This is a genomic window from Limnobacter humi (assembly GCF_024518835.1).
In the GTDB taxonomy this organism is placed as follows: Bacteria; Pseudomonadota; Gammaproteobacteria; order Burkholderiales; family Burkholderiaceae_B; genus Limnobacter; species Limnobacter humi.
Genome location: NZ_JANIGO010000001.1, coordinates 401137 through 456613 on the forward strand (window position 1 = coordinate 401137; position 55477 = coordinate 456613).

Here is a 55477-nt window from a genome sequence, read left to right on the forward strand (position 1 = left end):
CATGCACCCACAGACGCCGCTGTCCATTGGTCAACATGTCGCACTTGGGCACTGCAGCCAAAAAACGCTGAGACCATGCGGCACGGTACTCGGGCTGGCGAGCCGCACGCTTTAACAAATACAAGGCGAGCAGTGGTTGCACCAAGGCCAGCAGCAGGGTGTACAGGCCTCGCAAGGCGTTGGATGCGATCACAGCTTGTTGCCTCGTATCAATCGACTGGCGGCCTCGAACACCTCACCCACGGCTGGCACACGGCCCACATCGCCCAGGCTGATGGCATGGGGATTGAACCGCGGCGCAAAACGCCAAGCGGGCGTTGCAAAAAACAAGGCCACCAGGGGCAAATAATGGGCTGCCGCCAAGTGGGTCAACCCGGTGTCCACACCAATGACGAGGTGTGCTTGTTGCATGCGCTCACTCAGTTGCGCCAGGTTCATTCGAGGCAATACCTCCACATGGTCGATTCGTTCAGCAATCGCTTGGGCTTGCAGCTCCTCTGCTGCCGAACCCCACGGCAAGTAAATGCGATAACCCAAATCAGAAAACCGGTGCGCCAGCTCACGCCACTGCACCAAGGGCCATTTTTTTTCATCCCGAGCGGTGGCGTGCAAGAACCAGATTTCCCCCGCCTTGGGAATGGCGGGCACTTGTTTGCCCGGGCGGCTGGAATAAAACACCGGTGGGCCTTGCAAACGATAATTCAACAAGCCTGCAGCCAACTCGCGCAAGCGCTCCACCGCATGGGCCTGGGGGTCCCATCCCGCACGGCGTGAGTAAAACAACGCCGCCAAACCTTCCTTGGCATACCCAAAACCGGGACCCATGCGTGGCCCGTTGGCCGCACAGGCTAACAACGCACTCTTGAGCAAACCTTGCAAATCAATCACGGCGTCGTAATCGGTGTCGGCCAGGCTGCTGCGCAAGGCCTTCCATTGCTGCCACAAGTGTTTCAAACCCTGCTTGCGCCACACCCGCAACTGCACGGGGACCACGCGGTGAACCAAGGAATTGGCCTTCACCAGGTCGGCAAAAGGTGCTTCCACCATCCAGTCGATGGCCAGCCCGGGGTTGTGGTGCTTGAGATCATGCAAAACCGGCAGGGCATGAATAACATCACCCATGGACGTGGTTTTAACAATTAAGATACGCTTCATCTAGCGCAGGGCATGGGATTGGAATGCACCATTGTAAGCAGAACCTTTCCCGTCCGCCGCACACCGCACCCCAAGGATCGCAAATTTGATGTCCAAGCCAACCGCCACATCCACACTGCCCTTGTCGGCCGTGTTCATTACCTTGAACGCAGCCTCCCAATTGGAAGCCGCCTTGCGCAGCGTGGCCTTTTGTCAGGACATCGTGGTGGTGGACTCCGGTAGTACCGACAACACCATTGCGCTGGCTGAGCAATACGGTGCACGGGTGGTGTTCAAGGAGTGGCTGGGTTTTGGACCGCAAAAACAATTTGCGGTTGCTCAAGCCCGGTTTGACTGGGTGCTGTGCCTGGATGCGGATGAGCGGGTCAGCCCTTCACTGATGGCGAGCATTCAAGAGATTTTTTCGGGCTCAAGAGGTGAGCTTGATTTGCCCGGTATTGCCGCCTTTGACATGCCGCGCTGCAATTTTTTCATGGGCCGGTATCTGCGCCACGGAGAAGGCTATCCGGATTGGTCCCGTCGGCTGTTTCACCGCGCACGCGCAGGTTGGAGTAACGACGCCGTGCATGAAAAGGTGGAAGTACACGGTGGCTTGGCTGTTCAGCGGTTGCATGGTGATTTGCTCCATGAATCTGCAGAAACCCTCCAGAGTTATTTGACCAAGCAAAACCGCTACACCACCATTCAGGCTGAGCAACTGGTGATTCGCGGCAAACGGCCGGGGTTTGCCAAACTGGTGTTGTCACCCTGGGTACGGTTCATCAAGTTCTACCTGGTGCGGCGCGGGTTTCTGGATGGATGGCCCGGGTTTGTGCACATCGTGATCGGGTGCTTCAACAGCTTTGTGAAATATGCCAAAGCGCGGGACATGATGGATCGGTAGCCCGTGCTTCTCTAGAGCCCCCAGCAACCCCGGTCACCCGTGCCAAACGCCCCCCGAAAAGCAAAGGTTGCCCCGCGCCGCATTGGGCAAAATCGCGAACCGTCCCGAGAACTCGCCACTACGTGGCTCAAACATCTCGGTCCATGTGTTCGAATGCTGTGCGGGTCAAACCGATCGGGGGCTGACTGTTCGGCGCCGGGCACACCGGCATTGCTGGGGGGGCCTGCGCGGTTCACCTCCCCTGCAGCGACATTCAGGGCCATTGGCCAGAGCGTGCCAAGCAGGCGCGGTGAACTTGCCCACTGGGCACCCCATGGGCAAGTTCAGAGTTTCGTTCCCGACCGTGTTTTTTGGAGGGCGAAACTCAGCGATCGTGAGGCCCAGCGAGGGAGATACCAATGGACCGTCGCAAAGGGCGAGGTCACCGCGCAGGCCGCCAACACAGAGCCGCCAAAACAAAAACGCCCCGGCGAACCGAGGCGTTCTCGCGCATCAAAAACCCGCAATCAGTGATTGAGAATTTTGGACAGGAACTGCTGCGCACGCTCTGATCGGGGCGTACCGAAAAAGTCGTCCTTTGTACAATCTTCTACGATATGGCCCTTGTCCATGAAAATCACACGGTCGGCCACTTTGCGGGCAAAGCCCATTTCATGGGTCACGCACATCATGGTCATGCCTTCCTGCGCCAGCTCAACCATCACATCCAGCACTTCGTTGATCATTTCAGGATCCAGTGCGGAGGTGGGCTCGTCGAACAGCATGCAGATCGGGTCCATCGACAGTGCGCGTGCAATTGCCACACGCTGCTGCTGCCCCCCTGACAACTGCCCGGGAAATTTGTGGGCATGGGCCTTCAAACCCACCCTGTCGAGCAGCCCCAGGCCTTTGGCCATGGCTTCGTCCTTGGAGCGGCCCAACACCTTGATTTGGGCCAGGGTGAGGTTGTCGGTGATGGTGAGGTGTGGAAACAACTCAAAGTGCTGAAACACCATGCCCACGCGAGACCTCAGTTTGGGCAAATCGGTGCCCTTGTCACCCACGGAAATACCATCCACGGTGATGGTGCCTTTCTGGAATGGCTCCAGCATGTTCACGCATTTGATCAGCGTGGACTTGCCTGAACCGGAAGGGCCGCACACCACCACCACTTCCCCTTTTTTAACCGAGGTTGTGCAATCGGTGAGCACCTGAAAATTGCCATACCACTTGTTGACGTTGGAAATATCAATCACAGCGCGCTCCTGCTATCGGATAATTTGGGTTTTCTTTTGGAGTGCTTTCACGGTCATTGAGAGCGTAAAGCAAATCACCAGGTACACCACCGCCACGAAGGAATACATTTCCACGAGGCGACTGTCCCGCTGGGCGATCTTGGAAGCGGCACCGAGGAAATCGGTCACCGACAACACATACACCAACGAGGTGTCCTGGAACAAAATAATGGTTTGGGTGAGCAACACGGGCAGCATGTTGCGGAAAGCCTGCGGCAGCACCACCAGACGCATGGTCTGCCCGTACGTCAGACCCAGCGCATAGGCAGCACCAACCTGCCCCTTGGGAATGCTTTGAATACCCGCACGCATGATTTCACAGAAAAATGCGGCCTCAAACATGATGAAGGTGATGTAAGCCGACCGATCTGCACCAATTTGCGGAGGACGTTCTGCCCCGGTGATGGCCTGCAACACCAGGGGCACCAGGAAGTAAAACCAGAAGATCACCAAAATCAGCGGGATGGACCGCATGAGATTGACGTAACCCGCCGCCACATTGCTGAGCACCTTGATGCTGGACAAACGGGCCAAGGCCAGCAGCGTGCCAAAGAAAATGCCGCCCAGGCAGGCGATGACCGTGAGCTGCACGGTGTAACCCAGACCGCCCATGAGGTAGGGCAGCGAGGTGCTGATCGCACTGAAGTCGAGACTGTTCATTTATTTGCCTCCCGCGATGTAACCCGGCACTGCCGTGCGCCGTTCAACCAGCGCCATGATGCGGTTCACCGACATGGCCACAATCACGTACAGCACCGTGGCCGCAATGTAGGCCTCGAAAAATGCGAAGGTGTTTTCGCCCATTTCCTTGGTGCGGAAGGTGAGCTCGGTCAAACCGATGGTCAGTGCCACCGACGAGTTCTTGATGAGGTTCATGGCCTCGGAGGTCATGGGTGGCACAATGATGCGGTACGCCATGGGCAGCAGCACATAGCGATAAGTTTGCGCTTCGGTAAAGCCCAGTGCATAGCCAGCGGCACGCTGACCACGCGACAGCGACAAAATGCCGGACTTCACCTGCTCGGCCACGCGCGACGCGGTGAACAAACCCAAGCACACCACGGAGGTGATGAACTGCACCTCGGTCGGGTCCTGATTGATGGACCATTGTTTCAGCGGGGGAATGAATTCTGGGATCACGAAATACCAGATGAAGAACTGCACGATGAGCGGCACGTTCCGAAAAATTTCAACATAAGCGTTGCCGATGAAGGACAAGCCTTTGTGCGAGGTGGTTCGCAACACGCCCATGAGCGAGCCCACCGTGAATGCAATCACGGCCGCCACGGCGGAGGTGGCCAAAGTCCACAGCAGGCCGGAGAACAGCATCTCCCACCAGACCGTGTCTTCGCCGTCAACAATCGGCTGGAAAAACAGCAGCCAATTCAGATGGTTTGTCATGATTTGTCTCTCCCGAGCTTGGAACCCGGTCAGTCGATATCAAAAAGGCCGGCCCGCGCTTCACCGAAACGCAGCCGGCCTTGTTACTTGCCGAACGCTTATTCCACGCCCTTGTCGTTGGGGTTCGCGATGGCCGCTTTCAGTTCAGGCGACATCGGGAAGTTCAGGTTAACGTTCTTGGGCGGAATGGTGGACTGGAACCACTTGGTGTAGAGCTTGTTCACCTCGCCAGACTTCATCAAGCCGTTGAGGGTTGTATCCACCACGGCCTTGAACGGTGCGTCGTCCTTGCGCAGCATGATGCCGTAAGGCTCCGTGCGCAGCACTTCCGGAAGGAACATGAATTCACCGGGGTTGGGGCTGTTGGCCACCAAACCGGCAATCAGAATGTCGTCCATCACGAAGGCTTTGGCGCGGTCGTTGGCCACCAGCAGGAAGCTTTCAGCATGGTCTTTGCCGTAGATTTCCTTGAAGTTGATGTTGGCGCCTTTCTCGTGCTGCTTGATCAGCTGCACCGAGGTGGTGCCCGAGGTGGTGGCGATGGGCTGGCCATCCAGGTCTGCCAGCGACTTAATGCCGCTGCTCTTCTTGACCACCACTTTCACGTTGGTCACGAAGGTGGTGTTGCCAAACGCCACTTGTTCCTGGCGCTTCACCGAGTTGGTGGTGGAGCCACATTCCATGTCGATGGTGCCATTTTGCAGCAGCGGAATGCGGTTGGCTGAAGTCACGGGTTGCAGTTCAACCTTCAGGTCGGGCATCTTCATCTTGGCCTTGACTGCATCCACCACTTTCCAGCAGAGGTCCATGGAATAACCAATGGGCTTCTGATTGTTGTCCAGGTAGGAAAAGGGTACGGAGGATTCGCGATAGCCAATGGTCAGCGTTTTGGTTTCTGCGATTTTTTTCAGGGTACCCGTGTCTTGGGCCACAGCAGGCTGAATAGCGGTTGCGCAGGCCAGGGCCAGCGCGGCTGCAAGAATATTCCTCTTCATTTTTGCTCCTAGATTGAAATAACACACAGGGTGCAAGCACCCCACGGGATGGACTACAGTTTTATTCTCCGGGGTTGCGTGAGCACCTCGGGCCTGAGTATTTCTGTTAACTGCTGCTCGGACAGCAAACCCTTTTCAAGCACCAGATCAGCCACTTTTCGGCCTGTTTTCAAAGCAGTTTTTGCGATCTCAGAAGCTTGATCATAGCCTATGTAAGGGTTTAGGGATGTTGCCAGACTGGCCGATTCCTCCACCCGCGCACGCAAAAGCGACTCATTTGCGGAAATCCCTAATACGCAATTCTTGGTGAGGGTGCGGCAGGCTGCGGTCAAGTGGTGAATGCTCTTGAACAGGCTCCAGGCAATGATGGGTTCAAATGCGTTCAACTGCAGTTGCCCAGCCTCGGAGGCCATGGTCACCGTGATGTCGTTTCCAATCACTTCGAAAGCCACCTGGTTGACCACTTCAGGAATTACCGGGTTGACCTTGCCCGGCATGATGGACGAACCCGCGGCCCGGGGTGGCAAGTTGATTTCATTCAAACCAGCCTGTGGCCCGGAGGACAGCAAGCGCAAGTCATTACAGGTCTTGGACAGTTTCACGGCCACACGCTTGAGCACGCCGGACAACTGCACAAAAGCGCCGGTGTCCTGCGTGGCTTCCACCAGGTTCTCGGCAGTGATCAGGCCCAACTGGGTAATTTCTTCGAGGTAGTGGCGAGCCCGCGCCGCATATTCCGGGTCGGTGTTGATGCCTGTGCCAATGGCCGTTGCCCCCAGGTTGATTTCCTGAATCAGGCTGGTGGCCTCCTTCACGCGGGCGATGTCCTCGGTCAGCATGGTCGAGAAGGTGGAGAACTCCTGGCCCAGGGTCATGGGCACCGCATCTTGCAACTGGGTGCGGCCAATTTTCAGGATTTTGCGGAATTCAAAGGCTTTTTCGCCAAAGGCATCCCGCAATTCTTCCATGGCATCCAGCAGGCTGGCCAGGGCAGTAATCAAGCCGAGCTTGACCGCGGTGGGGTACACATCGTTGGTACTTTGAGATGCGTTCACATGCTCAATGGGGTGCAGCAGTTTGTAATCGCCCTTCTGACCACCCAGGATTTCAATGGCGCGGTTGGCAATCACTTCATTGGCATTCATGTTGGTGGAGGTACCGGCACCGCCTTGAATCACGTCAACCACAAACTGGTCGTGCAGCTTGCCTTGGCGAATTTCCTTGCAGGCCTTCACGATGGCATCGGCCAGGTGGCTCGGCAACACATCCAGATCGGCATTGGCCCGGGCACAGGCCCATTTGACGGCCGCCAGTGCATTCACCAATTCCGGCGCGTTGCTCAGGGCAAAACCAGTGATTTGATAATTGTCGAGCGCTCGGCTGGTGTGAACGCCCCAATAGGCGTCTGCGGGAATCTTCTTCTCGCCCAAAAGGTCTTTTTCGATGCGGACATCAGAACCTGCTTTCGCCACGTCAACCTCACCTGAATTGAAATTCGGGCCATGCTAAACGCGCAGAACGGAAGTGACCAATTCATATTGCGTATTAGATCATGCACTTTTTGCATGGGAATGACCATATCCGGGTTAACCCGAATGGGAATCCGGCCACAGGTGCCACACCAAATCCAGGTGGTCCTGTGCCACACCGGCGTCGCGGTTTTTCGGATTGCGGCGGTACAGGCGGATTTCCATCTCGGTGCGGTAAGGTCCATCCATGGGGGCCAGCCTTGCGCTCTGCCCCACCACACTGCCCGGCAACCAGGCCACGCCCACGCCCTCCTCGCACATGGCCTTCAAGCTTTCCGACATGTCGGTTTCGAACACCGATTGCTGCAAAAATACTGGCCCGGCTGCCAAGGCAATGTCCACCATGCGAGACAAATACGCATGGCGGGAATAACTCAGCACGGGCACTGGCAAGGGGGCCAGGTGGTTGAGTGCAAATACAGGCTCACCGGATGAGCCTGCTTTTGAAAAGGGCATGAAAGGTTCAGTGCCCAGCACCTTGTATTCATACCGTGCGGGGTCGAGTTCAATCGGTTCGCGGCTGTGGTGGTAACAGGCCAAAAAATCGCAAGCCCCATCGGTGAAGTGCAGTACGGCATCGTGCACATTGCTGGCGGTCAGTTGAAAGCTCAGGTCGCGCACCTGGTCGGCCATGCGGTGCTGCAGGGTTTGCACCCAGTGGGGCACCTTGCTGCAGGCCAAGGTGTGCGGCACCACCAAGCGCACCTGTTTGCGGTTTTGGGCTGCACCACCCCGCACCACGGTGCGTGCCTGGCGAATTTGCTCCAGCATGACCAGGGCCTGTTCGTAAAACACTTCGCCTTGGGCACTCAGCCGCGTGGGGTAGGCGCCGCGGTCAATCAGCTCGCAGCCCAACCAGCCCTCCAGGGCCTGAATACGCCGCGAAAAAGCAGGCTGGGTGACGCAGCGCAGGTTGGCAGCCTTGGAAAAATTCTTGGTCTGCGCCAGGGTGATAAAGTCTTCAAGCCATTTGGTTTCCATCGTCGGACAATTCCAGCTGCTGGTGCTGTTGAGTCGCCCACATTCGGGCGTACGCACCCCCTTTGTCAAGCAGTTCTTGGTGGCTGCCACGCTCAATCAACTCACCCTGGCTCATCACAAGGATTTGATCGGCATGCACAATGGTCGACAAACGGTGCGCAATGATCAGTGTGGTCCGGTTGCGCGAGAGTTCCCGCAACTCCTGCTGAATGGCCTGCTCCGAGTGGGAGTCCAGTGCCGAGGTGGCCTCATCAAAAATCAGGATGGCCGGGTTTTTCAAAATGGTGCGGGCAATGGCCACCCGCTGTTTTTCACCACCCGACAATTTCAGCCCGCGCTCGCCCACCGGGGTTTGGTAACCATCGGGCAGTGTTTCAATGAAATGGTGAATGTGCGCCGCTTTGGCAGCGCGTTCGACATCGGACTGTGTGGCACCGGGCCGTCCATAGGCAATGTTGTAGGCAATGGTGTCGTTGAAAAGCACGGTGTCTTGCGGAACAATACCGATGCTTTTGCGCAGGCTCACCTGCTGAACCTCGCGAATGTCTTGGCCGTCAATGCGGATATCACCATCACTGACTTCGTAGAAACGATACAGCAAGCGTGACAGCGTGGATTTGCCGGCACCGCTGTGGCCCACCACCGCCACGGTTTGCCCGGCAGGCACATTGAAACTCAAATCCTTGATGACCACGCGCCGCTCGTCGTAAGCAAAGCTGACATTGCGGAATTCGATGGCCCCGCCCTGCACCGCCAATTCGGGAGCGCCGGGCTTGTCCTGCACTTCCTGGTGTTCATCCAGCAATCCAAACATGCGTTCAATGTCAGCCAGCGACTGTTTGATTTCGCGGTAGATCACCCCCAGAAAGTTCAGTGGAATGTAAAGCTGAATCATGAAGGCGTTGACCAGCACCAGGTCGCCCAGGGTCATGCTGCCGTTGAGTACACCCACGGTTGCACGCCACAGCACGGCAGTCACAGCCAGCGCAATGATGGCGCTTTGCCCGGTGTTGAGCAATGAGAGCGACTTCTGCGACGCAATGGCGGCCTCTTGCCAGGCGGTCATGGACTTGTTGTAGCGGTCGCTTTCAAAGCGTTCGTTGCCAAAGTACTTCACGGTCTCGTAATTGATGAGCGAGTCCACTGCGCGCACATTGGCTTTGGAGTCGAGCTCATTCATGTTGCGGCGAAACTGCAGGCGCCACTCGGTGATTTTGACGGTGAACACGATGTACAACACCAACGCCGTGGCGGTGATCACCGAGAACCAGATTTCGTAATTCAGAAAGAGATAACCCACCACCAAGACGATTTCGATCAGGGTGGGCAAAATGCTGTAGAGCGTGTAGCTCACCAAACTGGAAATGGCGCGGGATCCGCGTTCAATGTCGCGCGTCACGCCGCCAGTTTGGCGGTTCAAATGAAAGCGCAGGCTGAGCGCATGCAGGTAGTCAAACACCTGAATGGCAATGGCCCGCACTGCATTTTGCGTGACGCGGGCAAACAGCAATTCACGCAATTCCGTGAACACGGTGGTGGACAGCCGTAGTGCACCATAAGCCAGCAACAGCGCAACCGGCATGGCAGCGGCGGCCAATGCAGCCTGGCTATTGAGCAGCGGGGTTAGGCCATCAATCAGTTTTTTGAGCACCAGCGGCACACCCACGTTGGCCACCTTGGCCCCGACCAAACAGGCAATGGCCAACACCACCCGCCATTTGTAAGCCCACATGTAGGGCCAAAGCTGTTGAACGGTGCCCCAATCGGTGCGTTTGCGGGGGCGGGCTGTGGGGGCGGGGTCACCCGCGGCGTGTCGGCGCATGCGATACTTCTTCAGCAAGAAAAACAAACATCACCCCATGCTACCACCGGCCAGGGCCTTGGCAGTGTTCGGGGCGAAACACCACCACAGGGGACAACACACATGAGCTGGATCAACGACAAGGTCATCATCATCACCGGGGCATCCGAGGGCATTGGCGAAGCACTGGCCAAGCGGCTGGGGCCAGGCAACACCGTGGTGATTGCAGCCCGTCGCCTGGAAAAACTGAAAGAGGTAGCAGCTTACATCAACGCCCATGGTGGTCGCGCCCACCCGGTGGCTTGTGATGTGAGCGATCAGGCCCAATGTGAGGCACTGGTGGAAGAAACCATCAAGATGTTCGGTGTCATCGACATTGTGGTGAACAATGCCGGCATTTCGATGCACGCCTGGTTTGACGACATCGCCGACTTGAGCACGTACGAAAAACTGTTCCGCACCAATGTGATGAGCATGATCTGGATTACCCACAAGGCCCTGCCCCACCTCAAGGTGCGCGACGGTTTGATTGTGGGTGTTTCCAGCCTGGCGGGGAAAACCGGTGTGCCTGCACGCACCACCTATTGCACCAGCAAATTTGCCATGAGCGGGTTCATGGAAGCGCTGCGCATCGAACTGATGGACACCGGCGTGGATGTGTGTGGCATTTTCCCGGGTGTGGTGGACACCGACATTCGCCGAAATGGATTGAATGCCGAGGGGCAGCGGGCGGGCATTTCGGGCTTGACTGAGGCAGGTGCCATGACCGTGGATGAATGCGTGGATGAAATGGTGCAAGCCATGGAAGACCGCAAGCGGGAATGGGTGATGACCAGCAAAGCCCGGCTGGGCCTGAAGCTGAAGCCCTTTTTTCCACAAATGATTGACCAAATGGCCAAAAATGCCCTGGACGAAAACCACGGCGGACCAAAAACTTGAAGGACATCCCCATGAACCAAATAACGCCCATGCTGCCTGTCGACCGGGAACCCACCATCCGCGTGATTCCAATGCCCAAAGATTCGAATGCTGCGGGTGACGTGTTTGGCGGCTGGATCATGTCGCAGGTCGACTTGGCGGGTTCAGTGCCAGCGGTGGCCCATGCCAAAGGGCGCGTGGTCACCGTGGCCGTGAACGAGTTCATTTTCAAGGAACCCGTGTTTGTGGGCGACCTGTGCAGCTTTTATGCGGATGTGGACAAGGTGGGCCGCACCTCAATGCGAGTGCGGGTGGAAGTGTATGCGCAGCGCAGGCTGCAGCCCGACAATGTGGCCAAAGTGACCGAGGCTTACATTACCTATGTGGCCGTGGATGAACACCGCAACCCGCGCCCGGTGGAGCCCTTGAAGTAAACCCGCTTAAAAGTGGGTGATGTCCTGCTGGTGCATTTCGAACGCAAACTCCACCTCGTTGACATGCTGCCATGAGCTTTGGCCTTTGACCTGCTTGCGCGACAACTCAATGCGGTAGTCGTACCGGTCGGGGCGGTACAGGCCTTTCAGCACCTGCACCGGGCGGCCTGTTTCGTCATACGCCACGCGTGAAATGGCCAGCAGTGGTGCGCCCACCGGCACACCCAGCGCATAAGCCACCGACGCATCAGCCAGGCGGGCGGAGATGGTTTGACGGGCTTTGGCGACTTTTACACCGGCTTCTTCCAGCAAAACCAAAATCGGAAACTCCCGCAAACGGCGGCGGCACAGGCGGCCGGACAAATCCTGCGGAATGAAGCTCGTGAGGTGAGCCACCGGCTGACCATTCAACTCGCGAATGCGAATGAGCTTCTCGACAATCGCGTCGCTGGGCAGGTGCAGCAGCGTGGCAATGTCGGGCGGGGGAATAATGCGTTTGGAGGTGATGAGTTGGAGGTCGGACGAGTCGCCACTGGCCTGCAGGCGCATGGCCGAGGCACTGAGCAACTGACTCTGCCCCAGGGAATGGCTGCGGGCTTCAGAACGGGGCTTCACGAAGGTGCCTTTGCCACGACCACGCGCCACCAGGCCTTCCTTGACCAAATCCTGCAAGGCGCGGCGCATGGTCACGCGGGACACGTTGAACTGCTCGGCCAGCACCAACTCGCCCGGAAGCGGCTTGGTGTCGTAATGACCTTCAATGATCTGCTCGCGCAGAATGAGGTAAATCTGGTGGTATAGCGGAACGACCTGATTGGGATCGAGCTTGGAATCACCGGCCTGGGCCGGATCAAGGGCGGGGGCAAATTCCATGAATGCATCCATGTGCTGCTAGAACTACTCATGTAGATAATACAACACATTTCAAAACAATACACGGTGCCAACCCGCCGGACCGACTCAGTCCTCCTGGAACGCCTCCTCCCGCTTGGCGCGCACGGACGGTGCCAACACCACCACCAACGCCACTGCCGCAATGGCCAGCATGGTGGCGCTGATGGGCCGGGTCACCAAGACCGAGAAATCACCCCGTGACAGCAACAAGGCACGGCGCAGGTATTCTTCCATCATGGGGCCGAGAATGAAGCCCAGCAACATGGGGGCAGGCTCACAGCGCAATTTGGTGAAGATATAACCCAAGACACCAAAACCCGCCATGAGGTAAACATCGAACACCCGGTTGTTGAGGCTAAACACCCCGATGCAACAAAACACGAGGATGACGGGGAACAGGTGGTGATACGGCACCGTGATCATCTTCACCCACATGCCGATGAGCGGCAGGTTCAGCACGATGAGGAACAGGTTGCCGATCCACATCGACACGATAATGCCCCAAAACAGTTGGGGCTGTTCCACCATGACCGATGGGCCGGGCGTGATGCCCTGGATGATCATGGCACCCACCATGAGGGCCATCACCGGGTTGGATGGAATGCCCAGTGTGAGCAAGGGAATGAAGGATGTTTGCGCACCGGCGTTGTTGGCTGACTCGGGTGCCGCCACACCTTCAATGGCGCCCTTGCCAAACTCGTGTGCGTTGGGGCTCACCTTCTTTTCGATGGAATACGCCGCAAAGGAGGCCAGCATGGCACCACCGCCGGGCAGAATGCCCAACACCGACCCCAAACCAGTGCCTCGCACAATCGGCCAGAAAATGCGCTTCAGGTCTTTCCGGGTGGGCATGAGGCCGCTCACCTTGGTAATGGACGAACTGCGCAACGCCTCTTCTTCCAGGTTCTTGATGATTTCGCCCAGGCCGAACATGCCCATGGCCAGCACCACAAAACCAATGCCCTCGGCCATGTAGGGCGAGTCAAAGGTGTAACGCTCCATGCCCGAGTTCACATCGGTGCCCACCATGCCCAGCAAGAGGCCCAGCACAATCATGCCAAAGGCTTGCAGCAGCGAGCCATGGGCCAACACCACCGAGGCCACCAGGCCCATCACCATCAGGGAAAAATACTCGGCTGGACCAAACTTCAAAGCCAGATCAGCCAGGGGTGGTGCAAACAGGGCCAGCAGCAGTGTGGCGAAAGTACCCGCCACAAACGAGCCGATGGCTGCCGTGGCCAGCGCTTTGCCCGCCTTGCCTTGCCGTGCCATTTGGTAACCATCCAGCGCAGTGACCACCGACGAGGACTCGCCCGGTAAATTGACCAGAATGGCTGTGGTGGACCCACCATACTGCGCACCGTAGTAAATGCCGGCCAGCATGATGAGGGCCGACACTGGCGGCAGCGTGAATGTCATGGGCAACAACATGGCAATGGTGGCCACCGGCCCCAAGCCGGGCAGCACACCAATGAGCGTGCCCAAAAACACACCAGCCAGGCAATACGCCAAGTTGGACAGTGTGAATGCCGCTTCCAGACCAATGCTGAGGTTGTTGAGCAATTCCATTTACGCGCCCCCCAGCCAGGTGCCAATGATGGGCATGGGAATGCCCAACCCTTTAACGAACACCAGTGCACAGAACACCGCGGAACCCAATGCAATACCCACACTCCACTTCCAGCTGAAATGCCGGCTGGCCAAGGCAGACAGCACCACCACCACCGCCACGGCTGCGGCCAGGCCTGCACCTTGCACAATAAGACCGAAGGCTGTCACGGCGACCGTGACCCAGGCCAGCTTGGTCCAGGCAAAGCCTTCAAGCGGGTCGCCCGCTTGCACAAAAGCGCGCAGGATGCACAGCAGGCCGATGCCCGCCAGCAGGTAACCCAACACGATGGGAAAGTAGCCAGGGCCCATGCGCACCGCCGTGCCCATGGGGTACTCGTCACCCAGCCAAACGGCTGCCGCACCCACCAACAGGTACAGCAGCCCCGACCAGAAATCCCGAAGATTTTTGGGCATGTGTGTATTCCGGTAAGGGCTGATGCGGTTTAGTCGGCGTACTGACCGGCCTTGGCGATGATGGGCGACCAGCGAGCAATTTCAGACTCGAGGTGCTTTTTCAACGCCTCGGGTGTGGCGCGCTTGGGGTCCACTGGTTCAGTGCCCAGGTCGGCCATGCGGGCAATCACCACGGGGTCTTTCAGTGCCAGTTGCAGCGACTTCACCAGGCGATCAATGACGAGCTTGGGCGTGCCTTTGGGGGCATACAAGCCATGCCACACCGCCACTTCAAAACCAGGCAGTCCAGACTTGTCCAGCGTTGGCAGGTCGGGCAGTGACGGCACCTTGGTTTTGGTGGTCACGGCATAGGCCTTGATTTTTCCGCCCTTGATCTGGCTGGTGGTGTTGGTGGTTTGGTCGCACATGAAGTCCACTTGGCCGCCCAGCAGGTCGTTCATGGCGGGGCCGGTGCCTTTGTAGGGAACCGTGGTCAGGTCCGTCTGGATGGCGGTCATGAAGAGCATGCCACACAGGTGGGAGGCAGAGCCAATGCCTGCGTTGGCGTAGGTCACTTTGTCTTTGTTGGCTTTCACATACGCCAAAAATTCCTGCATGTTTTTGGCCGGGAAGTCGCCCCGTGCAACGATGGTCATGGGCACATCGGTCACCAGGCCAATGAATTCGAAATCGTCCACCGGCTTGTAGCTCAGCTTGCGGTACAGCGACGGTGCGGTGGAATGACCAATGTGGTGAAGGAATATGGTGTAGCCATCGTTGGGCGATTTGGCTGCGCGACCTGCGCCGAGCGTGCCACCTGCGCCGCCCACGTTTTCAACAATCACCTGCTGCCCCAGGTCTTTGGACATGGACTGGCCCAGCAAACGCGCCACCGTGTCGGTGGGTCCGCCTGCGGCGAAGGGCACCAGCATGGTAATGGGTTTGCTCGGGTAGGGGTCGTTGGCGTGAGCTGTGCTGAATGCGCCCATGCTGAAGACGCCAATGGTTGCGGCCGCAACCAGGGCCTTGAACGAAGTTTTCACGGTAAGCCTCCTTTGGTACTGCTTTGAATGTGTTTTTTATTTATTGTTTGGCAACGCAGTCAGCATTCATGCCAACAACGCGCCGGTGCATCAGTATCTTCAGACACCCGAGCGTTCACAATGCTCGTTTTCCATAAAGTAAAACACGCTGTAAATCCGCAATACAAGCCAAAACATGCCGAAGTAACACTTCGCAACATTGCGGCCCCGGGTTGGAGGTCGTCAGATCGCCGGCTGGCGCACAAAAGGGCCAAAGCAGGCCGTCAGGTCGGCCCGTTCGCACATCAGAAACTGGTCACCCGTGCTGTGAAAGGTGATGTAAAACGTCGCCTCATGCCCGGTTTGCATCACTGTTCCCATGCAATCGGGCTGCTGGTTGTGGTCGGTGATTTTGTTGGTCCATTTGTAAAAGCCTTCACCTTCTGGCTTTTTTGCCAATGAAAACTCGGCATCGGCCTGCTGCGCCCCGCTGATCACCTGCAAGGTGCCGTCGGCCCGCATGTTGTAGATTTCATAGCAGGTGGTACCTGGCACATCAATGCGCCACGCGCCCACCAGCGGGTGGCCTTCGGGCAATGCGGTTTTGGCCAATGGGGGCGTTACTTTTAAAATGCGCCCCTGTGGTTGGTCAGTGAGCAGGTACACCGCGCCATCGGGTCCGGTTTTCACATCACGAATGCGTTCGTTGAGTTCACGAAACAAGCCTTCCACCACGACAGGCTGCCCGTTGCGCCATTGAATGCGCTGAACCATGCGGTGCGACAATGCGCCCACCAATACGCTGCCCTGCCAAGTGGGAAACAAGTTGCCGGCGTAAACCGCAATGCCCGAGGGGGCAATCGACGGGTTCCAGTACACCTGGGGTTGTTCGGTGCCGTCCACCGCTGTGTTGGGGCTGATGATGGCACCACTGTAGTCAACACCATGGGTGGCCAGTGGCCAGCCATAATTCGCCCCAGGCTTGAGTAGATTGAGTTCGTCGCCACCCCGTGCACCATGTTCATGGGCCAACAGGCGCTTGCTCGCCGGGTCCCAGACCAGGCCCTGCACATTGCGGTGGCCCCAAGTGTAAATCTCGGGCCGGGCATCGGTTCTGTTGACAAACGGATTGTCAGGCGGCACACCACCATCGCGATTCAGGCGCACGGTTTTGCCAAAATGGGTGGTCAAGTCCTGGGCTTTGTCGCGGTAATCGTAACCATCGCCCAAGGTCATCACCAAGGTGCCGTCGGGCAAAAACGCCACCCGCCCGCCAAAGTGCGCACCACCCGATTTGGCAGGCTGACTGCGAAACACCTCTTTGACTCCGGTCAATGCGCTGCCTTGCAAACGGGCGCTGGCCAGGCAGGTGTGGTTGGCCTGGCGCGTGCCACAGGCGTAACTGATGAACAGTTGTTGGGTTTTGGAAAAATCGGGGGCGGGAACCACATCGAACAAGCCGCCCTGGCCAGCCACCAGCACAGGGGGCAACCCAGTCACGGGTGGTGTTTGCAATTGCCCTTGTGCATTCATGATGCGCAAACGCCCCGGGCGTTCGGTCACCAGCTGCCGGCCATCGGGCAGAACAGCCAGCGACCAAGGGTTCTCAAGATTGTCGGCCACGGTGGTTACTGCGTAGGGCGTGAGCGTGGGCAGGGTGTTGCTGGTGGGGGCCTTCACCTGCGCCTGCACAGGGCCTGCGGCAGCCCATAAACCCAGGGTAGTCAGCAATGAACAGACAGTGGAACGAACAGCGGCTGAGCGGTACAACATGCGGAGGTCTCCAAACAGCGGGGAAAAGCGCTGTTGCATGCTAGCACCAAATCCTATTCTGCGTGTCGGTGCACCCAATCGATGATGGCGGACTGCTGACTGAACTCATCGACGGAACGGGCATGAACACCCTCGAAATTTTGCTGCCACATGGTGGACAAACCTTTACAGGGACCGATTTCCAGCAAGCAACGCACTCCCCGTTCGTACAGGCCCTGCATGCAGTCCAGCCACTGCACCGTGTGGCTCAGCTGATGGGCCAGCGCCCAACGGGCACGCTCGGGGGTGCGAACCGTGGTGCCGTCCGCATTGCAAAACAGGACGGTGTTCGGCGCTTGAAAGGCCACCGTGCTCAGCACCCGTTCAAAAGCCTGGCGGGCGGGTTCCATCAGGGTGGTGTGGGAGGCCACCGACACCGCCAACGGGCGTGCTGTCATGCCCCGGCTTTGCAATACATCGGCCAATGCTGCCAATTGCGAACGGGGCGCGCCCAACAGGGCGGTGTCCACCCCCGTGCGTATGGAGAGTTCCACTGCATAACGGGTTTGAAGCTCGGCCAACACCGCGTCGCTGTAATGGCTGATGGCCAAGAGGCCACCGGGGTGCTGTTCGCCAGCCGCATCCATACAAGCGGCGCGTTGAGGAACCAGGCGCAAGGCGTCGGCCTGCGACAAGGCACCCGCTGCCACAAAAGCACTAAGCTCACCCACGCTGTAACCCGCGTAGGCCAAGGGCTCGGGGCACTGCGGTTTCAACAAGTTCCAGGCTTGCAAACCCACACGCACCAGCAGTGGTTGAGCCACCGCATTGCTGAACAGTGCAGGGCTGTGAGCCTCGGTATTCCGCCAATGGGTGGACAACACATCCTCGGGTAGCCAGCGCAGCATGCTGGCGCTTTGCATGCCCTGCCCGGAAAACACCACGGCAAATGTCATGGCTGTGCTCCGCACACCGTATCCACCCACAGTGTGGCGGCCAATGCGTCTGCACACCCACCGGGCGATAAATTGCGTTGCACAAAGGCCGTGTGCAGCACCGCCAACACAGGCTCAACCGATGCGCCCGGCTGAAGATCCTGCAAGGCCATGCAAGCAGCTTCCCGGGCAAATTGCAGACCCGCCATGCCGCCCCGGTTGACCAGATTTGTATCGTCGATGTGGCTGAGCAAGGCCAAAAACAGCCTGCGTTGCTGTTCATCCGGGTGAAGGTGGTATTGCTGTGCCGCGCGCAGGGCGGGCAACCCCACCTCAAAAATGCAGGGAAATCCCCTGGCTGCCTCTTCCGCAGCACTGCGCAGACCATGCTGCCGACCAAGCAAGTAACCCCGGGTGTTGCGCACCTGGCGGGATTTTTGCTCAAGCTCATCGCCCCAGGCCATCTGCAAACAGTCGCGAAGGTTTTCGGCAGACAAGCGCATGGCACGGGCCTGAAGCAAACCGGCACTGGCACACAACAAGCCCAGCATGAAAATGGCACCGCGGTGGGTGTTGATGCCCCCAGTGGCCTTCAGCATGTCGACTTCCGCCTGAATACCCCGGTCTTGAAGTGTTCGAAAAGTGGCCAGTTGGGCCCCCAGGGTGACCATGTCGGCAAAATACGGCCGCAGGGCATGGATGCTGCGCAAAAAAGTGTGCGCGGTCATGTCGCGGTGGCTGCCGTTGTCCCGGAAGGACACCAAGCCAGGCTTGGGATACAAGGCCAATTCCCGATACAAGGCGACGCTGGCACTGGCTGCCAGGTTTTCGGGGCTCAACACTTGAGCCCGGGTGTTGGGCAAATGGTTCAAGCCCATGACATCAGCTCCTCCAGCGGCAGTAATTCACAGCGGGTGAGCGATTTCACCAAAATGCGCTCGGTGCGGCCTTCACGCAGGGCTTTCCACTCACGCCAGGCCATCTGTAAATGTCCGGGAAATTCCAGTTCACCATCCAGCCTGAAGGGCAAGTGGTCCTGTTCGTCTTCCAGCAAATCGACCACCTGGTCGGCGTGGGCGATGTCCTCCACGTGAATGAGGATATCCAGGTCAGAATCGGGTTTGCGATAGGCCTCACCGGTGATCAATTCCCAGGCCAGGCTGCCATACACCTGGGCCGGCGCATCCAGGTGGTGCAAACCTTTGGATAGCCGCAACAGCGGCGCATCGGCCAGACTGGCTGCCAAGGTGTCCAACGCTGGCAAAGGTTCACCAGAAACCAGTTGCGCAACCGGGGCATACAGGCTTTCCTTCCGGTGGTGAAAGCGCGCCGGCGCGGGCAAGCCCAAGCGAAGCACCTGCAGTGGGCGCTCATCGGTGGATTGTCGCCCCACGATCAAGGGGAAGTCGTTGTCAGCCCAGTGATCGAGCAGGCTGCGCAGTGCCGGCTGCGCAGCCTGTCGAGCCCAAACCAACCATTGTTCAGGATGTATCCTGACCAATTGTTGACGGTGAAACGGCACTGCAGCCAAGGCTGCAGTCCGTTGGAACAATGCCTTGTTACGCCCCTGCCACAGCATGAGCAATGTCGTGCGCTTTGGTTCGTCCACCCCGTTCCTTGCCCAGCATGGGTCGAGGGTCCTCTTGGCGATTGCTGTTCAAGGCCGACTGAAAAGCAGCACTCAGACAGGCCTGAAGGTCGCCGGTCCACAAAGACTGAACCCCACCCATGCGCACATAGTTGTTCACACCGGGTGCAAACACGGGATTATCCTTGGAGAGCTCCAACAAGCGGTCCTCTGAAATTTTGGTGACCCGCGACATGGCTGGAATGCGCATCACACGGATTTCAGCCTCTGGCAAAGCATGACATGCATCGGCAATCAGGCCCGAGGTAATGAAGCCGCCGGACAAAGCCTGGTCGTAAACCAAACCCAATACAACATGGCCCTGGCGGCGTGCGAAGTCGATGCAGCAGCCCAGGTGCGCCATGGCGCGGTTAATGCCCAGTACTTCGTCCCGGTGGCGCAATTGCTGCCCCTGGGTGTCAATCAAAAGCAAAATGGGCTGGCCAGGTTTTTGGCGAATGGTGTCCAGCACCACACGGGCTTGGGCCAGTGCCAGCTCCACACCAATCGGGGCATGGTTGGTGCTTCCCACCACCGTCCAGGCTTGGCCGTTGCACCGGCCTTCACCGCTTAAAAAATCACCTTGCTGGGTTACGCTGTGCTGCGTGCCAAACAGGGCTTGCGTCAAATCGGTCCATTGCATGATCAAGCTCCCTGGCGGTTGCGTTGCACCGCAGCCCTTACATCCGCCACCTCGGCATCGGGTATCTGTTCCGGGTTGTGGTAACCCATCAAGCGCCAAACTTCCACCGGGTCCATTTTCAGGCTCACCATGTGAGCCCGGTTCTGTAACTGCGCATGCTCCCCCTCCAGCGCCTCCAACGTGAGGGGTTTGGAAACCTGTTGTTCCAGCGCAGTCAGCAAGGCGTGCTTGAACTCGGTCACCTCGTCATCGACCAGCACATCGCAGTCACCCAACAAATAGCGGTGTTTACCGCCACTGCTGCGCCACACCAGCGCTTTGTCTTTCGCGTCGTACTCTTCAACCCCATGCGAGGCTTCAATCACCTCGGGGCCTGACATGGCCAGTCGACCCACATCGCTCATGATGACGTGGTCCGCACAGCGGGCCACAATGCCCATGCCACCAAAGCAGCCGTTGCGTCCGCCAATGGCGAATATCACTGGAATGCCGGCAGCCCGCACATTCAGAACAGCGCGCATCACTTCCGATACGCCAATCAAACCGGCATTGGCTTCATGCAAGCGCACGCCGCCCGACTCAGCCAGCACCACCACAGCCGCAGGCTTTTCCCGCAGGGCACGCTGCAACAGGCCAGTGAGCTTGGCGCCGTGCACCTCGCCCACACCACCCCCCATGAATTCGCCTTCCTGCGCCGCCACCAGAATGCGGTGCCCACCGAGTGTGGCTTCGCCCACCGCGATGCCATCGTCAAATGAACAGGGCACACCCAGTTGTTCCAAGTGCGGGCTGGTTTGCCGTGCACTGGGCGGTAGCAATTCGCGGAAGCTGCCGGTATCGACCAAAGCGGCCAGCCGCTCGCGGGCTGAACATTCGGCGTAGCTCCACTGCTGAAGGTTGCTCATGCGCCAGCCTCCGCCAAGGCCTGTTCCAAACGCAAACTGACCACCGCCGGAGTGGCACCCATGTCGTGAATGCTGATGCGCACACCCTTCAGCGGATGCTTTCGGTGAAAGTCGCGGCAAACCGCTTCCCAAATGTGGGCAAAGCCCCGCGCCGAGGTGTGAATGTTGAATTCACAATGCGTATTTTCACAAGGCTCCACCAACACCTCCAGATTGCCCGAACCCACCACGCCCACCAGGGCATCGGGTTTGGGTTGAAAGGCCTGCGTGCCCGCAAACGAAAAATTCAGGTGTTCTACACCCACTGCATGTCCCATGGCCACGCACTCCTTACCAATTTCTGAAACGTTGAGGTGGGCTGTACAGGCCATCGGAGGCCCGCACCAAATCCCGCATGCTGCGTGCGGCCAACAAATTGCGAGTGGCCTGTCGGGGGTCGATACCCAAGTCAGATGGTCGCTGGATGACGCCGCGGTCCCGCAGGTTTTCAACCATGCGGTGGTCACGCGCCAGGCCCACCGGTGTGTAGCCTGCCACGCCGCGAATGGCTTGCTCGCGTTCTTCGTCGGTGCGGCACAGCAGCAAGTTGGCAATGCCTTCCTCGGTCAGAATGTGGGTTACATCCTCGCCGTAAATCATGATGGGGGGCAGCTCCATCTTGGCCTGTTCGGCCAGTTGCCAGGCATCCAGTGTTTCCACAAACGCCGGTTGCATGTGCTCGCGGAAGGTTTCCACCATTTGCACCACCAGCTTTTGCCCCCGGGGTGTGCCGCGTGCACCACCCAAACCGGTGCGGGCCTGTTCGCCCGCCTTTAGCCAGGCCGGGCTGCAATGGCGTCGGCCACGGGCATCCGAGCCCATGTTGGGTGCGCCACCAAACCCGGCAATGCGGCCCAGCGTGGCGGTGGAACTATTGCCATTCAGGTCGATTTGCAGGGTTGAACCGATGAAGAGATCACAGGCGTAATGACCCGCCGCCTGACAGAATGCGCGATTGCTCCGCATGCTGCCATCCGGCCCTGTGAAAAAAATGTCTGAGCGAGCACGAATGTAATTTTCCATGCCCAGCTCAGAACCAAAGGAGTGGATTGATTTCACCCAGCCCGCCTCGATGGCAGGAATCAATGCCGGGTGGGGGTTCAAGGCCCAGTGTTGGCAAATTTGGCCTTTCAAACCCAGCTCCTCGCCGTAGGTGGGCAGGAGCAATTCAATGGCGGCGGTGTCAAAACCAATACCGTGGTTCAGGCTTTGCACCTGGTACGGGGCATAGATGCCCTTGATGGCCATCATGGCCATGAGTACCTGAATTTCTGAAATCTGTGCAGGGTCGCGGGTAAACAGCGGCTCGATGAAATGGTGCTTGGGCGCCTTCACCACAAAGCTCACCCAATCGGCCGGCACGTCAATGCGCGGCAAGGTGTCCACCAGTTCATTCACCTGCGCAATCACAATGCCCCCCGAAAAGGCCGTGGCCTCGACAATGGCGGGCGTGTCTTCGGTGTTGGGGCCCGTGTACAGGTTGCCCTGCGCGTCGGCGCTGTGGGCAGCAATCAGCGACACATTCGGAATGAGGTCGATGAAGTAACGACCAAACAATTCCAGATAGGTGTGGATGGCGCCCACTTCGAGTTGACCTGAGGACACCAGCTTGGCCAGGCGAGCGCTTTGCGGTCCGGAGAAAGAGAAATCCAGCCGTTTGGCAATGCCCTGCTCGAACACATCCAGGTGCTGCGGCAAAGCCAGCACCGACTGCAGCATGTGCAGGTTATTCACCCGTGCCGGGTTCACCTGCACCAAAGCCTTGGCCAAAAAATCGGCCTGCTTCTGGTTGTTGCCCTCCAGGCAAACGCGGTCAAAGGGTTGCAGCACCGTGTTGAGCAAATCGACTGTGCGGTGGTGCGGCAGCACCTTGCCGGTCAGGTCGTTGCCCAGCGCCTGTGCAGCCTTGTTCAGGCGTTGCAGGCGCTGGGTTTCACGGGTGTTCCAAATGCGGCCGCCCATGTCAGTTGCCTCCACCCAAGGGGCCCATCACCGCATCGGGCAATGCGGTGGCAATGCCGGGGAAAATGCAGATGAGCAACACCGCCAACAGCATCAGCACCACAAAGGGCATGACACCCCAAATGATGTCTTTCAGCGGAATGTCGGGGGCAATGTTTTTGATCACAAAAATGTTCAGGCCCACGGGTGGGTGAATAAGGCCGGTTTCCATCACGATGGTCATCAAAATGCCAAACCAGATGAGGTCAAAACCGGCGGCCTTCAACGGTGGCAGCACAATTGGCGACAACATCAAAATAATGCTGACCGGTGGCAGGAAAAAGCCCAGCACAATCACGAGGAAGAGAATGGTGGCCAGCAACACCCACTTGGACAAATGCAGACTGACGATCCATTCGGCAGCCGACTGACTGATGTGCAGGTAGCTCATCACATACGAGAAGAGCAGCGACATGCCGATGATGAACATCAACATGGTGGACTCTTTCAAGGTGCTTTGCAGAATGGGCGTGACATCTTTAATGCGCCACACGCCATACACCACAGCGATCAGGGCCAGTGCCAACAGGGCGCCCAAACCAGCGGTCTCAGACGGTGTGGCATAACCGCCGTACAAGGCAATCATCACACCAATCAACAGCACCACAAACGGGCCCACACGCGGCATCATCTCGAACTTTTCACGCAGGGTGAAATGCTCTTTCAGCAGCAAAGGCGACTCTTGACCATTCGATTCGAACGCGGCCTTGGCTTTGCGGTACTCGCGGGTGTACTGGAATGCCGCAAACGCTGCGAACAAACCCACCAGCAACAGGCCGGGGCCAATGCCCGCCAGAAACAAACGGCCCAGCGACTGCTCGGCCGCCACGGCGTACAAAATCATGGTGATGGACGGTGGCAACAAAATGCCCAAGGTGCCGCCCGCTGCAATAATGCCCGCTGCAAAACCGGGGGAGTAACCGCGCTTGCGCATTTCCGGTATGCCTGCACTGCCAATGGCTGAACAGGTGGCCGGGCTAGAGCCTGCCATGGCCGCAAACAGCGCACAGGCAAACACGTTGGCAATGCCCAAGCCACCGGGAATTTTGGCCATCCACACATGCATGGCGGCGTACAAGTCTTGCCCTGCCCTGCTTTTGCCAATCGCCGCACCTTTAAGAATGAAGAGCGGAATTGACAACAAGGTGATGCTGGCCATTTCCTCATACACGTTTTGCGTCACGGTATCGAGCGAACTTTCCGGCATGAAGAAGTACATGAAGATGATGGCCACGCCGCCCAGTGCAAACGAAATGGGCGTGCCCGAAAACATCACAAAAAAAGTGACTGCCGTAAACAGCAGTCCAAGGGCGACCATGCTCATTTGCCAGCCCCCAGGAACAGCACGCGAACTCGCGCAACGGATTGAAGTGCCAATTGGATACTCACGAGGGTCATGCCCAGTGACATGAGAATGTAGGGAATCCACAGGGGCGGCGCCCAGGTGGAGGATGTGGTTTGCCCGTCGACCCAGGCTTCATGAAACAGGGTCCACGACTTCCAGGTGAAGAATGCGCAAAACGCCAGCGAGAACAGGTCAATCAGTGCAAAGCGAAATTTGTTGACCCCCTTGGGCAATATGCCCGCCACCGCCTCAATGCCAATGTGCCCGCGCAGCGACTGCACAAAGGAGCCGGTCAGGAAGGTGGCACCCACCAGACAAAACACCGCAGCTTCGTCTTGCCAGTCGGTGGACAAATTGAACAGAAAGCGCCCCACCACGCTGTAAGTCAGAATGATGGAGGCAGCCAGCAAACCGAGCATGCCCAGCATCACCATGGCCTTGTTGACCCACAACATGAGGCGGGCCAAGGGCATGAGGAATGCAGGCATTCCGGGTTCGATTTCGGCGACTTGCGCCGGCTTCATCTCGAACCCGTGGCTCATATCAGCTTCAACGCTGCTTTCATCAGCGCCTCGCACGACTCGTTGCGTTCAGCGAAGTCTTTCCAGGCAGTTTCGCGTGCAATGGCCTGCCATTTTTTCACGATGGTATCGTCCATGTCGTACACCTTGGCACCCGCTTTGGCGTACACCTCGGCGCAAGCCTTGTCATCGGCTTTGGCCGACTCCATGCCAAATTTTTCCATGGCCGCGCCCACTTCCAGAATGGCGTCCTGCTGGGCTTTGGGCAACTTGCCAAACACTTCCTTGGAAATCATCAGTGGCTCGAGCATGAACCAGTAGGTGCGGTTGCGGCCCGAGGTGAGGTGCTTGGCAATTTCCTCCAGCTTGAACGACATGAAGCTGGTGGATGAGGTCATGGCGGCGTCCATGGCGCCGGTTTGCATGGCGGCATAAATTTCGTTGGAGGGCAGCGAAATAACGGACGCACCCGCGGCCTTCAAGACCATGTCCATCTCGCGGCTGCCACCGCGCACCTTCAGGCCTTTGGAATCTTCGGGCGACACCAGCGCCCGGCTCTTGCTGGCCACACCACCGGCTTGCCAAATCCAGCTCACAATCATCACACCCTTGGCGTCCAGGGTTTTGGTGAGCAGCTTGCCAGCTTCAGAATTTTTCCACGCGGCGCCCACTTCGTAGCTGGGCACCAGCGCAGGCATCAGTCCGATGTTGGTCTCGGGCACTTCGCCGCCGGCGTACGACAAGGGCACCAGCGACATGTCCAGCGCGCCCTTGCGCATGGCCGAGAACTGGGCGTTGGTTTTCATGAGCGACGAACCGGGGTAGATGGCGCACTTCAGCGCACCGGCGGTTTTCTTTTCGACATCGGCGGCAAACTGGCGGCACAGGCGGTCACGGAAATCACCGTCGGTCAGGGTGCCACCGGGGAACTGGTGGGAAATCTTCAAGCCAGCCTGCTGAGCCAAAGCCCAGGTTGGCAGGCCACCGATGGCGGCCCCCAATGCAGCGCCGGCGCCCATTTTCATGAAATCACGTCGATCCATGCTCATCTCACACTCCTCTTCTCTTCTTGGTTAAATGGTTGCCTGTTATTAGGCTTTTGTTGTTTTGTATAATTAGAACCACTTTTTGTATACAAAAAACACCTTCGTTTTCCCTAATTCGGATACACTCGATGACAGATCATTGGGTTTGGTGACGCATGAGCAAGCTGTCGGATGAGTTGAGAGAGCGCATAGAGCAAGACATTGCCACGGGTGTTTTGGGCCCCGGCACTCACCTGGACGAGGCCGAGCTGGCCGAGCGTTTTGACGTGTCCCGCACGCCCATTCGAGAAGCCATCTCCATGTTAGCGGGCGAAGGTTTGGTGGAAATTCGGCCAAGACGCGGTGCTGTGGTGGTGCAAATTACCCCCCAACGCCTGTTTGAAATGTTTGAAGTGATGGCCGAGCTGGAAGCCATGTGTGCCCGCCTGGCGGCGCGCCGCATCAACGACAAAGAACTGATCCAACTACAGGCCGCGCACGACGCGTGCCGCAAAGCGGCTGCCAGCGCCGACACCGATGCCTACTTTTACGCCAACGAGAATTTTCACCGGCTGATTTACACCTGCAGCCGCAACACTTTTTTAACGGAAGAAGCCGCAGCCCTGCAACGCAAACTGAGGCCCTACCGGCGCTTGCAGTTGCGGGTTAAAAACCGATTGCAGAAGTCGTTTGATGAGCACCAAAGTGTGCTGGACGCGCTGGCCGCCCATGAAGAACAAAAGGCGGCCACGCTGTTGCGCAACCATGTGCTGGTGCAAGGTGAGCGCTTTGCCGACCTGCTGGCCAGCCTGGCGCAAATGGAAACCCAATAAGGGATACGTCTGAAGACTTAGCCGTAAACCGCCACCACCTGGTAACCCAACGAGGCCAATTGGCCTGATGGGGTCCACAACTTGGCACTTTGGTTCACGTAACCATCCGAGCCTGCGGTGGTTTCCATGTCAATCTGAAACCAACCCTCTTCCAGATTGCCAGCGGGCAACGGCGGCAATTCCAGCGACCATGACACCGAACTGGCCATCACTGGGCCCTTGAAGTGGCTCAGGCATGGCGTGGGCGGGCCGTCACTCAACATGACAATTAACACCTCGGGGCTGATGCCCGCGTCTTTGGCGCGGATGTAGATGCCACTTTCCCAGAACGGGTTGCCCATGTAGGGAATGCTGCCCACGGCCCAGCGCATTTCAACATGCTGCAAAAAGTTGGGCGTGATTTTGGGAATGAAGGGCAGCGCAGGAATGTCATCCACCGCCTTGGGCAGTGGCGTGCGGGTGGGCGTGCGCAGGGGCAACTGGGTTTCTCGGGCAGCACCAAACACACCCACCACCAGGCCGGCCAGCGTGTCGTCACTGTAAATTTCGCAATGCACCTGGCTCACGCTTTTGCCCTGGCGCAGCAGGCGGGTTTTGTAATGCACCTCACCCACTGCCACTGGGCCCACAAAATTGGTTTGCAGTGCGCGCAGCGGCATGTCCAGCCCCAGCGTGTCGCGCATGGCCACCACAGCCAGTGCACTCAAAAAACCACCGAACATGGTGCGGCCCTGGGCCCAATCTTCGGTGGCGGTGTAGGTCACCGTGTCGCCATCCAAACGGCGGCCGGACAGAATTTCAGACAGTGCAACAGTCATGGCAAGCCCTTGGGGTTATTTTTATTTGGAATGTTGTTCGAACTGCGCAAAATTGGGCGCGCGTTTTTCGGCAAAGGCCTTGAAGGCTTCTTGCGCCACAGGCTGCTTCAGCATGTTGATGAACAGCTCGCCCTCTTCGGCCATTTTGGCGGCCACCGGGGCCTTGTTGACCCCCTTCATGAGGCGCTTGCTGGTTAGCAGGCTGCTCAAGGGCAAGGCCAGTAGTTTGTTGATTTGGCCCTGTACATGCGCGGGCAGTTCGGCAGGCTCATGCACTGAGCTCACAATGCCGCACTCGCAGGCTTTCGTGGCGGTAAACATATCACCCAGCAACAGCAGCTCGGCCGCCTTTTGGTAGCCCGCCAACTGGGGCAATAACAGACTGCTCGACGCTTCAGGGCACAGGCCCAGCTTGGTGAACGGCATGGAAAACTTGGCAGTGCTGGCAGCGTAGACCAGATCGCAATGCAACAGCACGGTGGTGCCAATGCCCACGGCCACGCCCTGCACCTGTGCCACCACGGGCTTGGGGAAGGCGGAAATCAAGCGCAAAAAGCGAAACACCGGTGCATCCAGGTTTTTGGGTGGGTTGTTCACAAAATCGCCCAGATCGTTGCCGGCAGAAAAGCAGTCCTCATGGCCTTTGAGCAACACCACCTTCACTGCAGCGTTGTGCGAGGCCTGTGCAAAGGCATCGCCAATGGCGGTGTACATGGCGTTGGTGAACGAGTTTTTGCGTTCGGGGCGGTTGATGGTGATGGTCATCAGGCCGCTGTCGATGCTGGTTTGAATATCCATGGAAGGCTCTTCTTGAAATGTGCAATCGTGAACTGGGGTATTCACCACATATTACACATTCAAGAGGGCATGTTCGGCTGTGTGTAAGCCGAAACGGGTGGACGGAGGGGATTGTGTCCGGGAATATAAATTGCGAGCCGATTGTTACTTTCCGGCGTACTCCTCAAGCCCGCCCTCACTTTCGGCGACTTGCAAAACGCGACGGGCATGCATCACCGTGACCACACACGCCGCGCAGGGCCCTGTGCCCACATAGCCCCCCAGACCACATAGGTTACCGGCGTCGAAAACCCCACACAGAATGAATACACCCACCATGCTACCCAGCAGGTATGCGCCAACATACAAACCACCGGCCACACACACAAACTGAAACCCGCGCAGGAGGTACCCTTGCCGTGCCAGCATCACCACCGTGTACAGTACCGTAAGGACTGTGAGCAGCAGCGACGCTGGGCCGCCCAACACCAAGAACCCCATCACCGCTTCCATGAGAGCCACCAACCCAACAAGCCACCCACCACCATGCCAATGCAACCAGTCACTGGCATGAAAACCAGTGCAACGACTGCGGTGGAGGACATGCGGCCAGGACCATACAGCGGATACCACACCGACACATGCATGGCGACCATCACCGCCACAATTCCCGATAATCCACCCAAGCCCACGCACCAGAGCCGATTGGAATGCAGCGACCCAGCCATGGCGAAGCAAAGCACCGACAACAGAACACAGGGAATCAGCCCGATGAGTGCCAGATAAAAGAGATTCTCGCCTGCAGCGAATTGCCGCGCCAGAATATCCGCCAAGGCAGCCGATGGCGGAATGTGGCCGACCCAGACCTGCAAACAGAAGATGACCAATGAAGGCACCAGCAAGCCAATGAGCGGTGGTGACAAAAGCCAGAACAACCGTTGTTTTGTGAGCGGGCTCATTGAATGGATGGCCGCAGCCAAAATCATGATGATTTGACTTTGATGGATTTCGCCGCCCCTGAATACCCCCGAATTGCGTAATGGTTGGGCCAGACCACGCCACACTGGCCGGAACTGACATGCCCGACAACTTACTAATTGTGTTTGAATTAAATTTACACAAGTCCTTCATGACATACCTGACCTATCTCAAAGCGTCCCGAAACCTGCAGCAAACCGGCATGCAAGCCACCCACCTCGAAACGCCGCTTGCACACACAGCGCAAAAACTTGCCTGGCCCATTTTGGGGAAACGAAAAAGAACGCCATTGAACCGACCGCAGAATCACGTGGAGCCTGACCACACAAACCCGGCATGGCAACTGATGAAACAAGGCTTGCCTGAACTGTATCGCCGATCACTGGCCAGGAAACTGCTGTTGCGGCCACCACAGGACCTGGTTCGATACCTGCTGGCCGATGAGATTGCTCAACCCAACGATTCAAGAGTCAACTGGTCTGAACGAATCAACCAGGATGGAACCCAAAAGAAAAAATCCAAACCGTTTGACCGAACAATCTTGTCCGCTTGGAGCAGCATCCCGATTGACGTTCGGACCAATATCCGAAGCCGGAACCAAACACTTCTGGAATGGGTACTGAACACTTCAACCGAGATCAAGCAGCGATTCCCACCCATGGAAGCGGCTGCAACAGCACTTTACGCGCCTGCCCTGCAGTCTCAAAAAACTGAATGGGTGAATACACGGTTCAGAGCGTTTTTTGATGCAACCGGAGAGACCAGCGAGCTACTGACCGGCCTAAAAGGTCATGCCTTGAACGCCGCGCAAACGCATTTGAACGCTGTACACAAGGTGTTTTTGACGCTATTGGCCAGCGAAATCTTCTCAACCATCCAGGTACGGATGTCTGCCCAGACACCCACCGAGGAACTGAATTCCGCATGGCTTGCAATAAAGTCGCACTTGAACGCCCAATATGCCGGTTGGAATGATGCCCGGGCGGCAACAAGGCTGTACGGAACGCCGAATTCTGTCATCGTTCCACGGCGCGTTCCCCAATTAAATCGCTTTGGCCTGGGCAATCTGACAGCCTTACTGAATCGTGAGCAGGTCAAAATCACCCACACCAGTACGGTGAAAGGCGGAGCGAGCCTGAACAATCTGGAAGCAATTGACCTCAACGCCCGTCACATCAAGGACCCCAAAGCAGCCAGGGCCATGACACAGTTTTTTTATTCCCGATTCATTAAAAAGACCTGCGAAGAAATCTGGCATGAGAAGGACCGAGCAGCACAGCTGGATTTCTTCAAGGTGTACATCAATAAACTGAAAGACAGCCTATCCAACACAGCGGAATACCCCATGACACAAGCCCTTGCCGTTACCCACAGTGCGATGGCCAAGGTCAACCTCCGGGCGAATACTTCAGCACAAACCCCGACCGTCAAGCATCGCATCTATGACCCCAGCGCGGGCTGGGGTAACCGGGTCTACGCATACCTCGCCCTGCTGAACACCAACCGCATTGATAAGGCTTACGCCAGTGACCCCAACATGGAGCACAATCAAATTCAGTCATTCCTGGATGGATGCGTCAAGCTCGATACACTTTCGCATTTTCCGAAAACTGCCGAGCTCAAGAACCTCACGCTGGCCAATAAAACCATTGCTGAAAACTTGGCCCAGGCGCTTAGCGAAGAACCCGGGCAATACAGCGTTTACTTTTCCTGTCCGCCTTATGGTGACACACTGTCCGTCAAACATCGCCGACACGATCCAAAAGGCGATGTGATGTATGAACAATACGACCGGCAAATCAACCACAGCGTTGACAGTTTTGTTGATGAATTCGGTATTCGCCTGGCCATTCTGGGCGGACAAGTGTTGTGTAAAAACGGGCAATTGTTGATGCAGTTCAACGCCCAACATGCCTTGGTATTGGCCAGCATTCTGAGTGAATCGGGATTGTTTAATGAGATTGAACTGGCTCGGGCCACCAACCCACCCAATCGGGCCGTCGAATCCAAAGATCCGATGTTGGTTTCCCAGCTTGCCAACAGCGGTCAATTGTATGTCATGGCCGCCAGAAATGAGCAAACGCTTCGCCCCAACATTCGTCGAAACCTGCTGCCTGCCACATCAGCAGACGAGTTGATAGAAACACTCCAATCCAAGGCGGCAAGTTTGCGGTCCAGTGATTGCATTCAGACACAACTGGGGACGAAAGTCATGTACCGAAGCCAACAAGGGTGACCTGCAAACAGCTTGAACCGATTCACGCGTGGGGACGTACACAGTCTGCTCACAGCAGAGCATGGGCACTGGTTGGCCTACAAACGCAGCACCCTCTGCCCCGTCCTATTCATGAACAATCAGTCGCCCATGAAGAAATCCAGCGTCTTGTGCAACATACTGACCTTACCCATGTAAAATTCGGTGAACTTGCAACGTGCACACACCAAGGCGTTGTATCGGCCTGATTGCACATCGAACCAAGAACTCCAAAACCCTTGGGTTACCCGAATCTGGTGCTCCTGATAGGCATGACAGCCACATTTCATACAGGTGTACTGAGAACCTTGCTGGCGTTTTTGCAACTCCTCTTTTAATGTTTTGTGCAGCCCAGCATAATCACCGGGGGACAATGCTGCCAACTGCACATGTCTGAGCAAATCTTCAAACGGTAGATTTGGAATGTCATCGGGGGTTAGCAGCATCATGGTTTCTCATCGCTTGGAGGAACATATTGTGGCCGCGAAAAACGAGCAGACACATCACCCAGATGTGGCGCGGGCAGTCGACGGGGTTCTTGAAAAGCGGTGTGACCGATTCAAGGTCCAACCGATTTTGACATCAACGCTTGCGTTGAATAAAGAAGGCGTTGTGGGCTGCTTGAAAGCCCACTGTGGGGTAATACGACATGGCACCGGGCGCCGACAGCAATAGCAGCATGACTTGGTCGCCAATGGCGGCCTGCACCTGGCGAATCAGCTCGCGGCCAATGCCCTGCCCCTGCTGCGGCTTGCACACAGCGAGGTCTGACAGATAACAACAATAGGCATAGTCGGTGAGTGCGCGGGCCACACCCACCAACTGCCCGCCCTGCCAAGCCGACACCACCAGGCAAGGCGCTGCAAACATGCGGGCAATTCGGGGAAGGTCGTCAGTGGGGCGCTTGATGCCAGAGGAATCAAACACCCGGGCAATGTCCACCGGGTTGAGCGGGTTGTGCTGCGGGGTGTTGAATTGGTAGTCGGTGTGGGGGTTTTGCATGGGGCTGCACACACGGGGTGACATGTGCAGTTTACTCGGAGCGAAGCATGGGCACTAGTCGGCCTGCAAACGCAGCACCATCAGCGCCGTTCCGTTGACCTCCCCCCACTGAACACTGAATTCATCAAAGCCCAGCAATTCAGCAATGCCGGGAAAACTGCGGGGCTGAGCCAAGTCCTGCTCGGTCAAACTGCTGAGTTGGGGCTCAACAACGTGAAGATCGCTTGGCTTGAGCAATATAGACAACACGCTATTGAGCACCTTGGGCACGGACTGACCTGAGGCGCTTGGATTCACCACAACAAACAGCTCCACACCACGGTGGTTGCAGGCGTATTCACTTAACTGGAAGGTACCGATGCCTTTCAAGAAACCAAGGTGCAGCTTGTGCGCCTGAATGGTGTTGAAGTGTGTGACATTTCTGGAATGCGCAACAGTGTTGATTGATATACCACTGCTTTCAAATACACAGTTGAGAGAGGCCTGCGCGGGTGTGTTCAATAGCCCGACAGAACACAACAGGGTTGTGATGATGATCTGCTTCATTCAAATACCTTAAATCCCCACCTTGGACCGACCCGACTTCACCTCGGCCCGTTTGGACTTGCCTTCCCGCCGGCGGCGCTTGGACGCCAACGTTGGCCGGGTTGGGCGGCGGGTGCGCGGCACATGCTCGGCCTGCTCAATCAGCTCACGGAGCCTTGCCAAGGCCTCAAGCTTGTTGGCCTCTTGGCTGCGCGAGCCCTGCGCTTTGATGACGACCATGCCCTCGCTGGTGATTCGACTGTCGGAGATGTTGAGCAGCCTTTCCTTCACGGACAGTGGCAACCCAGAGGCATGAATATTGAAGCGGAGCTGAACCGCTGTTGCAGACGTGTTGACGTGCTGACCACCGGGGCCTTGGGCACGGATGGCGGTGAATTCAATGTCAGATTCGGAAAGGACGTAGCGCATTTCGGTAGGCCCTAGTAATAGCACCGAGAGCACTGGGATGGTCAATTTTGACCTTCATAAAATCCTCACGATTGGGCGGAAAGTGAAGAAATAAAGTACGAATTGGAAGGAATCCTCACGATCGGGAGGATTCTTACATAGCCACCTCATTACGTCCAATTATTGTCCGTCTAATCGCCATGCCGTTCTAAAAACCCCTTTCGAATAACCTCTGGCAGCACCGAATAATCATCTGTCATGCCATACCAACGGGTACTCACCCGATTTTCCGCCCGCGTAAAAAAACCTGCCCAAACCGTTTGGTTGGCAGGGTCGATCACCACGGTGGCCATATCGGCCGGGCAATTGTGCGGAAGGCATTGGTCAACAATCAGCAAGCCCTCCACCTCAGCAACCGGTGCTTCGGCTTTGAACCTGGCCAATGCAGCCTGTTCTGCTTTTGGCAAGATCTGCTTCAGCGCAGCTTGAATCGCTGGCTGCCTCAGAAGTGATTTCTGACCCACCAACCGGGTAGATGGTGCCTTGCCCAACCACGCGGTGAATGTATTCCAGTCGGCAGTGGGGCTTGCCGCTTCCGAAATACCAGCCCACAAACACAACAAGATCAACGGCCATTTCAAGGGTTTCATTGCGGGCTCACAGATGAATTTTGTGGAGGGCCACCATGGGGTGGGCTGTGTCACCTTTAAGGCACGCCTCACAGGTGTGAATCGACTTCGAATAACCCTTACCGGTACCAAAACTGGCATCAATGCCACCCAGCTTATTTTTGGCGATGTCGAGATACAAGGTGCCACATTGAATGTTGGTCGCTGGGTCGAGCATGTCAGCATGCTCAAAGTGCGTGCCGGCGGGTGTCAGTTTATTGACCATGTCCACCGCACCTTTACTGATTTGCATCAAACCTGTGATGGTTTGGCTGTTGGTACGGGATGGGTTGAAATTGGTTTCTTTCCAGATCAGACAAATCACAAACTCATCCGAAAATTCCTTGGAACGGTTGTTTTCCTTAACCAGCTTCTGAATTTCATCAAACGTTAAAGCGCCTTGCATATGGTCCCCGACAACGATTGTTGGTCAGCATTGACTGCCTGACAAGTATTGGCTTGGTAACCAACGGCGGGGGTTGGTTCGATTGGGGAGAAATTTCAAAGATGGATAAATACGGATGAGCGTGAAATTCGCCCTCCTGCGTTATGCAGGAAACTCTAGAGTTTCAACTGTTCGCTGTCAGGGGAGGCTTACGGCATCACCCCACAATCGTCCGTCAAACCGGCAAGGTGTTTGTTTCGTCGTCGGCAATTCCTTCATGTTGGTCGACACTACCGTCTAAAGAGCGGTTGAGGCTGAAGGTCAAAAGCCCCTAGTCTGCCAGGTCCGATTCAATTGGTCTTCGTGTGCTCGGTAGCAATACGTTATGAATGATGACGAAAATTGAGTGTTAGGACCCGTGAGAGGCAATTAGCGTAGCCGCCAGTCCGTTTGTAACGTGTTAGGTGCAATCACCACTGCGGCCAGACTCCACTTTGGCTCGTAGTTCACCCCCTCGCCCCTCCCAAACGTCGAAGTCAAAGGCACACTGAACCGCGCTGGCTTTTGCGACAGGCCAGAACGATGGGCTCCAAGGCACTGGGATGATCGACTTTGATTTGCATAAAATCCTCACTCATGTGGATTTAGAATGGATGACCAACCGGTATTTTAGTCACCCGATATGAACACGCTAATTTGCCACCGTCCATCGATCTTGCTGAATCGGAGCCGATCAGCCAGTGAACTGCGCAGAAAGCTGGATTCCATAAACCCGGTTCGATTTTGATCCAGTTTGATGTGGGTCCATGACGCTTGGCTGAATTGATCATTGGCAAGCTCAACAACAGAAAAACTCAAATGATCAATCACTGGTGCAGCGTTGCTAGGTTGGCTGTAGACAGGCACATCCGCGGCAATAACGGCGACGAATTCAAATGCGTCTTTGTCATTCGGCCAATTGGTGAATACATAAGGTGCAGTGAATGAACCATCCGAATCAAAAGTACCGCCAAGCGCCAGAGTTTCAGCCATTATTGGCCAAACTGGAGAATCAGGGCGTGATGGATCCCAATTTTTTACGAAATCATCAAAACCCGACTCTGAACCGAATGAGAAAAATATGTCCTTGCTAATCACATTCAACAGGAAATTTGGATCTCTTCGCGCTATTGCGGACTGAAGTTGAACACGAAACGCGAAAAAGTCAGGATTCAATGATGCCTCATCAACAGGCAATAAACGATCACTTGCAGATGCCGTTACCGTATTAAAAACGAGGAGTACTAATAGGATAAAAAATCGGCACATTTTCATAGTTGCTTACAAAGTCAATTTTTACGTTATGCGCAGGGCGATCAGTCACCATGCCGTTTTAAAAAACCCTTTCGGATAACCTCCGGCAGCACAGAATAATCATACGTCATGCCATACCAACGGGTACTCAACCAATTTTCCTCCCGCGTAAAAAAAACCTGTCGAGTTGTATGGCGCCGAAAACCAAGAGCAAGTGGCTGATTTGGAAATATGGATTGGATTTGTGGTGGGAATGGTCATCTTTTGGCCAATAGGCCTGCTTACATTCCGAAAAAATTAATTGAACCGCCTCACTGCCGAATAAAGGAAGTAATGAATAGACAAAACCATCACTCCCGTTGGGTTGTGACTATTAACCTATTGCTAGGGACATTCAGTAGTCAAAGCGCTTTTGCCTGGGATTCACCCAAAGCCGCTGTCGAGGAATTTGTAAAGTTCGACTTGCAAGGCGGTCGACTGAGCTCAGAGCAATGGTCAACCTACATCGACCAATATGTGTATGCGCCAAAGGAATACGACGAGCCAGGCTGGGATATAGCAACCATTGTGACCACCTATCGCATTGGCAAACCAGCCTGTGAAAACAACCTTTGTCGAGTCAAGGTGAAGTACACTCTGCTTCCCACAAAAAGCATGCACGATACGTCCATTGCTCGACATGAACACGGCGGGACAGAGACCCTTGAATTTCGGGTCAGGAACACAGCGGGCAATTGGAAAATTGAACCACGGGGTGAACACCCGAGAATATCGATAGAGACTTATCATAAATCGAGAAACTGAGCGTCTGGAATTTCGCAGACCTCGTCAGTCTCCGGGTTGAGGCCCAGCTGATTCACCGCCTTACTGATTGTTTTGTCGTGAATACCCCAACGAACCCGAATACCACCTCCTTCGTCGGCTTGCAGCCTGTTCACATCCTCAGTGGACAACACAAAAATCCACATGAAGCCATAGAACTTATGGACAGTGGATTGATATTGAAGCGTTCGGACAGGCGAGCTGTTTTTGAAGACAGTGACCTGACTGTGCACCAAGGTACGGGAATAGGTGGGGATCAAACCAAAACTGGCCGATGACACTTTTCCAGCGAATGATTCATCTGCGTAATCATCGACAGCATCGCTGGAATATTTCAACGCATAACTGGCGCTGGATTGGTCGCAGGTCTTGAGGAACACATTACCCGCAACATCCTTCAGATCTCCACTAACTCGCCCGGCGCAGCCAGACGATGCGAATGCCAACAGCAGCAATACACCATAGCCTCGTTTGAATAATCGCTTGTTTACTGATTGTATTTTTCGCATGGCAGTTTTTCTGATCAAAACACGACCATGTTAGTGCTCTGATCTTTGACCGAAAAAAGTCTCTACCATCCGGGGGATTCATACACCCGATAACGGGTGAGATTGCATGCTGTTACGCCACGTGGTCATTCTGCGCGAATTGCCAGCCGCTTCTGTCCATGTGCATGACAACCATGGTAATGACGGTCAACAAGCTGGATTGAGGGTCGCTCTTTAATAGGTCGATGGTGTGTGTGTCTCGCAAGGTCAGAAGTTTTCCTTGAACTCGTGCAAGGTATTCTGACCGATGAGTAATCTTGAAATCCAGATCCCAAAAATTGCCCGTCATTTCGGCGCCATCCAATGGGCCGCCAACCACTTGGTACTTCCGCACCACAGACCATATTGGCCTTTGAATTTTGAAGACCCCAAGTTGGCTGGTGATCAACCATGTTGGGCGCCACGCGAACACTTTCCGCCGGATGGTGGCCACTTCCCCTTGTGCATTGGTCAAACACCATGTGGGGTTGAAGAATGCGAATTCTCCTCTGGCCTCGTAAACGAGTTCACCCTGTTGGTTGGTGATCGGAATTCGTCCTCTCAGTGAAAAAATTTTGTTGGAAATGGTTAACTGTTGGATCAATTTAATGGCTCGTTCTCGAGAAATTTTCTGTAGCGATAACGTTCGCGAAGCAGGTATGCCAATGACGAACATCTCGAACAAGTGGATCAGGAGAAGAGTCGGAAGCTCAACAATTTTTTCTCCTGATTGGAGGAACCCTTGTATCAAAGCCAGCTCGGAGCAGCTTTAGCTGGCATTGAATTTCTAACCTCGTATTTGATGTTCTCCTTGTTATCCCCACAAATAACGAGGATTTGACCATCAGGTTCTTGTTTGATGCTGGTCATCAATGCTTCCCGATGATTATTAGTCAAGCCGTCCACCCACAGTTTTCCTCTGCGTGTGATGTCAAAGGTGAAGCAATAAGTACAGTAGCCCCGCGCCAAATTGCCGTGGTCGATATCGCTGGCGGGTGCTGCTTGATGACACAGCGGGCACGTGCATTTACTGCAAGACATGGCATCTTCCTGTGGGATAGGTTTCGAGACACAGCGGAGTGTAATCAGCTTGTTGGTTAATAAAACGGACACCAACGATGAAAACTCATCAACACCGAAGTGGAAATATTAGCGAGATAAAAACAGCGGCTCAAATCGACCGTCCGTTCTGATGCAGCCAGTCAGTTACCTCGCAGATACATTCAGCACCGGTGAGGTAAGGCTGGTTTTTAAGAGAAAGTTAGATAGGTTTTAGACGAACGTGTACATGAACATTCGTAGAACCATCTCCTGAGGATACGTCTTTGACTTCCAGAAAAGTCTGCTTACGAACCAATTCACCGAGCTTCTGAAAACCATAGTTTCGCGGATCAAATGAAGGGCTATTTTTCAACAACATGGATCCAACTGTGGATAAGGGTGACCAACCGTTGTCGCGTGCTGTGGCTGTTATGGCAGTTCTCAGCATAGGCTCAATTGGCTCTGGTGGCTGCTCTTTTTGAGCCTCTTCTGTTTGCTCAGGCCTCAAGATTTCGGTGTAGATAAACTTGTCACACGCCGCAACAAATGCCGGTGCAGTTTTTCGTTCGCCAAAGCCGTAGACGACCAGCCCAGACTCCCGGATTCGGGTGGCCAGTCGCGTAAAGTCGCTATCGGAGGAAACAAGGCAGAAGCCGTCCAAATTGCCAGAGTGGAGTAAATCCATGGCATCGATGATTAACGAAGAGTCGGTCGAGTTTTTGCCAGTGGTATAGCCGAACTGCTGCACGGGTTGAATGGCCATTTTATGAAGGACATCTTTCCAGCTCCTTAAATTTGGCGTTGTCCAATCTCCATATGCTCGCTTAATACTGGCGATTCCATATCGTGCCACCTCAGAAAGAAGCTCATGAACAATTGCAGCTTGAGCATTGTCTGCATCAATAAGTACTGCAAGCTTTTCATTATTGGATTGCGCCATTGACTCTCCTTGAGCAAACCAAGATCGATATGACATGGTTTGCCAAGATTACATTAAAAATTTTTCTTCAGAATATGGGTCGGAAAGCCATCCATGCTGAGCTGGTTTTTCTGTTCCCAATATTCTTTCAAGCCCTGGTCGCCCCGCTTTTGTGCCCAGTTGGTGAGCAGGTCCCTGTCGCCCACGTAGTCGAAATTGGGTACAGCCATGCCGCAGGAGGTTTGAACCAACTCAACCGACATGTCGAAAATTTGCCGGGCCCCGGGAATGGGGTCAAACAAGGCAAACAAGGAGGCCCACTCGGGCTCGTTGCGGTGAACCGCTTTGGCCTCGCCATACAAACGGAGAATGAGCGGGCTGCCGTTGAACGCGCAGAACATCAAGGTCATTCTGGGGTTCATTTGCACATGGGCTGCTGTTTCGTTTCCGCTGCCCGTTACATTGAGCCAGGCCACCCGGTTTTTACCCAGCACCCGAAGCGAATCCATGCCCTTGGGTGAAATGTTGACGCGCCCTGTGTCGGCAGCAGTGCCCACAAAATAGATTTTTTGCTCAGCGATGAACTCGCAATGTTTGTCCGACAGTTCGGTGTACTTTTGGCCCATACAACCTCTCCAATGGCGGCTAATGCTGTCGCTAAAGAACGTTTGCTTATGGTTGCCCGTGCACGTGCCTGGCGAAATTGTTGAGAATGGACTGCCAACCTTGCTGCTGTTGCTCAACAGAATGCTGTTGCTCAGCGTCAAAGGTGACGCACACCTCTACACTGTTATCCAGCTGCTTGAACTCCACCGTGGCCGTGCGCTCGCCGAAGGCATATTCGATCAACTTGTTTGGCACCACTTGTGTGTAGGTGCCGGCAAAGTCGAAACCAAAGCTGCTGTCTTTGGCTTCCATGCGGGAAGAAAAAGAGCCGCCCACCCGCAAGTCGACCGTGGACTGGGTGGTGTGCCAGTCGTCGGAAGCGGCGTTCCATTGCATGATGTCTGCTGGTGTGGTGTATGCGGTCCAGACCTCGCTGACGGGCGCGTTGACTGTGGTTTTGACGGTGATCTTCATGGAGCGGTCCTGGGGGGGTGGTTGGTCAGTGTTTGCGGTGTGCCCAATGAATTGATCTTACAAGTTCACATCTCGTTTAGCCACGGCTCGTCGTATTCCAAGAAAAATGACAGCGATGGCCGAATAAAATATCCAACTCACAACCAAACCAACAATGACTTCCAGGTCAGCGATTTGCTCGGCGTTTTCCGCACCATAAAGCTGGACCAATTTAAGGCCAAGCCACTCTGGCACGTCTGGCAGAAAACCGGGGTAGTTGGTCCAGTACCAAGTGGTCAGAAGGCTTGCAAAAAATATCAAGGCAAGCAACCCTCGCTCGGTGGAAAGCGGTATGAGACAAGCCATTGTTTCACTTCAAGTTGATACCCAATCGGGCACTTGGTTCAGAGGCATAACGCCAAAGTTCGGCGGCGCCGAAGCAAAAGGCGGAGGATACCAGCACTGGCCATGAAAATGACCAAGGCATGGCCTGTACTGGCGTCCGCTTGCAACGTACAGTTTGCCTATGGCCTATTGAAAGCTCTGTAGGCACTTATTCATAATGTGTCCACATGCGTAACACCTTAACGACTCGTTCATCCGTGAGCACTTGATAAACGAGGCGATGCTGAATATTGATTCGTCGCGAGTAGGCACCAGCGAGATCTCCGACGAGTTTTTCGTATGGTGGTGGATTTTGAAAAGGGTTCTGTTGCACGACGGCAAGCAGTTCGAGCGCTTTGGGTTTCAATCCGCTGGCAGCGAGTTTTTGCGCGTCCTTCTGAGCATGTTTGGTGTAGACAATTTGCCAATTCACCAATCAAGCTCCTTGGAGCACGAGCTTGCCGGTTCGGCCATTCCTTCCTTAATTGATTCACGCATACCAGGAACAGACAGCAAATGAAGCGTTTCTTGAATGGCTTGCCAATCTTCAGCGGAGATCAATACAGCATCGTGCCGCTTGCCAGAAATAGTTATGGGTTGATGTGATTCCGCCGTCTCATCCATCAATCGATAGAGATTGGCGCGTGCTTCACTTGCTGAAAGAGTTTGCATAGAGACCTCCATAAGACGATATCGTACGCAATTCAGTACGCTTTGTCAATGGACCGTTCAAAGGCATAACACCAAAGTTCACCTGCGACCATGCGAAGCATGGGCGTCCGTGCGCAACGCCCAGTTAGGCCGCCGCCAACTTGAGTTTGCCAACGCCTTTCAAGTCAACGGACTGCCGAGCCACCCAAAGATCATATGCGTCTTGCATGGCAAGCCAGCTCTCAGGAGAGCGGCCAAGGGACTTGGCAAGACGCAGTGCCATTTCAGGAGAAATGCGGCCGGTGCCGTTCAAGATGCGACTGAGCGTAGATGCAGCAACGCCGAGCTTTTCGGCCAGCATGCGACCGCTGATCCCATTGGGCTCAAGGTAGATGCCGGAGATGAACTCACCAGGGTGGGGAGGATTGTGCATAGCCATTAGTGGTAGTCCTCATAGTCTAGAACGTAGGCGTTTCCGTCTTGGAACTCGAACGTGATGCGCCAATTACCGTTGACGGTAATTGACCAGCGACCTTGCATTTCACCTTTCAACGGGTACAGGCGAAAACCAGGAATGTCCATGTCCTCAATGGACTTGGCAGTGTCCAAGGCGGCAAGCTGGAGCCTCAATCGTTTAGCGTGGCTAGCTTGAATGCCTGAGGTGCTGCCAGTCTCAAAAAGACGCCGCAAGCCTTTATGGCGAAAACTCTTGATCATGTCTAACTGTAGCATGTTGCGCACTGCGCAACAAGTGGTCTAACGTCAGACGATGTAGCCCACACGGCCAAAGCACCGATTTCCGTACTTGTCCTTGTGCTCGTTCAACTTAGTGTCGTACTTTTCGCGCTTGAACTTCTTGTCGCAGACTAGGCATGCCACCGTGTACGAGATGCCATATCCCGATATCACCTTGGCGCGTGGAAGCCTTGTTGGCCTAAACACTATCGGCTTCGGCGGTGTGGAAGAGAACGGCGTCGAGAAGAACCCTCCAGAGTCCTTTGCAAGCTCAATTGGGAACCTCGGCTCGAACGTCTCATCCAGGACAGAAACGGCCTGCAGCTTGTTAGCAAAGAAGGACTTGATGCCAACACTACCACTACTCCCTCCAGACCTGTCCCAAACGTAAAAGTACTCACTTGCCACACCGTCCTTTGGACGCTTGAACGTAAGTGAATATGGTTCCACCACCCGCTCGTAGCCGTCATAGACAACTTTGAGGAGTCTTCCCAGCCGGCCGGCCTCAAGAATGGCCTCGCGTTGAGGAGACGAATAGAATGAACCGACCACACCAGCACGGGCACCTGCGAAAGCTGCCCGGGGCTGGGGCGCAGCAAATAGATCCTCGACGATGTTCCTGAACCATGTCTGGGCATCGTCGAAACTGAAAAGGGTCAATTTCGGGCAGGCCAAGTACTCGTTCCAGAAGCCGCGAATCATTTCGAATGGAAGTTGCAGAAGCAGCCCCTTGGCGAGTTGAGGGTCCGGTTCGTAAATCGTCTGCTTCAGAAACGTAGTCAACACCTCTCTTCGCGAGACCGCCAATGTCTTCTGGAAGAAGAGCGAGTGGACGAAGTCGTACAGGTCGGGGGAGTGCCTTCGCTGCAAAAGAGCGCGCAGCTTGGAGGCAAGCAGTTCCTCGAGCTTCATGCAGCGCAGTTCCGCTTGGCATTGCGCTGCATCCGAGTAAGAGTGAATGAGCCTGCGAGTTTGGATAGGCAGAACGATCGCATCGAACTCCTTGAAGTCTAAGTTCACTCGCAGCTTCAAGTCTTCATCAACCCCGTAGAAGCTTCGGAAGTACACCCTAGCCTCAAAGAACCGCGACTCAGCGTCCGCCATCCGCTTTTCCGAAACTCGAGAGTCGTCCACGAGGAAATCGATGCCGCTGCGCGCTCGGGCGGTCGTGCACGCTTGCTTCAGTCCATCCAACAAGCGTTTCGGATCGACCGCTTCTTGCGTTGAGAAATCTAGGTCGTTGGAGTACCTCGCGTGCTCAAAGTACGCTTTGCGCAAGCAGTTGCCTCCCTTCAAGATCAACAACCGCTGAAGAGGATTGTCGGGTTGATAGAAGGCAGAGAGCAACCAGCCGAATGCGTAGTCTCTCTGCACATTCGATGTGTGGACCGCAAGTTCCGCGCTCTTAGCCTCAATTTCGTCCCGCTCGATCATGAGTGCGCCCTAACGTTCGAGCTAACCGGCCTGCGGAGGCAAGTGCCGTAGCGGGTCCGGTTGAGCGAGGGATTAGGCATCAGCTCGCGGCTCGCGAATACTCGGCGTTTTGCGGAATCGCAAGAGGCCATCGCGGCAGCGCGCATGGCCAAAGCTCGCGTTGCAATGGGCCGAAGGGTGCTTGCTGTTCTTCATAGTGGGCGGGCTGACGGGGTCAGTTCTTGCGGAAGAGTCTAGCTGGGGGATTCGTGACATTCGACGGCGCGATCCAGCGCTCATATAGTCCATTGGCCTCACGTTCAAGATACTCGATGCTCTTCTTCAAGTCCTCCTTCGTCTTCTCGCTGAGGCCAACCTCATCGCTAAGGAGCCTCTTGTACTGCCTAGCGGTTCGAAGCAAAGCCTTTGCAGACTCGGCTGGAACATCTCGAAATACCGTTCGCAGTCTTTGAGGAAAGATGCCAGCCATTACATACGGGCGACGGGGCGAGTTGACGCCGTAGGCCTCTCGTTGAGAAGCCCAGAGAGCAACTGGCAGCGGCTTGCCGAAGTGTTTCCCTAGCAGGCCACTAGTCACCGGCTCCGCGTCGTAGACAGTTACTGGGTACAGCGTGCCGAGGTAGGCTCTGGCGCCTCCCAAAATAAAGGTCTCGGACAGTCTGTGCCATGAGGCGCAGGCATTGTTGAGAATGACTGGGCTGCCATGCCCGGCGACCTCGCGTGGTATCGGTAAGTAGTTGTTGTCGTGCATCTGAAGAACTGCGGCGCCGTGAACCCGATCGACGGGAGTCTTCAGGACAGGTTCCAGTTCATCGATTCGCGCAGTGAAGTCCACGATAGCTGCGCCAACAACGAGCTTCGACTCTCTGTCAGGGTCGTGCCATGACACGCCATCTAAGGAGACGAAGTTGTAGAGCTGAGTGACCAATACCTTGTCGTCGTCGCGATCCGACAACGCGACTCCTATTGCAGTGTCAACCTCAAGGCGTCGAGGCTTTCCTGAGGAGTCCGCAAACTCATAGGTCCATCGCCAGCCGGGGGCGTCGCCACAATGAGTTGCGATAACGAGTAGGTCGTATGGAAACAACTCGACCATTCGGCTGACATCAAGAACGTTTGCCGCGGGGCCAACGTATCCGCGAACAAAGATTCGTCGTGATTTCAGCTCATCAGCCGCGGCTTCAATCTCGGGAGCCTCAGCCTTTTTCGGATCAACCAGTACAGCACACCCAATTCCCTGCTTGTCGTCCTGCTCCGCAACAAAGCCACCCAACATGGAAACGCCGAGCTGGGGATACAACATCAAGTGCGTAGAGGGAAACTCTGGGAAGGCGACGCCAAGTGGTAGCGAATTGGTTATGAAAGTCGCCGACCTTATCCCGGCCGACGGGAGAGGGCCAGTCAACTCGCGGAGTCTGTGTCTCAAACGTTCAAGGGCTTCGGCAACTGGCTCGTGCAACTCATAGAGACTGTAAAAACTCTCCAAGAGTGCCTCAGCCTGTCGCTTGTCGATTTTCGGTATTAGGCATAGCCCAGCATCGAGTGAGTGCGCGTAGTTCGCGGCAACGACCTGCGCATGATCGTCCCCAGTTTCGCAGAACACCCAGTGCCCAGACGGACTTGAGATGGGTATTGAAGGCGAGGGCTTTTCCACAAAGTGGATTGAGCGCTGTTGGCGAAGTGCAGTAAGCAGGCCATAGGCAAGATTGTCGTAACCCCAAGAGAGCGACTGCCCCTTTGTCGCACGCACGAGCCCACGCAGCTTCTCTGCTTCGCCGACGGAGTCAATTCGTTTGGACAATGACGCAGGAATTTGTCTAGAAAATAGAGAACAAGTTTCGTCGGATAGCCCGACAAAGACCACCGTTTCTGCCTTCATGCTGGCAGCGGCATTTCCGCGGATCGAGACTTCGGCGCGGTGGTCCGGGCGAGTCATGCGCGGTCCATCGATTACTGGCAAATAGTGCCTTTTCCTTGCCAGTAGACACGACACTTGGGCAAGTAGCCGTGGGTTGTCACCGATAAGAAGTGTGCGGAGGAGTTTGGGGCAATCCATTAATTCGCGAATTCCTGCTAGAGCGCCGAGCAACGGTATTTCTGATGCCTAACGTTCGCCATAACCGGCAAAATTGGGCGATGCGCCAAGGGCGCGTTGACCAAGACCGTCCGCGTTGATGGCGTGGTTAGCGCTCTTTGTGGCCATGCCCGATGCCATAACTGACGCCATCAGTATTAATTTCGACTCCAGGAGAATTCCTCAAAAACTCTTCGTAACTCTTTTTGGTACGGTTCCACAAGTTTCTTAGGTATAAAACCGCAACTATCACCAAAAGATATGGCATAACCCTAATTGGATCGAAATTGCAAAAAGGAGCTGAAAACCCCGGAACTACTCGGTCGAGAAAATGGTAAATAATCACCAGCCCGCTGAGACCCAAACCAAGTGCTTGCTGTATACGCAGGTGTTGTATCATCTTGTGAGGCCTGTGTTTGCCAAAGTAGTAATGAATCTGTTTGAGGTCGTCCTTTTTTAGAAACTGTCGTTCAATATTCGCAATGATTACTAAGTTGCGGTTATACCAATAGGACGCGTCAAAAAGGTGGGCCAGTAACCATGCGCATAAAAGCAACACTATACTTGCTGCGATATCCAGAGAAACTACTTGCTTTTCAACCAGAGCAAATATGGCGAAAGCGCCAACTACCACACCAATACTCTGCCATACGACCATAATGTGTCTGTTGATGTCGTTGAACATTTGGTCGTACATTTTGAGCAGAAGCTCTTCCCTCGTACTCATATTGCCACCTTCATCATTTTTTTGACTTCCGCGTGAGGTTCGTAGTCATGCCATAGTACATTTATATTCACAAGTGAATCACGCAAACATCTTTCGTATCCTCCTAACGGATGCGGGCGAAATGTCTGACCATCAAAATAGTCTCCAAATTGGGCGTCCAGTGTAAATCTGTTGCAGTCAAGTGAAAACACCTTCAGGTGTTTCGCCAGAGAGCGTTGGGTATCGGGCCGCCCCCCCAGCAAATGCACTGGGCGGTCGAAGCTATCCACTGCCACTTTTGTACCACCATACTTGGTCGGCACGCTGTAGCCAAGCATAAAGGCATCCGGGATAAGCTCGTTAAGTCTTCCATTGAGGTTCGGGTCTTTTGGCACTACAGCGACGTGATCACAATGTTGCAATAGACACTCCGCTTCGCGCAGGATGGCATCAAGTGCAAAGATGCACTCCACGTCACGAGCAATGGTTAGTCTGGGCCTATGTTGCGCGACAGCATCGAGGTGCCTATGGAAATTATAATTTTTCCAATCAATATCCAAAAAACCATTGTCGGTAAAGTCGAACGATTTTACGTCGCGTAAATTTGTATAACGCGCCCCGGGATGCCAACCATATTCTTGAGCAATAGCAATCGCTTTCTTACTGTGCGTGATAAATTTTAGAACCATTCGTCACTCTGCGTAGCGCTAACGTTCGAATTCACCGGCCTGCGAGGTTTTTCGCGCAGGTCCGGTGGAATGATGGGTTCGGCATTATGCGGGTATGCCTTTTCGATTTGGATCAATGAGCCAGCTCTTCAGTTGTTTCATGAACCCCCAAACATCATTGTCTGATGGCTTTAAATAATTCTCAGCGCTCGGATCCTCTCCCATCTTTTCGAAGACGCTGATTAGCCAAGACGGTCCATGGCCCGATACGCCCAAGTGCTTCACCCATGATTCCAATTCGCCACCAGATATTACGAATACGCCGTAGCCTTCAAGCTGAGACAAAAGATTCCTCGCCGCTTCTTGTTCCGAAGGGTTAAGTATGGCGACGCCGCCGTCGCGCTTCATGTCGCGGCCGGTGGCGTCCATCGCCTTTTTAACAGATGCGCGCATTGTTGCTAATGACCCGTGGGCGATATCTGGAACATTCGCTCCAGAGAGCAAATTTGTCCAAGTTGTGCCTCCGTCCTTAAGAACATCTACGTCCACGACTCCGGCGGCGGGAATGCCCAATTTACGAAGCGGACGCAGTATTGTCTGGACAGTCTGTTTATTCTGCGCGTTGATGAACAGGCAGTTCGGAATACCCCATTCAGGTTTGAATCGCAGCAGGCGTTCATTGATTTCTTGATAGAACGCTCGGTCTGCATCGGACTCAGTGACGACTACAAATTCATAGAACAGCCCACTAAGAACGCCCGTTGACCGGAGCAATGGATTTCTCATTAGTTCAAGTATTTCGTCACTAGGAAGTACTCTCGCGGTGGCAGTGCCCGCTCGGTAAGTTAGCCGGACAATATTCACCGGAGCACCAGATTGTATGCAGCCCATAACGAATGTCGGACTGTGGGTGGAGACAAGTACCCTTTTATCAGCCGAGAGCGCGGCACGAGACACCTCATAGCCAAGCTTCGAGGCAAGCGAGGGATGAAGAAATGCTTCCGGTTCATCAATGAGCAACACCCTCGGATCGCCAGCCATTACTTCTGTGACAATACCCGTGAAGGCTTTCACTCCATCACTTGCTAGATCGATAAGCTGAGCGTTCGAGTGGAACTGAACCGCTTCCGCGTGAATACCACGCTCTTCTAAGTCAGTGGCAGGTGCACGCTGGGACAACCGAATACGTAACTGACCCAAGCTGGTGGGATCGATTACGAAGTAGGAACCAAACGCTTCATTGACTATACGGCGGACCTCGTGCCGTTTTGTATCGTCTTGAAATAGCACCTGAAAGCTTGATTGTGGGGCTTGCTGCAAATCGCCGGCTACTTGCTGGTCCACAAGGTTAATTCTGTTTCGGCCATCAAGTATTAGCGTACTGTGCTTTAAGAACCACTGACAGAAGGCGCCAAGGTTGGAATTGGGGTTTTGTATAAACTGCGTGAGGGAATTGAAGTGCACCTGTTGCCGGCCATATTTGCTTCCGACGATTATGTGATCAATGTTGAGCGCTTCCCCTTGATTTGGCGCCTGCTTGATGTGCTCGACGGCCTGCAGCGCTTTTTCGACGGAGAGGCCGGAAAAGGCGAGATCATCAAGAATTACCGCGGAGGCATCTTTCGATCCACTCCGACAGTACTGCTCGATTTCAGATAGCACTTTGCTCTTACCCGAATTATTTGGCCCAACGAAAACAGTAACTGGCGTTGCAGTAATCGTTTCTGGATTAAGCCCAGGGGCACGGCCGAATTTAAGCTTGAAATTGGAAATCACGCTAAAGCTCCAAGAGGACTGAAACTGATGATGCCGAACGCCCTAGTTAACCGGCGCCGGAGCACGAGGTGCGGAGGACACCAACACAGGCCATGAGAATGCCGAAGGCATGGCCTGTGTTGGCGGCCGCGTTGAACGACCAGTTAGGCCGGGGTACGAATTTCTAACCAATTTCATTTCTTCTTTGCAGGAAATCAACAACTGCAGAACTGATTTTTTCGTCGCTATGCCCAAGATTGGCTAGAAGAGACAAAACGGCTTCCAAATCGAACCAGTAGAAAGCGTTGTTGAGGCCGCTCCGCAAAGAGTCCAATTGCGTCGTCGTTAGCCTCGCCAAGTAGGCTCTCATGCGACTTTCCGACTTCGCTCTTAGTTCGTGACAATTGTGACAGAGACACCTAAGTGCACTGAGCGGGTACTCCCATGGTTCGTGGCCGCTGCTCATTTGGGTGTAGTAGCAGTGGTGGGTTTCAAGTCGATCTATGCCACCACAGTCTTCGCATTTCCAGCCTGCCCGCTCTTTGACCAGTTTTGCTTTGCGCTGCCAACGAGGATCTCGAAGCTTATGGGCGTACGAACCGACAAGTGGTCGAAAATCGTAGTCTGGGATTGGGTAGAAGCCCATATTCCAGGAGTGACCAAGTTCGTAGTAATACCCAAATGATTCTATGTAATCGTCAAACTCTGACGTATCGCCACCGTAGTTCAACATTGTATGAAGACTGCCTTCAAACACAAGGACAAGGTCTGCGTCGTCGAGGAATTGCTCTTTGCGAGCCCGCCACTCATCCATCGTGTAGAAGTGAGTGTCCATATCCAATTCATTTCGGATAAGCCATTCCTCAATGGCTACCCTAAGTCGTTGTATGTTCGTGGGCATTGCTTTGTGGGCCTAACGTTCAAGGTAACAGGCGCTGCGCGGCTTCATTGCGCAGCGTCCTGTTGACTGTAGGGTTGGGCATCGCTGCCACTCAAGATAGACGCATATCTATTCCAGTCGACAGCAGGCACAGTTCCAAGTGACTGTAGTCGCTGAAGCAATCGAAATAGAAACGCTGCGAGCGATCCTTGTTTATCGGTCACAGTAAGCGTTCCCCCAAACGTATCAAACGCTCGATCAGACAACGCAAGGCCACAGTCAAGTGAGTGTGTTCCGATAAGGGCCGCTAAGTTTGAGGAAAAGTGTTTTCCCGATAGTCCGTCCACCCAGTCCACGTTGGTTGCAACAATGCCTGCGACTATGGGGAATAAAGGTTTCGGTGGATACTCACCACCAGCATGCTGAATCGGAAAACTTGTTCGTTCGAGTTTCCGAACTGAGTGAGCTTTCTCCGCAGCGTAGTCAAGATATTCCTTACTTATCGTAGGCTTAACTTCGAGAACACAGTAGACCGCTTCAGCAGGGATAAACCTGTGAGCATGTTGGTCTAATAAAGTGGGTGTGTATTGGTGATCAAAAATGACTACATCGATTTGATCGCTTGTCGCGCCGTTTGAATCGATCACGATGCCCTGATCGACTTCATAACGTCTTGGAAGGTACTTTCGCAAAACTTGAATGAAGTGCTGTTCGTTTACATCGCCCATTACCCCGTTATGAGTAATTGACTTTCCGGACAGATCGAGCTGAACCGCTAGGACTGCCTGTTCTGCGACGAACGCTTCTCGTAGAAAGCGCTTGCCATCGATTTCTGAAAAGTTCTTTGCCTTATTCATATCACCAAACAATCTCGTCCCAAGTCTTCTTTCCCAGTGACTCCCTCGCTTTGGCCGCAATAGCCGCTTTCTCGGCTCGTGTGCAATCGTCAGACACAATGTTGTTAGTGTTGGCTGGGTCGATGTACTGCGTTGTTTCGATTTTGTCGCGAAAATGCTCTAGCACCTGCCAGACGTTCGCGGCGGTGTTTCCAAGCCGCGCATACCGAAGTGAATCAATTACCGCCATTTCTAGGTAGAACGATGAAATCGACAGTCCGTGACGCAAACGCCATAGCTTCAATGTTCTGATCTCACTGATTCGGTTGCTTCCCGTAACATACGATATGTGAGTATCGACGTTTGTTTGTGTCCAGGTGGTCTTTTTGTTTCGGTACAGGCTGTGGTCGCTTCCATACTGCGATTGCCGACGACCTGGTACTAAATCTATCGAGTAGCCATTGACGGTTACTCCGATTGAAACATCTTGCTTTCGTGCCGTGTATCCCGCCGCTGTAACAGCGTTGTACAAACTCAAATACATATCAGCGAGGGTGCCGGGTGTTATGGATGAAAGAGACAGAAAAATGTCCGCATCGGTTGAAGCTGAGATGCCAGTGCCCTTCGCCAGTGAACCAGAGTAGCTGGCGCTATTTAGGTATTGACCCCCCCATTTTTCTAGTACCGGATAGATCATGTTTCCGGCTGCCTTCGCTCCGGAAACATTGACAGCGTACTTCTGGAGGAGGCTTTGAAGGTACTCATCCGCAGTCATTTTCCCTCCTTAGGATTTGCGAGGCCCAACGTTTGACATGAGAGGCTCGCCCCAGCTTCCGGGGTGAGCCCTCTCGATGGAAGGGTTAGGCGCCGACCGAAATGACTGGGGGAACGCCATAACTCATACCTGCGACGTGAAATGCCGAGACTACTTTGTCTTGAGGCGACGCAGCCAACTCATCAGGCGAAATGATGCGCCCGCAGCCTGCAAAGCCCCATACGACGTTCTTTAGGCTCTGGACATCTGCTCGATGATCGGAAGGTTTCTCTCTTGTCTTAAAAGAAACCAAGCCTTCAAACAAGCGTACCTCTCTCGTCGGGATGGCCTCCGTAATGGCTCGCACCAGATACGTTGCCGACACCAGCACGCTGCAACCAAGCCCGACATACCAGTAGCGCGCCTGTCTATCGCGACGCTCCACACTCCTGCCGACAGGATTCCCTTCTTTCCCGAATGCGACAGAAAGTGGAGCCTCTATCGCTAAGTTCAGCGGCAACTCGCTGGCGCGCACTTGCCGTACAAGTTGAAGCTGAAGTTCTGAGAAAGACACGCAGATTGGCTCTTGGTCTTGTAGCAGAAGACCGCAGCTCTTAGCTGAACTAGCAAAGCCGGGATCAACAAAGATCCATTCACCTGAATCGCGTGTTGCTTCAGCGGTTGTTCCAGCTCGGATGTTCACCATCGGCGCCAACGTTGGAAATAACCTGCTGCCGCAGTTGCGCAGCAACGGAGGGAACCCAAAGCGCAGCATTGAGCAGTCAGGTTGATTGAAAGGTTAGCCACGATTTGCCTCCTTAATTACGACTACCCCCCAAGCTGATGTTGTAATGGTATCTGGACGCTGCCCTTCTGCTATCGCACGGACATAAGGTGGCGGCTCATTCGTGACTCTGGTGAAAAGTTGGCCCACTTCGCTTTTGTTCTCGGTTTGGTTCGGCGACGTAGGAATGCTCATACCATGAGATAGCATGTTCCAAGCGCGCTCAGGGAGAGAATCTCCGCCATATCCCGGACAGCAGACTAAGCAATGCCACGGATGTGCATTAGAAATTACTGAGTTCAGATCATTGGCTTTTTTCTTCTTCCGAAGAGATTCGACGTGAGACAAAGGAATTAGTGAGCATCCATAAGACTCAGCCAAGCAACCGAAACTGCCACAATGTTTAATTAACTTGTGGAATTTTGAATGATCGTGAAGATAAAGGCAGTAAAGAGGTATCAAGCCATCTTTAGCGGACTCGCGCTTAAGTATGGTTGACTGATAGATTTTTGTTTTTCCAGACTTGTAGTGCAGATGCGCAAATGTGTTTGAACTAAGATGTAGCACCTTCGCTTGGATACGTAAGCCCAGCCATTTCGATTTTAAAGAGTCAGTTAACCACCATTCCCAATCTGCGCCATTTTTCCCCTCCTGTGACTTGGTAAATGCTTGGCAGAAAATTTCGGTGGGATGCCTGTCTTTCAGCTCTAGGATATTTAAATCTGTGAATGTTTCTTCAAGTGGCTGATGCCCAACTCGACGAGCACGCCCCATTTGATCGAACGTACGAAAGGCAAGTGATCGGAATGTTTCACAGAGAGTCGTGTGCATAGTGCCTGTAGGTGAATTAAGCGTGGCTAACGTAAAGGTGACCGGCACGTTGCGGCAAGGGGCCGCACAGTGCCATTGGAAATCGTGCACCGTGCGGCCCCTTGCCGCAACGTGTCCGAGTCGACCGACCTGTTAGAGCTCATCGCCGACCCCTAGTGCTTTTCGCGTGTACTCGCCGATCTCGGAAGACATGACACTCATGCTGTTGCCATGGCACCACCAGCCGATGTACTCAGGGATGTTTGCCCATGGCGGTGGAGGTGCCGGCGGCCCGGCACTCTTTGTGAACCAGCTCGTTGAGTCGTTTGCAAGGTGAACCAAAGCGATGCCGTGCACGTCTGCGTAGTCGATCGCCCCGTCTTGAAATCCGCTCACCGAGAACAGCATGCCCTTCTGTGCGCCCGTGGAGCGGACCTTGTCATTCAATATCTGAACATCTTGCCGCTCGACCTTTCGGCGCTCGTGTTTGCACTCGACCAACACCAAGAAATTGGCTCCGAGTGCGCTGAATCGGACCGTCACGTCTATCACATAGCAGCCGTCAACTCCAGCCACCTTCTCCAAGTGCTCGGACCTGAATTCGACCAGGTCGAGACCAGCCCCATCCAAGATGCCCTTCACCGCGAGTTCGTACTCCCGCGGCGTGAGGATCAGCGGCGTGTCGATTCGGGGCATGATGGGTATGGGTCAATAAACGCGTGCACTCTGCACAGGCAATCGGTGAGGCGAAGGCCACGCCTCACCTTCTAAGCTCTCCCGTCCGGGGATCTATTGGAACGACTTCGTCGAGAGATTCGTCGTAAACGACCAGTATCGTTCGCCCCATTGGCACCACTGACTCGAATCTCCTCCGGACGATATCGCTTACGTTTCCCGAGTTCATGTCCTTGAGGAGGTCGAGGAAGACGTCCACACAACGCTCGTATTCGGCTGGCGCGACCTGCTTTTTCAGCAGCAGCTTCAAGCGAAGGCCGTTCGGCGCCTCACCCATCAGGGAGAAGTAAAGCGAATAGGGCTGAACCTCGTTCACTTTGCCCTTCGTTCCCACGACCCTGATCTCTGGAGTCTCCGGGCCGGCGACCTTCGGGTAAAGCTTCTTGAGCTGTTCTTTGAGCAAGACGTAGTGGTCTTTGCCCATCTCTTGGAAGAAGCCTCCGAAGTATGCAGACGCGACGAAGCCGGTCACAAAGGCTGGCATCAGCCACTCCAGGCCCGCCATCGGACCGGGCGGCTCAACTGCGATGACCTGCACTTCGACTTCAGGCGTCGTCGTGGCGAGGCGGAACTCTTCGAAGATCCCCTCTGGCACAGTGTTGACGTGAACGATTGCGATCTTTGGGCGCACGTGCTGCATCTTGTGAGCTCTAACTTGATTCATCGAACAATAACGGCGATATCCATTTATCCGAACGTCACCCCAAAGGTACACCATACATAGGTAGTGCGTTGATTTGAGCCAAAGTCGGCAAATATACTGTTTTTATGAACAGTATAAATAACACCCAAAACTCGCCACGCCTGCTCGATCAACTGCGCACTGCGATTCGGTATAAGCACTACTCCTATGCCACCGAAAAGGCATACGTATACTGGGCAAGATTCTACATTCGCTTTAACAATCTGCAACACCCCGCCAACATGGGCGCAACCCATGTTGAAGCATTTCTGAAATTCTTGAGTACCCGCCGCAATGTTTCATCGTCCACCCACAATCAAGCCTTGTCAGCGCTGCTTTTTCTGTACCGAGAGGTCTTAAAACAAGACCTACCCTGGTTGAACGAAGTTAGTCGACCCGCAAAACCAAAAAGGTTGCCAGTGGTTTTAACCCGCCTGGAGGTGAACAACCTATTCACAAATTTGGAGGGAACCCACTTATTGCTTGCTAAATTGCTTTACGGCACGGGTATCAGAATTATGGAGGCGCTTCGTCTTCGAACCAAAGACATTGATTTTGATCATCATTGCATCATAGTTCGCAGCGGCAAGGGTGATAAGGACAGGGTAGTCATGCTACCCGCATCTCTGACATCAAGCCTAAATACCCAATTACAACGCGCACACTCTCTGTGGTTAGGCGACAGACAAAATGCCATAGCTGGTGTCGAACTTCCCCGTGATGTGGTGGCTCACTGCGTGTGTGGCTTGTTAGCCCACTTGACTCACTTTCTCAACCATAGCTACCGCCCACCCACACTGCGGCCAGCAATTTACCACCACGCCCCAACAATCTTTTCAAAATGTAAATTACTTTTATAACCAAATCAAGAAAACCCTCTCCACTCCCCCATTTCTGCCGCAAAATCCAAAACCCTCAAAACAAAAAACCCCAGGCTCACGTGGTGAGCCTGGGGTTTTCCAACTTCCAACCGGGTGGTTAAGCCCGGCAATTCAACTGCTTACACGCGCTCGAAAATACCGGCTGCACCCATGCCTGTACCAATGCACATGGTCACCATGCCGTACTTCAGGTTGTGGCGGCGCAGGGCGTGCACCACAGTGGCTGCGCGAATGGCACCGGTGGCACCCAGTGGGTGGCCCAGGGCAATGGCGCCACCCATGGGGTTCACTTTGGCGGGGTCCAGTTGCAGGTCT

65 protein-coding genes (2 of these 65 running past the window's edge) are annotated in these 55477 nt (G+C 54.9%); 6 read left to right on the forward strand and 59 right to left on the reverse strand.

What is annotated here, in order from left to right; genetic code table 11:
- Together NQT62_RS01895 and waaC are read right to left on the reverse strand one after the other, a co-directional pair.
- Nucleotides 1-193 carry the 5' portion of a 3-deoxy-D-manno-octulosonic acid transferase gene (locus NQT62_RS01895; RefSeq protein WP_256762861.1) on the reverse strand. It extends 1148 nt beyond the left edge of the window, so the window shows 193 of its 1341 coding nt (coding positions 1-193); its start codon is at nucleotides 191-193; its stop codon lies beyond the left edge, outside the window.
- Complete coding sequence (gene waaC / locus NQT62_RS01900; RefSeq protein ID WP_256762862.1) at nucleotides 190-1155, reverse strand: lipopolysaccharide heptosyltransferase I; 966 nt, start codon at nucleotides 1153-1155, stop codon at nucleotides 190-192. Before waaC ends, NQT62_RS01895 begins: the two co-directional genes overlap by 4 nt.
- 88 nt (nucleotides 1156-1243) lie before the next feature.
- On the opposite strand from waaC, the gene NQT62_RS01905 reads away from it, so the two are divergent.
- Nucleotides 1244-2038 (forward strand): glycosyltransferase family 2 protein, encoded by a 795-nt coding sequence (locus NQT62_RS01905; protein ID WP_256762863.1) that lies wholly within the window; start codon nucleotides 1244-1246, stop codon nucleotides 2036-2038.
- Nucleotides 2039-2544: 506 nt separating this feature from the next.
- On the opposite strand, the gene NQT62_RS01910 is transcribed toward NQT62_RS01905, so the two are convergent.
- From NQT62_RS01910 to NQT62_RS01940, 7 genes are all read right to left on the reverse strand, one after another.
- Nucleotides 2545-3273, reverse strand: coding sequence for an amino acid ABC transporter ATP-binding protein (locus NQT62_RS01910; protein WP_256762864.1), 729 nt, complete (start codon nucleotides 3271-3273; stop codon nucleotides 2545-2547).
- A 12-nt stretch (nucleotides 3274-3285) separates the two neighbouring features.
- Nucleotides 3286-3972 carry an amino acid ABC transporter permease gene (locus NQT62_RS01915; protein WP_256762865.1) on the reverse strand — a complete coding sequence of 229 codons (687 nt, stop codon included), beginning with the start codon at nucleotides 3970-3972 and terminating at the stop codon, nucleotides 3286-3288.
- Entirely contained in the window at nucleotides 3973-4713 is a 741-nt protein-coding gene (locus NQT62_RS01920; protein ID WP_256762866.1) for an amino acid ABC transporter permease, read from the reverse strand.
- A gap of 98 nt (nucleotides 4714-4811) precedes the next feature.
- Entirely contained in the window at nucleotides 4812-5708 is an 897-nt protein-coding gene (locus NQT62_RS01925) for an amino acid ABC transporter substrate-binding protein (protein ID WP_256762867.1), read from the reverse strand.
- A 53-nt stretch (nucleotides 5709-5761) separates the two neighbouring features.
- Nucleotides 5762-7180, reverse strand: a complete 1419-nt coding sequence (gene aspA / locus NQT62_RS01930; protein ID WP_256762868.1) for an aspartate ammonia-lyase — start codon at nucleotides 7178-7180, stop codon at nucleotides 5762-5764.
- Nucleotides 7181-7294: 114 nt separating this feature from the next.
- A complete protein-coding gene (locus NQT62_RS01935; RefSeq protein ID WP_256762869.1) occupies nucleotides 7295-8218 on the reverse strand; it encodes a LysR substrate-binding domain-containing protein in 924 nt (307 codons plus the stop codon).
- On the reverse strand, nucleotides 8199-10040 hold the full coding sequence (locus tag NQT62_RS01940) for an ABCB family ABC transporter ATP-binding protein/permease (protein ID WP_256762870.1): 1842 nt from the start codon (nucleotides 10038-10040) through the stop codon (nucleotides 8199-8201). The genes NQT62_RS01935 and NQT62_RS01940 overlap by 20 nt, the downstream gene beginning before the upstream one ends.
- A gap of 102 nt (nucleotides 10041-10142) precedes the next feature.
- Here NQT62_RS01940 and NQT62_RS01945 point away from each other — a divergent pair, with 102 nt between their 5' ends.
- Nucleotides 10143-10958 carry an SDR family oxidoreductase gene (locus NQT62_RS01945; protein ID WP_256762871.1) on the forward strand — a complete coding sequence of 272 codons (816 nt, stop codon included), beginning with the start codon at nucleotides 10143-10145 and terminating at the stop codon, nucleotides 10956-10958.
- A gap of 11 nt (nucleotides 10959-10969) precedes the next feature.
- Nucleotides 10970-11371, forward strand: a complete 402-nt coding sequence (locus NQT62_RS01950) for an acyl-CoA thioesterase (RefSeq protein ID WP_256762872.1) — start codon at nucleotides 10970-10972, stop codon at nucleotides 11369-11371.
- A 6-nt stretch (nucleotides 11372-11377) separates the two neighbouring features.
- Here the strand turns inward: NQT62_RS01950 and NQT62_RS01955 are convergent, their stop codons facing one another.
- The 15 genes from NQT62_RS01955 to dctP all read right to left on the reverse strand — a co-directional run bounded on the left by NQT62_RS01955 (nucleotide 11378) and on the right by dctP (nucleotide 26108).
- Entirely contained in the window at nucleotides 11378-12244 is an 867-nt protein-coding gene (locus tag NQT62_RS01955) for a GntR family transcriptional regulator (protein WP_256762873.1), read from the reverse strand.
- A gap of 87 nt (nucleotides 12245-12331) precedes the next feature.
- Nucleotides 12332-13834, reverse strand: coding sequence for a tripartite tricarboxylate transporter permease (locus NQT62_RS01960; RefSeq protein ID WP_256762874.1), 1503 nt, complete (start codon nucleotides 13832-13834; stop codon nucleotides 12332-12334).
- Nucleotides 13835-14290: a tripartite tricarboxylate transporter TctB family protein gene (locus NQT62_RS01965; protein ID WP_256762875.1), complete on the reverse strand. Its 456-nt coding sequence runs from the start codon at nucleotides 14288-14290 to the stop codon at nucleotides 13835-13837. It abuts the gene before it with no gap.
- A 29-nt stretch (nucleotides 14291-14319) separates the two neighbouring features.
- On the reverse strand, nucleotides 14320-15258 hold the full coding sequence (locus NQT62_RS01970) for a tripartite tricarboxylate transporter substrate binding protein BugD (RefSeq protein WP_256763518.1): 939 nt from the start codon (nucleotides 15256-15258) through the stop codon (nucleotides 14320-14322).
- Nucleotides 15259-15534: 276 nt separating this feature from the next.
- The gene (locus NQT62_RS01975; RefSeq protein ID WP_256762876.1) at nucleotides 15535-17103 is read right to left on the reverse strand and encodes a PQQ-dependent sugar dehydrogenase; all 1569 of its coding nucleotides are present in this window, start codon (nucleotides 17101-17103) and stop codon (nucleotides 15535-15537) included.
- A 14-nt stretch (nucleotides 17104-17117) separates the two neighbouring features.
- Entirely contained in the window at nucleotides 17118-17999 is an 882-nt protein-coding gene (locus NQT62_RS01980; RefSeq protein ID WP_256762878.1) for an ACP S-malonyltransferase, read from the reverse strand.
- Entirely contained in the window at nucleotides 17996-18856 is an 861-nt protein-coding gene (locus NQT62_RS01985) for a triphosphoribosyl-dephospho-CoA synthase (protein ID WP_256762879.1), read from the reverse strand. The genes NQT62_RS01980 and NQT62_RS01985 overlap by 4 nt, the downstream gene beginning before the upstream one ends.
- Complete coding sequence (mdcG, locus tag NQT62_RS01990; RefSeq protein WP_256762880.1) at nucleotides 18847-19557, reverse strand: malonate decarboxylase holo-[acyl-carrier-protein] synthase; 711 nt, start codon at nucleotides 19555-19557, stop codon at nucleotides 18847-18849. The genes NQT62_RS01985 and mdcG overlap by 10 nt, the downstream gene beginning before the upstream one ends.
- Nucleotides 19538-20248, reverse strand: coding sequence for a biotin-independent malonate decarboxylase subunit gamma (gene mdcE, locus NQT62_RS01995; RefSeq protein ID WP_256762881.1), 711 nt, complete (start codon nucleotides 20246-20248; stop codon nucleotides 19538-19540). Before mdcE ends, mdcG begins: the two co-directional genes overlap by 20 nt.
- Before the next feature lie 2 nt (nucleotides 20249-20250).
- On the reverse strand, nucleotides 20251-21153 hold the full coding sequence (locus tag NQT62_RS02000) for a biotin-independent malonate decarboxylase subunit beta (RefSeq protein ID WP_256762882.1): 903 nt from the start codon (nucleotides 21151-21153) through the stop codon (nucleotides 20251-20253).
- On the reverse strand, nucleotides 21150-21470 hold the full coding sequence (gene mdcC, locus NQT62_RS02005; RefSeq protein ID WP_256762883.1) for a malonate decarboxylase acyl carrier protein: 321 nt from the start codon (nucleotides 21468-21470) through the stop codon (nucleotides 21150-21152). The genes NQT62_RS02000 and mdcC overlap by 4 nt, the downstream gene beginning before the upstream one ends.
- A 13-nt stretch (nucleotides 21471-21483) precedes the next feature.
- Nucleotides 21484-23154 (reverse strand): malonate decarboxylase subunit alpha, encoded by a 1671-nt coding sequence (gene mdcA, locus NQT62_RS02010; protein ID WP_256762885.1) that lies wholly within the window; start codon nucleotides 23152-23154, stop codon nucleotides 21484-21486.
- A gap of 1 nt (nucleotide 23155) precedes the next feature.
- Nucleotides 23156-24517 (reverse strand): TRAP transporter large permease, encoded by a 1362-nt coding sequence (locus NQT62_RS02015; protein WP_256762886.1) that lies wholly within the window; start codon nucleotides 24515-24517, stop codon nucleotides 23156-23158.
- Nucleotides 24514-25080 carry a TRAP transporter small permease gene (locus NQT62_RS02020; protein WP_256762887.1) on the reverse strand — a complete coding sequence of 189 codons (567 nt, stop codon included), beginning with the start codon at nucleotides 25078-25080 and terminating at the stop codon, nucleotides 24514-24516. The genes NQT62_RS02015 and NQT62_RS02020 overlap by 4 nt, the downstream gene beginning before the upstream one ends.
- On the reverse strand, nucleotides 25077-26108 hold the full coding sequence (gene dctP / locus NQT62_RS02025) for a TRAP transporter substrate-binding protein DctP (RefSeq protein WP_370569114.1): 1032 nt from the start codon (nucleotides 26106-26108) through the stop codon (nucleotides 25077-25079). Before dctP ends, NQT62_RS02020 begins: the two co-directional genes overlap by 4 nt.
- 152 nt (nucleotides 26109-26260) lie before the next feature.
- On the opposite strand from dctP, the gene NQT62_RS02030 reads away from it, so the two are divergent.
- Nucleotides 26261-26917: a GntR family transcriptional regulator gene (locus NQT62_RS02030; protein WP_256762888.1), complete on the forward strand. Its 657-nt coding sequence runs from the start codon at nucleotides 26261-26263 to the stop codon at nucleotides 26915-26917.
- 17 nt (nucleotides 26918-26934) lie between these two features.
- Here NQT62_RS02030 and NQT62_RS02035 read toward each other — a convergent pair whose 3' ends face one another.
- From NQT62_RS02035 to NQT62_RS02050, 4 genes are all read right to left on the reverse strand, one after another.
- A complete protein-coding gene (locus NQT62_RS02035) occupies nucleotides 26935-27735 on the reverse strand; it encodes a thioesterase family protein (RefSeq protein WP_256762889.1) in 801 nt (266 codons plus the stop codon).
- A 21-nt stretch (nucleotides 27736-27756) separates the two neighbouring features.
- A complete protein-coding gene (locus tag NQT62_RS02040; protein ID WP_256762890.1) occupies nucleotides 27757-28533 on the reverse strand; it encodes an enoyl-CoA hydratase in 777 nt (258 codons plus the stop codon).
- A 144-nt stretch (nucleotides 28534-28677) separates the two neighbouring features.
- A complete protein-coding gene (locus NQT62_RS02045) occupies nucleotides 28678-29025 on the reverse strand; it encodes a hypothetical protein (RefSeq protein ID WP_256762891.1) in 348 nt (115 codons plus the stop codon).
- Entirely contained in the window at nucleotides 29013-29471 is a 459-nt protein-coding gene (locus NQT62_RS02050; RefSeq protein WP_256762892.1) for a hypothetical protein, read from the reverse strand. The genes NQT62_RS02045 and NQT62_RS02050 overlap by 13 nt, the downstream gene beginning before the upstream one ends.
- A gap of 170 nt (nucleotides 29472-29641) precedes the next feature.
- On the opposite strand from NQT62_RS02050, the gene NQT62_RS02055 reads away from it, so the two are divergent.
- A complete protein-coding gene (locus NQT62_RS02055) occupies nucleotides 29642-31726 on the forward strand; it encodes a hypothetical protein (protein WP_256762893.1) in 2085 nt (694 codons plus the stop codon).
- Nucleotides 31727-31845: 119 nt separating this feature from the next.
- Here NQT62_RS02055 and NQT62_RS02060 read toward each other — a convergent pair whose 3' ends face one another.
- The 30 genes from NQT62_RS02060 to NQT62_RS02205 form a co-directional block, all read right to left on the reverse strand.
- Entirely contained in the window at nucleotides 31846-32193 is a 348-nt protein-coding gene (locus tag NQT62_RS02060) for a zinc ribbon domain-containing protein (RefSeq protein WP_256762894.1), read from the reverse strand.
- 133 nt (nucleotides 32194-32326) lie between these two features.
- Nucleotides 32327-32746, reverse strand: a complete 420-nt coding sequence (locus tag NQT62_RS02065; RefSeq protein WP_256762895.1) for a GNAT family N-acetyltransferase — start codon at nucleotides 32744-32746, stop codon at nucleotides 32327-32329.
- A 54-nt stretch (nucleotides 32747-32800) separates the two neighbouring features.
- A complete protein-coding gene (locus tag NQT62_RS02070; RefSeq protein ID WP_256762896.1) occupies nucleotides 32801-33292 on the reverse strand; it encodes a hypothetical protein in 492 nt (163 codons plus the stop codon).
- Nucleotides 33293-33301: 9 nt separating this feature from the next.
- Nucleotides 33302-33700 (reverse strand): alternative ribosome rescue aminoacyl-tRNA hydrolase ArfB, encoded by a 399-nt coding sequence (gene arfB, locus NQT62_RS02075; protein WP_256762897.1) that lies wholly within the window; start codon nucleotides 33698-33700, stop codon nucleotides 33302-33304.
- Between the two features lie 170 nt (nucleotides 33701-33870).
- On the reverse strand, nucleotides 33871-34329 hold the full coding sequence (locus tag NQT62_RS02080; protein WP_256762898.1) for an Ivy family c-type lysozyme inhibitor: 459 nt from the start codon (nucleotides 34327-34329) through the stop codon (nucleotides 33871-33873).
- Between the two features lie 7 nt (nucleotides 34330-34336).
- The gene (locus NQT62_RS02085; RefSeq protein WP_256762899.1) at nucleotides 34337-34753 is read right to left on the reverse strand and encodes a transglycosylase SLT domain-containing protein; all 417 of its coding nucleotides are present in this window, start codon (nucleotides 34751-34753) and stop codon (nucleotides 34337-34339) included.
- A gap of 648 nt (nucleotides 34754-35401) precedes the next feature.
- On the reverse strand, nucleotides 35402-36046 hold the full coding sequence (locus NQT62_RS02090) for an SH3 domain-containing protein (RefSeq protein ID WP_256762900.1): 645 nt from the start codon (nucleotides 36044-36046) through the stop codon (nucleotides 35402-35404).
- 764 nt (nucleotides 36047-36810) lie between these two features.
- Nucleotides 36811-37356, reverse strand: coding sequence for a hypothetical protein (locus NQT62_RS02095; RefSeq protein WP_256762902.1), 546 nt, complete (start codon nucleotides 37354-37356; stop codon nucleotides 36811-36813).
- A gap of 112 nt (nucleotides 37357-37468) precedes the next feature.
- Nucleotides 37469-38125, reverse strand: a complete 657-nt coding sequence (locus tag NQT62_RS02100; RefSeq protein WP_256762904.1) for an LURP-one-related/scramblase family protein — start codon at nucleotides 38123-38125, stop codon at nucleotides 37469-37471.
- Complete coding sequence (locus NQT62_RS02105; RefSeq protein ID WP_256762906.1) at nucleotides 38122-38415, reverse strand: hypothetical protein; 294 nt, start codon at nucleotides 38413-38415, stop codon at nucleotides 38122-38124. The genes NQT62_RS02100 and NQT62_RS02105 overlap by 4 nt, the downstream gene beginning before the upstream one ends.
- Before the next feature lie 220 nt (nucleotides 38416-38635).
- On the reverse strand, nucleotides 38636-39355 hold the full coding sequence (locus tag NQT62_RS02110) for an NYN domain-containing protein (protein WP_256762908.1): 720 nt from the start codon (nucleotides 39353-39355) through the stop codon (nucleotides 38636-38638).
- 53 nt (nucleotides 39356-39408) lie between these two features.
- Nucleotides 39409-39960 carry a pyridoxamine 5'-phosphate oxidase family protein gene (locus tag NQT62_RS02115; RefSeq protein ID WP_256762909.1) on the reverse strand — a complete coding sequence of 184 codons (552 nt, stop codon included), beginning with the start codon at nucleotides 39958-39960 and terminating at the stop codon, nucleotides 39409-39411.
- Between the two features lie 46 nt (nucleotides 39961-40006).
- Nucleotides 40007-40414, reverse strand: coding sequence for an SRPBCC domain-containing protein (locus NQT62_RS02120; RefSeq protein ID WP_256762910.1), 408 nt, complete (start codon nucleotides 40412-40414; stop codon nucleotides 40007-40009).
- 57 nt (nucleotides 40415-40471) lie between these two features.
- Nucleotides 40472-40759, reverse strand: coding sequence for a hypothetical protein (locus NQT62_RS02125; RefSeq protein WP_256762911.1), 288 nt, complete (start codon nucleotides 40757-40759; stop codon nucleotides 40472-40474).
- A gap of 187 nt (nucleotides 40760-40946) precedes the next feature.
- Complete coding sequence (locus NQT62_RS02130; RefSeq protein ID WP_256762912.1) at nucleotides 40947-41210, reverse strand: Txe/YoeB family addiction module toxin; 264 nt, start codon at nucleotides 41208-41210, stop codon at nucleotides 40947-40949.
- Nucleotides 41207-41449 carry a type II toxin-antitoxin system Phd/YefM family antitoxin gene (locus NQT62_RS02135; protein WP_256762913.1) on the reverse strand — a complete coding sequence of 81 codons (243 nt, stop codon included), beginning with the start codon at nucleotides 41447-41449 and terminating at the stop codon, nucleotides 41207-41209. Before NQT62_RS02135 ends, NQT62_RS02130 begins: the two co-directional genes overlap by 4 nt.
- A gap of 124 nt (nucleotides 41450-41573) precedes the next feature.
- Entirely contained in the window at nucleotides 41574-41867 is a 294-nt protein-coding gene (locus NQT62_RS02140) for a HigA family addiction module antitoxin (protein ID WP_256762914.1), read from the reverse strand.
- Nucleotides 41867-42160, reverse strand: a complete 294-nt coding sequence (locus NQT62_RS02145; protein ID WP_441007045.1) for a type II toxin-antitoxin system RelE/ParE family toxin — start codon at nucleotides 42158-42160, stop codon at nucleotides 41867-41869. Before NQT62_RS02145 ends, NQT62_RS02140 begins: the two co-directional genes overlap by 1 nt.
- Nucleotides 42161-42190: 30 nt before the next feature.
- Nucleotides 42191-43597 carry a nucleotidyl transferase AbiEii/AbiGii toxin family protein gene (locus NQT62_RS02150; RefSeq protein WP_256762915.1) on the reverse strand — a complete coding sequence of 469 codons (1407 nt, stop codon included), beginning with the start codon at nucleotides 43595-43597 and terminating at the stop codon, nucleotides 42191-42193.
- Nucleotides 43598-43811: 214 nt separating this feature from the next.
- Nucleotides 43812-45533 carry a hypothetical protein gene (locus tag NQT62_RS02155; protein WP_256762916.1) on the reverse strand — a complete coding sequence of 574 codons (1722 nt, stop codon included), beginning with the start codon at nucleotides 45531-45533 and terminating at the stop codon, nucleotides 43812-43814.
- Nucleotides 45534-45780: 247 nt separating this feature from the next.
- The gene (locus NQT62_RS02160) at nucleotides 45781-46398 is read right to left on the reverse strand and encodes a hypothetical protein (RefSeq protein WP_256762917.1); all 618 of its coding nucleotides are present in this window, start codon (nucleotides 46396-46398) and stop codon (nucleotides 45781-45783) included.
- Nucleotides 46395-47066: a DUF6610 family protein gene (locus tag NQT62_RS02165; protein ID WP_256762919.1), complete on the reverse strand. Its 672-nt coding sequence runs from the start codon at nucleotides 47064-47066 to the stop codon at nucleotides 46395-46397. Before NQT62_RS02165 ends, NQT62_RS02160 begins: the two co-directional genes overlap by 4 nt.
- A gap of 84 nt (nucleotides 47067-47150) precedes the next feature.
- Complete coding sequence (locus NQT62_RS02170) at nucleotides 47151-48821, reverse strand: ATP-dependent nuclease (RefSeq protein WP_256762920.1); 1671 nt, start codon at nucleotides 48819-48821, stop codon at nucleotides 47151-47153.
- Nucleotides 48822-48984: 163 nt separating this feature from the next.
- A complete protein-coding gene (locus NQT62_RS02175; protein WP_256762922.1) occupies nucleotides 48985-49635 on the reverse strand; it encodes a hypothetical protein in 651 nt (216 codons plus the stop codon).
- Between the two features lie 110 nt (nucleotides 49636-49745).
- Nucleotides 49746-50537: a DUF6602 domain-containing protein gene (locus NQT62_RS02180; RefSeq protein WP_256762923.1), complete on the reverse strand. Its 792-nt coding sequence runs from the start codon at nucleotides 50535-50537 to the stop codon at nucleotides 49746-49748.
- Nucleotide 50538: 1 nt separating this feature from the next.
- The gene (locus NQT62_RS02185) at nucleotides 50539-51291 is read right to left on the reverse strand and encodes a nucleotidyltransferase family protein (protein ID WP_256762924.1); all 753 of its coding nucleotides are present in this window, start codon (nucleotides 51289-51291) and stop codon (nucleotides 50539-50541) included.
- An 85-nt stretch (nucleotides 51292-51376) separates the two neighbouring features.
- Complete coding sequence (locus NQT62_RS02190) at nucleotides 51377-52045, reverse strand: hypothetical protein (protein ID WP_256762925.1); 669 nt, start codon at nucleotides 52043-52045, stop codon at nucleotides 51377-51379.
- 24 nt (nucleotides 52046-52069) lie between these two features.
- Entirely contained in the window at nucleotides 52070-52975 is a 906-nt protein-coding gene (locus NQT62_RS02195; protein WP_256762927.1) for a DUF6615 family protein, read from the reverse strand.
- A gap of 42 nt (nucleotides 52976-53017) precedes the next feature.
- Nucleotides 53018-53560 (reverse strand): restriction endonuclease, encoded by a 543-nt coding sequence (locus tag NQT62_RS02200; protein ID WP_256762928.1) that lies wholly within the window; start codon nucleotides 53558-53560, stop codon nucleotides 53018-53020.
- Between the two features lie 64 nt (nucleotides 53561-53624).
- Nucleotides 53625-54239 carry a hypothetical protein gene (locus NQT62_RS02205; RefSeq protein ID WP_256762929.1) on the reverse strand — a complete coding sequence of 205 codons (615 nt, stop codon included), beginning with the start codon at nucleotides 54237-54239 and terminating at the stop codon, nucleotides 53625-53627.
- Between the two features lie 128 nt (nucleotides 54240-54367).
- Here NQT62_RS02205 and NQT62_RS02210 point away from each other — a divergent pair, with 128 nt between their 5' ends.
- Nucleotides 54368-55141: a phage integrase N-terminal SAM-like domain-containing protein gene (locus NQT62_RS02210; RefSeq protein ID WP_256762930.1), complete on the forward strand. Its 774-nt coding sequence runs from the start codon at nucleotides 54368-54370 to the stop codon at nucleotides 55139-55141.
- Between the two features lie 140 nt (nucleotides 55142-55281).
- Here NQT62_RS02210 and NQT62_RS02215 read toward each other — a convergent pair whose 3' ends face one another.
- Nucleotides 55282-55477 carry the end of an acetyl-CoA C-acyltransferase gene (locus tag NQT62_RS02215; RefSeq protein ID WP_256762931.1) on the reverse strand. It continues 1004 nt past the right edge of the window, so 196 of the gene's 1200 nt are visible here — the last part of the coding sequence; its start codon lies off the right edge, out of view; its stop codon occupies nucleotides 55282-55284.

Bases quoted from the DNA above. Each gene is read 5' to 3' on its own strand.
- waaC (WP_256762862.1), bottom strand. From the start codon at position 1,155: ATGAAGCGTATCTTAATTGTTAAAACCACGTCCATGGGTGATGTTATT.
- NQT62_RS01905 (WP_256762863.1), top strand. From the start codon at position 1,244: ATGTCCAAGCCAACCGCCACATCCACACTGCCCTTGTCGGCCGTGTTC.
- NQT62_RS01915 (WP_256762865.1), bottom strand. From the start codon at position 3,972: ATGAACAGTCTCGACTTCAGTGCGATCAGCACCTCGCTGCCCTACCTC.
- NQT62_RS01920 (WP_256762866.1), bottom strand. From the start codon at position 4,713: ATGACAAACCATCTGAATTGGCTGCTGTTTTTCCAGCCGATTGTTGAC.
- NQT62_RS01925 (WP_256762867.1), bottom strand. From the start codon at position 5,708: ATGAAGAGGAATATTCTTGCAGCCGCGCTGGCCCTGGCCTGCGCAACC.
- NQT62_RS01935 (WP_256762869.1), bottom strand. From the start codon at position 8,218: ATGGAAACCAAATGGCTTGAAGACTTTATCACCCTGGCGCAGACCAAG.
- NQT62_RS01940 (WP_256762870.1), bottom strand. From the start codon at position 10,040: ATGCGCCGACACGCCGCGGGTGACCCCGCCCCCACAGCCCGCCCCCGC.
- NQT62_RS01945 (WP_256762871.1), top strand. From the start codon at position 10,143: ATGAGCTGGATCAACGACAAGGTCATCATCATCACCGGGGCATCCGAG.
- NQT62_RS01950 (WP_256762872.1), top strand. From the start codon at position 10,970: ATGAACCAAATAACGCCCATGCTGCCTGTCGACCGGGAACCCACCATC.
- NQT62_RS01955 (WP_256762873.1), bottom strand. From the start codon at position 12,244: ATGGAATTTGCCCCCGCCCTTGATCCGGCCCAGGCCGGTGATTCCAAG.
- NQT62_RS01960 (WP_256762874.1), bottom strand. From the start codon at position 13,834: ATGGAATTGCTCAACAACCTCAGCATTGGTCTGGAAGCGGCATTCACA.
- NQT62_RS01965 (WP_256762875.1), bottom strand. From the start codon at position 14,290: ATGCCCAAAAATCTTCGGGATTTCTGGTCGGGGCTGCTGTACCTGTTG.
- NQT62_RS01970 (WP_256763518.1), bottom strand. From the start codon at position 15,258: ATGGGCGCATTCAGCACAGCTCACGCCAACGACCCCTACCCGAGCAAA.
- NQT62_RS01975 (WP_256762876.1), bottom strand. From the start codon at position 17,103: ATGCAACAGCGCTTTTCCCCGCTGTTTGGAGACCTCCGCATGTTGTAC.
- NQT62_RS01980 (WP_256762878.1), bottom strand. From the start codon at position 17,999: ATGACATTTGCCGTGGTGTTTTCCGGGCAGGGCATGCAAAGCGCCAGC.
- NQT62_RS01985 (WP_256762879.1), bottom strand. From the start codon at position 18,856: ATGGGCTTGAACCATTTGCCCAACACCCGGGCTCAAGTGTTGAGCCCC.
- mdcG (WP_256762880.1), bottom strand. From the start codon at position 19,557: ATGCTGTGGCAGGGGCGTAACAAGGCATTGTTCCAACGGACTGCAGCC.
- mdcE (WP_256762881.1), bottom strand. From the start codon at position 20,248: ATGCAATGGACCGATTTGACGCAAGCCCTGTTTGGCACGCAGCACAGC.
- NQT62_RS02000 (WP_256762882.1), bottom strand. From the start codon at position 21,153: ATGAGCAACCTTCAGCAGTGGAGCTACGCCGAATGTTCAGCCCGCGAG.
- mdcC (WP_256762883.1), bottom strand. From the start codon at position 21,470: ATGGGACATGCAGTGGGTGTAGAACACCTGAATTTTTCGTTTGCGGGC.
- mdcA (WP_256762885.1), bottom strand. From the start codon at position 23,154: ATGGGCGGCCGCATTTGGAACACCCGTGAAACCCAGCGCCTGCAACGC.
- NQT62_RS02015 (WP_256762886.1), bottom strand. From the start codon at position 24,517: ATGAGCATGGTCGCCCTTGGACTGCTGTTTACGGCAGTCACTTTTTTT.
- NQT62_RS02020 (WP_256762887.1), bottom strand. From the start codon at position 25,080: ATGAGCCACGGGTTCGAGATGAAGCCGGCGCAAGTCGCCGAAATCGAA.
- dctP (WP_370569114.1), bottom strand. From the start codon at position 26,108: ATGAGCATGGATCGACGTGATTTCATGAAAATGGGCGCCGGCGCTGCA.
- NQT62_RS02030 (WP_256762888.1), top strand. From the start codon at position 26,261: ATGAGCAAGCTGTCGGATGAGTTGAGAGAGCGCATAGAGCAAGACATT.
- NQT62_RS02035 (WP_256762889.1), bottom strand. From the start codon at position 27,735: ATGACTGTTGCACTGTCTGAAATTCTGTCCGGCCGCCGTTTGGATGGC.
- NQT62_RS02040 (WP_256762890.1), bottom strand. From the start codon at position 28,533: ATGGATATTCAAACCAGCATCGACAGCGGCCTGATGACCATCACCATC.
- NQT62_RS02045 (WP_256762891.1), bottom strand. From the start codon at position 29,025: ATGGAAGCGGTGATGGGGTTCTTGGTGTTGGGCGGCCCAGCGTCGCTG.
- NQT62_RS02050 (WP_256762892.1), bottom strand. From the start codon at position 29,471: ATGAGCCCGCTCACAAAACAACGGTTGTTCTGGCTTTTGTCACCACCG.
- NQT62_RS02055 (WP_256762893.1), top strand. From the start codon at position 29,642: ATGACATACCTGACCTATCTCAAAGCGTCCCGAAACCTGCAGCAAACC.
- NQT62_RS02060 (WP_256762894.1), bottom strand. From the start codon at position 32,193: ATGATGCTGCTAACCCCCGATGACATTCCAAATCTACCGTTTGAAGAT.
- NQT62_RS02065 (WP_256762895.1), bottom strand. From the start codon at position 32,746: ATGCAAAACCCCCACACCGACTACCAATTCAACACCCCGCAGCACAAC.
- NQT62_RS02070 (WP_256762896.1), bottom strand. From the start codon at position 33,292: ATGAAGCAGATCATCATCACAACCCTGTTGTGTTCTGTCGGGCTATTG.
- arfB (WP_256762897.1), bottom strand. From the start codon at position 33,700: ATGCGCTACGTCCTTTCCGAATCTGACATTGAATTCACCGCCATCCGT.
- NQT62_RS02080 (WP_256762898.1), bottom strand. From the start codon at position 34,329: ATGAAACCCTTGAAATGGCCGTTGATCTTGTTGTGTTTGTGGGCTGGT.
- NQT62_RS02085 (WP_256762899.1), bottom strand. From the start codon at position 34,753: ATGCAAGGCGCTTTAACGTTTGATGAAATTCAGAAGCTGGTTAAGGAA.
- NQT62_RS02090 (WP_256762900.1), bottom strand. From the start codon at position 36,046: ATGAAAATGTGCCGATTTTTTATCCTATTAGTACTCCTCGTTTTTAAT.
- NQT62_RS02095 (WP_256762902.1), bottom strand. From the start codon at position 37,356: ATGCGAAAAATACAATCAGTAAACAAGCGATTATTCAAACGAGGCTAT.
- NQT62_RS02105 (WP_256762906.1), bottom strand. From the start codon at position 38,415: ATGTCTTGCAGTAAATGCACGTGCCCGCTGTGTCATCAAGCAGCACCC.
- NQT62_RS02110 (WP_256762908.1), bottom strand. From the start codon at position 39,355: ATGGCGCAATCCAATAATGAAAAGCTTGCAGTACTTATTGATGCAGAC.
- NQT62_RS02115 (WP_256762909.1), bottom strand. From the start codon at position 39,960: ATGGGCCAAAAGTACACCGAACTGTCGGACAAACATTGCGAGTTCATC.
- NQT62_RS02120 (WP_256762910.1), bottom strand. From the start codon at position 40,414: ATGAAGATCACCGTCAAAACCACAGTCAACGCGCCCGTCAGCGAGGTC.
- NQT62_RS02125 (WP_256762911.1), bottom strand. From the start codon at position 40,759: ATGGCTTGTCTCATACCGCTTTCCACCGAGCGAGGGTTGCTTGCCTTG.
- NQT62_RS02135 (WP_256762913.1), bottom strand. From the start codon at position 41,449: ATGCAAACTCTTTCAGCAAGTGAAGCACGCGCCAATCTCTATCGATTG.
- NQT62_RS02140 (WP_256762914.1), bottom strand. From the start codon at position 41,867: ATGGCTATGCACAATCCTCCCCACCCTGGTGAGTTCATCTCCGGCATC.
- NQT62_RS02145 (WP_441007045.1), bottom strand. From the start codon at position 42,160: ATGCTACAGTTAGACATGATCAAGAGTTTTCGCCATAAAGGCTTGCGG.
- NQT62_RS02150 (WP_256762915.1), bottom strand. From the start codon at position 43,597: ATGATCGAGCGGGACGAAATTGAGGCTAAGAGCGCGGAACTTGCGGTC.
- NQT62_RS02155 (WP_256762916.1), bottom strand. From the start codon at position 45,533: ATGACTCGCCCGGACCACCGCGCCGAAGTCTCGATCCGCGGAAATGCC.
- NQT62_RS02160 (WP_256762917.1), bottom strand. From the start codon at position 46,398: ATGAGTACGAGGGAAGAGCTTCTGCTCAAAATGTACGACCAAATGTTC.
- NQT62_RS02165 (WP_256762919.1), bottom strand. From the start codon at position 47,066: ATGGTTCTAAAATTTATCACGCACAGTAAGAAAGCGATTGCTATTGCT.
- NQT62_RS02175 (WP_256762922.1), bottom strand. From the start codon at position 49,635: ATGGACACTCACTTCTACACGATGGATGAGTGGCGGGCTCGCAAAGAG.
- NQT62_RS02180 (WP_256762923.1), bottom strand. From the start codon at position 50,537: ATGAATAAGGCAAAGAACTTTTCAGAAATCGATGGCAAGCGCTTTCTA.
- NQT62_RS02185 (WP_256762924.1), bottom strand. From the start codon at position 51,291: ATGACTGCGGATGAGTACCTTCAAAGCCTCCTCCAGAAGTACGCTGTC.
- NQT62_RS02190 (WP_256762925.1), bottom strand. From the start codon at position 52,045: ATGCTGCGCTTTGGGTTCCCTCCGTTGCTGCGCAACTGCGGCAGCAGG.
- NQT62_RS02200 (WP_256762928.1), bottom strand. From the start codon at position 53,560: ATGCCCCGAATCGACACGCCGCTGATCCTCACGCCGCGGGAGTACGAA.
- NQT62_RS02205 (WP_256762929.1), bottom strand. From the start codon at position 54,239: ATGCAGCACGTGCGCCCAAAGATCGCAATCGTTCACGTCAACACTGTG.
- NQT62_RS02210 (WP_256762930.1), top strand. From the start codon at position 54,368: ATGAACAGTATAAATAACACCCAAAACTCGCCACGCCTGCTCGATCAA.